Annotated in this window: 52 protein-coding genes and 3 pseudogenes (2 of these 55 only partly in view); 23 read left to right on the top strand and 32 right to left on the bottom strand. The window is 71.5% G+C overall.

The genetic code is table 11. The features are described 5' to 3' along the window. Positions 1–62 carry the start of a phosphatase PAP2 family protein gene (locus ACZ619_RS05375; protein WP_469594358.1) on the bottom strand. Its footprint begins 772 nt before the window's first position, so 62 of the gene's 834 nt are visible here — the first part of the coding sequence; it begins with the start codon at positions 60–62; the stop codon falls past the left edge of the window. Between the two features lie 107 nt (positions 63–169). Continuing rightward, positions 170–1,207 carry a LacI family DNA-binding transcriptional regulator gene (locus tag ACZ619_RS05370; RefSeq protein ID WP_469594355.1) on the bottom strand — a complete coding sequence of 346 codons (1,038 nt, stop codon included), beginning with the start codon at positions 1,205–1,207 and terminating at the stop codon, positions 170–172. Between the two features lie 382 nt (positions 1,208–1,589). Here ACZ619_RS05370 and ACZ619_RS05365 point away from each other — a divergent pair, with 382 nt between their 5' ends. The 5 genes and pseudogenes from ACZ619_RS05365 to ACZ619_RS05345 form a co-directional block, all read left to right on the top strand. Further along, a complete protein-coding gene (locus ACZ619_RS05365) occupies positions 1,590–2,858 on the top strand; it encodes an extracellular solute-binding protein (protein ID WP_469594353.1) in 1,269 nt (422 codons plus the stop codon). Between the two features lie 99 nt (positions 2,859–2,957). Next, positions 2,958–3,962, top strand: a complete 1,005-nt coding sequence (locus tag ACZ619_RS05360; protein WP_469594351.1) for a carbohydrate ABC transporter permease — start codon at positions 2,958–2,960, stop codon at positions 3,960–3,962. Positions 3,963–3,975: 13 nt separating this feature from the next. After that, complete coding sequence (locus ACZ619_RS05355) at positions 3,976–4,887, top strand: sugar ABC transporter permease (protein ID WP_469594348.1); 912 nt, start codon at positions 3,976–3,978, stop codon at positions 4,885–4,887. Between the two features lie 200 nt (positions 4,888–5,087). Continuing rightward, positions 5,088–6,758: a glycoside hydrolase family 13 protein gene (locus tag ACZ619_RS05350; RefSeq protein WP_469594346.1), complete on the top strand. Its 1,671-nt coding sequence runs from the start codon at positions 5,088–5,090 to the stop codon at positions 6,756–6,758. Further along, positions 6,734–7,051: pseudogene (locus tag ACZ619_RS05345) on the top strand (hypothetical protein); the annotation flags it as partial. The gene ACZ619_RS05350 and the pseudogene ACZ619_RS05345, both read left to right, overlap by 25 nt. 209 nt (positions 7,052–7,260) lie before the next feature. Here ACZ619_RS05345 and ACZ619_RS05340 read toward each other — a convergent pair. Continuing rightward, on the bottom strand, positions 7,261–9,339 hold the full coding sequence (locus tag ACZ619_RS05340; protein WP_469594343.1) for a carbohydrate-binding module family 20 domain-containing protein: 2,079 nt from the start codon (positions 9,337–9,339) through the stop codon (positions 7,261–7,263). A gap of 189 nt (positions 9,340–9,528) precedes the next feature. On the opposite strand from ACZ619_RS05340, the gene pulA reads away from it, so the two are divergent. Together pulA and ACZ619_RS05330 are read left to right on the top strand one after the other, a co-directional pair. Beyond that, positions 9,529–14,901, top strand: a complete 5,373-nt coding sequence (gene pulA, locus ACZ619_RS05335) for a pullulanase-type alpha-1,6-glucosidase (RefSeq protein ID WP_469594340.1) — start codon at positions 9,529–9,531, stop codon at positions 14,899–14,901. Positions 14,902–15,004: 103 nt separating this feature from the next. Further along, positions 15,005–15,364 carry a 5-carboxymethyl-2-hydroxymuconate Delta-isomerase gene (locus ACZ619_RS05330; RefSeq protein ID WP_469594338.1) on the top strand — a complete coding sequence of 120 codons (360 nt, stop codon included), beginning with the start codon at positions 15,005–15,007 and terminating at the stop codon, positions 15,362–15,364. Positions 15,365–15,380: 16 nt separating this feature from the next. Here ACZ619_RS05330 and ACZ619_RS05325 read toward each other — a convergent pair whose 3' ends face one another. The 4 genes from ACZ619_RS05325 to ACZ619_RS05310 all read right to left on the bottom strand — a co-directional run bounded on the left by ACZ619_RS05325 (position 15,381) and on the right by ACZ619_RS05310 (position 20,154). Further along, entirely contained in the window at positions 15,381–16,070 is a 690-nt protein-coding gene (locus tag ACZ619_RS05325) for a TetR/AcrR family transcriptional regulator (protein WP_469594337.1), read from the bottom strand. 56 nt (positions 16,071–16,126) lie between these two features. Then, complete coding sequence (locus tag ACZ619_RS05320; protein WP_469594334.1) at positions 16,127–17,158, bottom strand: PDR/VanB family oxidoreductase; 1,032 nt, start codon at positions 17,156–17,158, stop codon at positions 16,127–16,129. Next, entirely contained in the window at positions 17,158–18,054 is an 897-nt protein-coding gene (locus ACZ619_RS05315; RefSeq protein ID WP_469594331.1) for a metal-dependent hydrolase, read from the bottom strand. The genes ACZ619_RS05320 and ACZ619_RS05315 overlap by 1 nt, the downstream gene beginning before the upstream one ends. A gap of 171 nt (positions 18,055–18,225) precedes the next feature. Then, complete coding sequence (locus tag ACZ619_RS05310; protein WP_469594329.1) at positions 18,226–20,154, bottom strand: hypothetical protein; 1,929 nt, start codon at positions 20,152–20,154, stop codon at positions 18,226–18,228. A 286-nt stretch (positions 20,155–20,440) separates the two neighbouring features. On the opposite strand from ACZ619_RS05310, the gene ACZ619_RS05305 reads away from it, so the two are divergent. Continuing rightward, positions 20,441–20,848, top strand: coding sequence for a hypothetical protein (locus ACZ619_RS05305; protein WP_469594327.1), 408 nt, complete (start codon positions 20,441–20,443; stop codon positions 20,846–20,848). 91 nt (positions 20,849–20,939) lie between these two features. On the opposite strand, the gene ACZ619_RS05300 is transcribed toward ACZ619_RS05305, so the two are convergent. From ACZ619_RS05300 to ACZ619_RS05265, 8 genes and pseudogenes are all read right to left on the bottom strand, one after another. Further along, positions 20,940–22,499 (bottom strand): DUF1996 domain-containing protein, encoded by a 1,560-nt coding sequence (locus tag ACZ619_RS05300; protein ID WP_469594324.1) that lies wholly within the window; start codon positions 22,497–22,499, stop codon positions 20,940–20,942. A 173-nt stretch (positions 22,500–22,672) separates the two neighbouring features. Next, a pseudogene (locus tag ACZ619_RS05295) lies at positions 22,673–22,825 on the bottom strand (DNA-binding response regulator); the annotation flags it as partial. 275 nt (positions 22,826–23,100) lie between these two features. After that, on the bottom strand, positions 23,101–23,715 hold the full coding sequence (locus tag ACZ619_RS05290) for a winged helix-turn-helix domain-containing protein (RefSeq protein ID WP_469594322.1): 615 nt from the start codon (positions 23,713–23,715) through the stop codon (positions 23,101–23,103). A gap of 121 nt (positions 23,716–23,836) precedes the next feature. Further along, positions 23,837–23,959 (bottom strand): hypothetical protein, encoded by a 123-nt coding sequence (locus ACZ619_RS05285; protein ID WP_365343278.1) that lies wholly within the window; start codon positions 23,957–23,959, stop codon positions 23,837–23,839. An 88-nt stretch (positions 23,960–24,047) separates the two neighbouring features. After that, positions 24,048–25,022 (bottom strand): DUF6891 domain-containing protein, encoded by a 975-nt coding sequence (locus ACZ619_RS05280; protein ID WP_469594520.1) that lies wholly within the window; start codon positions 25,020–25,022, stop codon positions 24,048–24,050. Between the two features lie 134 nt (positions 25,023–25,156). Continuing rightward, positions 25,157–26,188, bottom strand: coding sequence for a glutamine synthetase (glnII, locus tag ACZ619_RS05275; protein WP_469594320.1), 1,032 nt, complete (start codon positions 26,186–26,188; stop codon positions 25,157–25,159). A 407-nt stretch (positions 26,189–26,595) separates the two neighbouring features. After that, on the bottom strand, positions 26,596–27,312 hold the full coding sequence (locus ACZ619_RS05270; RefSeq protein WP_469594317.1) for a hypothetical protein: 717 nt from the start codon (positions 27,310–27,312) through the stop codon (positions 26,596–26,598). Positions 27,313–27,432: 120 nt separating this feature from the next. Then, a complete protein-coding gene (locus ACZ619_RS05265; RefSeq protein ID WP_469594315.1) occupies positions 27,433–27,801 on the bottom strand; it encodes an arsenate reductase family protein in 369 nt (122 codons plus the stop codon). A 230-nt stretch (positions 27,802–28,031) separates the two neighbouring features. Here ACZ619_RS05265 and ACZ619_RS05260 point away from each other — a divergent pair, with 230 nt between their 5' ends. Beyond that, positions 28,032–28,346, top strand: a complete 315-nt coding sequence (locus tag ACZ619_RS05260) for a hypothetical protein (RefSeq protein ID WP_469594313.1) — start codon at positions 28,032–28,034, stop codon at positions 28,344–28,346. 429 nt (positions 28,347–28,775) lie between these two features. Continuing rightward, positions 28,776–29,096: a hypothetical protein gene (locus ACZ619_RS05255; RefSeq protein ID WP_469594311.1), complete on the top strand. Its 321-nt coding sequence runs from the start codon at positions 28,776–28,778 to the stop codon at positions 29,094–29,096. 19 nt (positions 29,097–29,115) lie between these two features. Here ACZ619_RS05255 and pspAB read toward each other — a convergent pair whose 3' ends face one another. The 6 genes and pseudogenes from pspAB to glnA all read right to left on the bottom strand — a co-directional run bounded on the left by pspAB (position 29,116) and on the right by glnA (position 33,878). Beyond that, positions 29,116–29,700 carry a PspA-associated protein PspAB gene (gene pspAB, locus ACZ619_RS05250; protein ID WP_469594519.1) on the bottom strand — a complete coding sequence of 195 codons (585 nt, stop codon included), beginning with the start codon at positions 29,698–29,700 and terminating at the stop codon, positions 29,116–29,118. 2 nt (positions 29,701–29,702) lie between these two features. Continuing rightward, entirely contained in the window at positions 29,703–30,623 is a 921-nt protein-coding gene (gene htpX / locus ACZ619_RS05245; protein ID WP_469594309.1) for a zinc metalloprotease HtpX, read from the bottom strand. Positions 30,624–30,754: 131 nt separating this feature from the next. Beyond that, complete coding sequence (locus ACZ619_RS05240; protein WP_469594307.1) at positions 30,755–31,006, bottom strand: SCO2583/SCO2584 N-terminal domain-containing protein; 252 nt, start codon at positions 31,004–31,006, stop codon at positions 30,755–30,757. 322 nt (positions 31,007–31,328) lie between these two features. Further along, positions 31,329–31,544: pseudogene (locus tag ACZ619_RS05235) on the bottom strand (transposase); the annotation flags it as partial. A gap of 335 nt (positions 31,545–31,879) precedes the next feature. Then, positions 31,880–32,083 carry a cold-shock protein gene (locus ACZ619_RS05230; RefSeq protein WP_469594304.1) on the bottom strand — a complete coding sequence of 68 codons (204 nt, stop codon included), beginning with the start codon at positions 32,081–32,083 and terminating at the stop codon, positions 31,880–31,882. Between the two features lie 385 nt (positions 32,084–32,468). After that, positions 32,469–33,878, bottom strand: a complete 1,410-nt coding sequence (gene glnA / locus ACZ619_RS05225) for a type I glutamate--ammonia ligase (RefSeq protein ID WP_469594303.1) — start codon at positions 33,876–33,878, stop codon at positions 32,469–32,471. Positions 33,879–34,089: 211 nt separating this feature from the next. Here glnA and ACZ619_RS05220 point away from each other — a divergent pair, with 211 nt between their 5' ends. Next, the gene (locus tag ACZ619_RS05220; RefSeq protein WP_469594301.1) at positions 34,090–34,557 is read left to right on the top strand and encodes an RDD family protein; all 468 of its coding nucleotides are present in this window, start codon (positions 34,090–34,092) and stop codon (positions 34,555–34,557) included. 71 nt (positions 34,558–34,628) lie between these two features. On the opposite strand, the gene ACZ619_RS05215 is transcribed toward ACZ619_RS05220, so the two are convergent. Beyond that, positions 34,629–36,260, bottom strand: coding sequence for an FAD-dependent oxidoreductase (locus tag ACZ619_RS05215; RefSeq protein WP_469594298.1), 1,632 nt, complete (start codon positions 36,258–36,260; stop codon positions 34,629–34,631). A gap of 199 nt (positions 36,261–36,459) precedes the next feature. Here ACZ619_RS05215 and ACZ619_RS05210 point away from each other — a divergent pair, with 199 nt between their 5' ends. Genes ACZ619_RS05210 through ACZ619_RS05180 form a run of 7 tightly spaced genes read left to right on the top strand, consistent with a single transcriptional unit; the run spans position 36,460 to position 41,620 of the window. Continuing rightward, positions 36,460–37,521: a SchA/CurD-like domain-containing protein gene (locus tag ACZ619_RS05210; protein WP_469594296.1), complete on the top strand. Its 1,062-nt coding sequence runs from the start codon at positions 36,460–36,462 to the stop codon at positions 37,519–37,521. A gap of 38 nt (positions 37,522–37,559) precedes the next feature. Next, positions 37,560–37,973: a cupin domain-containing protein gene (locus tag ACZ619_RS05205; protein WP_469594294.1), complete on the top strand. Its 414-nt coding sequence runs from the start codon at positions 37,560–37,562 to the stop codon at positions 37,971–37,973. Then, a complete protein-coding gene (locus ACZ619_RS05200; RefSeq protein WP_469594292.1) occupies positions 37,970–39,238 on the top strand; it encodes a beta-ketoacyl-[acyl-carrier-protein] synthase family protein in 1,269 nt (422 codons plus the stop codon). The genes ACZ619_RS05205 and ACZ619_RS05200 overlap by 4 nt, the downstream gene beginning before the upstream one ends. Then, the gene (locus tag ACZ619_RS05195) at positions 39,235–40,479 is read left to right on the top strand and encodes a ketosynthase chain-length factor (protein ID WP_469594290.1); all 1,245 of its coding nucleotides are present in this window, start codon (positions 39,235–39,237) and stop codon (positions 40,477–40,479) included. The genes ACZ619_RS05200 and ACZ619_RS05195 overlap by 4 nt, the downstream gene beginning before the upstream one ends. A 44-nt stretch (positions 40,480–40,523) precedes the next feature. Beyond that, positions 40,524–40,775, top strand: coding sequence for an acyl carrier protein (locus tag ACZ619_RS05190; RefSeq protein ID WP_469594288.1), 252 nt, complete (start codon positions 40,524–40,526; stop codon positions 40,773–40,775). A gap of 1 nt (position 40,776) precedes the next feature. Further along, positions 40,777–41,256: an SRPBCC family protein gene (locus ACZ619_RS05185; protein WP_469594287.1), complete on the top strand. Its 480-nt coding sequence runs from the start codon at positions 40,777–40,779 to the stop codon at positions 41,254–41,256. Between the two features lie 31 nt (positions 41,257–41,287). Further along, positions 41,288–41,620 (top strand): TcmI family type II polyketide cyclase, encoded by a 333-nt coding sequence (locus tag ACZ619_RS05180; RefSeq protein WP_469594285.1) that lies wholly within the window; start codon positions 41,288–41,290, stop codon positions 41,618–41,620. 75 nt (positions 41,621–41,695) lie between these two features. Here ACZ619_RS05180 and ACZ619_RS05175 read toward each other — a convergent pair whose 3' ends face one another. After that, the gene (locus ACZ619_RS05175) at positions 41,696–42,691 is read right to left on the bottom strand and encodes a methyltransferase (RefSeq protein ID WP_469594517.1); all 996 of its coding nucleotides are present in this window, start codon (positions 42,689–42,691) and stop codon (positions 41,696–41,698) included. Between the two features lie 115 nt (positions 42,692–42,806). Next, positions 42,807–43,898, bottom strand: a complete 1,092-nt coding sequence (locus tag ACZ619_RS05170; RefSeq protein WP_469594282.1) for a right-handed parallel beta-helix repeat-containing protein — start codon at positions 43,896–43,898, stop codon at positions 42,807–42,809. 294 nt (positions 43,899–44,192) lie between these two features. Here ACZ619_RS05170 and ACZ619_RS05165 point away from each other — a divergent pair, with 294 nt between their 5' ends. After that, on the top strand, positions 44,193–45,305 hold the full coding sequence (locus ACZ619_RS05165) for a ferritin-like domain-containing protein (RefSeq protein WP_469594280.1): 1,113 nt from the start codon (positions 44,193–44,195) through the stop codon (positions 45,303–45,305). A gap of 91 nt (positions 45,306–45,396) precedes the next feature. On the opposite strand, the gene ACZ619_RS05160 is transcribed toward ACZ619_RS05165, so the two are convergent. The 4 genes from ACZ619_RS05160 to lipB all read right to left on the bottom strand — a co-directional run bounded on the left by ACZ619_RS05160 (position 45,397) and on the right by lipB (position 48,471). Next, the gene (locus tag ACZ619_RS05160; RefSeq protein ID WP_469594277.1) at positions 45,397–46,098 is read right to left on the bottom strand and encodes a DUF4191 domain-containing protein; all 702 of its coding nucleotides are present in this window, start codon (positions 46,096–46,098) and stop codon (positions 45,397–45,399) included. Positions 46,099–46,178: 80 nt separating this feature from the next. Beyond that, positions 46,179–46,391, bottom strand: a complete 213-nt coding sequence (locus ACZ619_RS05155; protein ID WP_469594275.1) for an SCO2195 family GlnR-regulated protein — start codon at positions 46,389–46,391, stop codon at positions 46,179–46,181. A gap of 238 nt (positions 46,392–46,629) precedes the next feature. Continuing rightward, positions 46,630–47,595, bottom strand: coding sequence for a lipoyl synthase (gene lipA / locus ACZ619_RS05150; RefSeq protein WP_469594272.1), 966 nt, complete (start codon positions 47,593–47,595; stop codon positions 46,630–46,632). A gap of 75 nt (positions 47,596–47,670) precedes the next feature. Then, complete coding sequence (gene lipB / locus ACZ619_RS05145) at positions 47,671–48,471, bottom strand: lipoyl(octanoyl) transferase LipB (RefSeq protein ID WP_469594270.1); 801 nt, start codon at positions 48,469–48,471, stop codon at positions 47,671–47,673. Between the two features lie 247 nt (positions 48,472–48,718). On the opposite strand from lipB, the gene ACZ619_RS05140 reads away from it, so the two are divergent. Further along, on the top strand, positions 48,719–50,212 hold the full coding sequence (locus tag ACZ619_RS05140; RefSeq protein ID WP_469594268.1) for a regulator: 1,494 nt from the start codon (positions 48,719–48,721) through the stop codon (positions 50,210–50,212). A gap of 162 nt (positions 50,213–50,374) precedes the next feature. On the opposite strand, the gene ACZ619_RS05135 is transcribed toward ACZ619_RS05140, so the two are convergent. Both ACZ619_RS05135 and ACZ619_RS05130 read right to left on the bottom strand, forming a co-directional pair. Further along, positions 50,375–51,730: an NAD(P)/FAD-dependent oxidoreductase gene (locus ACZ619_RS05135; protein ID WP_469594265.1), complete on the bottom strand. Its 1,356-nt coding sequence runs from the start codon at positions 51,728–51,730 to the stop codon at positions 50,375–50,377. Between the two features lie 160 nt (positions 51,731–51,890). Continuing rightward, positions 51,891–52,784 (bottom strand): TIGR01777 family oxidoreductase, encoded by an 894-nt coding sequence (locus ACZ619_RS05130; RefSeq protein WP_469594262.1) that lies wholly within the window; start codon positions 52,782–52,784, stop codon positions 51,891–51,893. A 74-nt stretch (positions 52,785–52,858) separates the two neighbouring features. On the opposite strand from ACZ619_RS05130, the gene ACZ619_RS05125 reads away from it, so the two are divergent. Further along, positions 52,859–53,347, top strand: a complete 489-nt coding sequence (locus ACZ619_RS05125; RefSeq protein ID WP_469594260.1) for a GNAT family N-acetyltransferase — start codon at positions 52,859–52,861, stop codon at positions 53,345–53,347. Between the two features lie 3 nt (positions 53,348–53,350). Here the strand turns inward: ACZ619_RS05125 and ACZ619_RS05120 are convergent, their stop codons facing one another. Continuing rightward, positions 53,351–54,535: a MarP family serine protease gene (locus tag ACZ619_RS05120; RefSeq protein WP_469594258.1), complete on the bottom strand. Its 1,185-nt coding sequence runs from the start codon at positions 54,533–54,535 to the stop codon at positions 53,351–53,353. Between the two features lie 189 nt (positions 54,536–54,724). Between ACZ619_RS05120 and ACZ619_RS05115 the strand changes: the two genes are divergently transcribed. Both ACZ619_RS05115 and ACZ619_RS05110 read left to right on the top strand, forming a co-directional pair. Next, positions 54,725–55,648, top strand: coding sequence for a peptidoglycan recognition protein family protein (locus ACZ619_RS05115; RefSeq protein ID WP_469594256.1), 924 nt, complete (start codon positions 54,725–54,727; stop codon positions 55,646–55,648). A 72-nt stretch (positions 55,649–55,720) separates the two neighbouring features. Further along, positions 55,721–55,960: a hypothetical protein gene (locus ACZ619_RS05110; RefSeq protein ID WP_469594253.1), complete on the top strand. Its 240-nt coding sequence runs from the start codon at positions 55,721–55,723 to the stop codon at positions 55,958–55,960. Between the two features lie 21 nt (positions 55,961–55,981). On the opposite strand, the gene ACZ619_RS05105 is transcribed toward ACZ619_RS05110, so the two are convergent. Continuing rightward, on the bottom strand, positions 55,982–56,033 hold the 3' portion of the coding sequence (locus ACZ619_RS05105) for a DUF4240 domain-containing protein (RefSeq protein ID WP_469594515.1). 467 nt of this gene lie beyond the right edge of the window; the window shows 52 of its 519 coding nt (coding positions 468–519); the start codon falls outside the window, past its right edge; its stop codon occupies positions 55,982–55,984.

Below are 56,033 nucleotides of genomic sequence, written 5' to 3'. Positions count from 1 at the left end.
ACGGTCCGCGGAAGGGTCTGTTGTGCGCGACCTTCCGGCTCTGTCACGGTCGAGTCACTCATAGCCACAGAGTCTGCCAGAAAAGACGTCTCCGGCAGATCATCCCAAGGCCGGGTTCACCGTGCATGTTCTACGGCGGTGCGACCGCGACGCGGGTCCTGTCCGGCCGTCAGGGACGGTTGGCACGGTCTCCCGGCGCCGACGCCGTAGAACCGCGTACCACCAGTTCCGGCATGAAGACGAACTCGCTGTGCGGAGCCGGCGTGCCGCCGATCTCCTCCAGCAGGGTGCGCACCGCGGCCTGGCCCATCGCCGGCACCGGCTTGCGGATGGTGGTGAGCGGCGGGTCGGTGAAGGCGATCAGGGGGGAGTCGTCGAAGCCGACCACGGAGACGTCCCGCGGGACGTCCAGCCCGCGCTGGCGTGCGGCCCTTATCGCGCCCAGCGCCATCATGTCGCTGGCGCACACGATCGCCGTGCAGTCGCGGTCGATCAGCGCCGTGGTCGCCGCCTGACCGCCCTCCAGGGTGTACAGCGAGTGCTGCACCAGCTCCGACTCGACGACCTGCGCGCCCAGACCCAACTGGTCCTGCACGGCCCGCACGAAGCCCTCGATCTTGCGCTGCACGGGGACGAACCGCTTGGGCCCGAGCGCGAGCCCTATCCGCGTGTGCCCGAGGGACACCAGGTGGGTGACCGCCAGCGTCATCGCCGCCCGGTCGTCCGGCGAGATGAACGGTGCCTGCACCTTCGGCGAGAAGCCGTCCACGAGGACGAACGGCACGCCCTGCGCCCGCAGCCGCTCGTAGCGCTGCATGTCGGCCGTCGTGTCCGCGTGCAGGCCGGAGACGTAGATGATGCCCGCGACCCCGCGGTCCACCAGCATCTCGGTCAGCTCGTCCTCGGTGGACCCGCCGGGGGTCTGGGTGGCGAGCACGGGCGTGTAGCCCTGCCGGGTCAGCGCCTGCCCGATCACCTGGGCCAGCGCCGGGAATATCGGGTTCTCCAGCTCCGGGGTGATCAGGCCGACCAGGCCCTCGCTGCGCTGCCGCAGCCGTACCGGACGCTCGTAGCCCAGCACGTCCAGTGCGGCGAGCACGGACTGGCGGGTGGTGGCGGCGACGCCCGGCTTCCCGTTCAGGACCCGGCTCACCGTCGCCTCGCTCACCCCCGCCTGCGCTGCGATGTCGGCAAGCCGTGTGGTCACGGCACCGGACTGTACCGGTCGTATGTCTCCTTGCACACCAATCGGGCGCCTGATGCGGCCTGGGGGGCGGCCCGGTCCGGGCTGCTGCGTCATCGCACTCCCTCGTGAAACGTGACGGCAAGAGCTTGCAGAGTCTTGCACAAGTCGTCCCTGTAGCGCTCTACCGCTGTAAACAAGCGTCTCACGGCGGTCGCCGAGAGGTCACGTACGGATAACTTCGGAGATCTCTTGCACTTTTTTTCTGCAAGGTCTTTCGCCCGCATTGCATCGCTGTTACGTTCCCTGACGCCCGGCGGACGCAAAGGCGCAGTCGGCACGACAGCGGGGACGGCGGACGGGGCCGCCCTCGCCTCACCCGGGCTTTCACCCTCAAGGAGAACTCATGCGGCGTGGCATAGCGGCCTCCGCACTGGTGGCGTCCCTCGCCCTCACGGCGACGGCGTGCGGCGGGAGCGACAGCAAGTCGGACGGCCCGGTCACCATCACCTGGTGGGACACCTCCAACGCCACCAATGAGGCACCGACGTACAAGGCCTTGGTCAAGGAGTTCGAGGCCGCCAACAAGAACATCAAGGTCAAGTACGTCAACGTCCAGTTCGACCAGGCGCAGAACAAGTTCGACACGGCCGCCCAGTCCGGCAAGGGCGCGCCCGACGTGCTGCGCTCCGAGGTCGGCTGGACCCCGGCCTTCGCCAAGGCCGGCTACTTCCTGCCGCTGGACGGCACCAGTGCCGTCGCGGACCAGGACAAGTTCCAGTCCAGCCTGGTCACCCAGGCCCAGTACGAGGGCAAGACCTACGGCGTGCCGCTGGTCACCGACACCCTCGCGCTCGTCTACAACAAGGCGCTCCTGAAGAAGGCCGGCATCACCACGCCCCCCACCACCTGGGACGAGCTGAAGGCCGACGCCGCCAAGATCGACGCCAAGGAGAACGTCTACGGCTACTGGGGATCCGAGGCCGCGTACTACACGCAGCCCTTCCTCTACGGCGAGGGCACCGACATGGTCGACGCCTCCGCCAAGAAGATCACCATCACCTCGGCGGCGGCCAAGAAGGGCTACCAGACCTGGCTGAGCCTCTACAGCGGCCAGGGCCTGCACAAGGCGGACACCACCGCCGACGCCTACGCCAACCGCCAGGACGCCTTCGTCAACGGCAAGGTCGCCATGACCATCGAGGGTCCCTGGGAGGTCACCAACTTCTACAAGGGCTCCGCGTTCAGCGACAAGTCCAACCTCGGCATCGCCACCGTCCCGGCCGGCTCCACCGGCAAGTCGGGCGCCCCGACCGGCGGTCACAACCTCTCCATCTACGCCGGCATCGACAAGGCGCACCAGGAGGCGGCCGAGAAGTTCGTCGCCTTCATGACCTCCGCCAAGGCCCAGACCGAGGCCGCGCTGAAGAACTCCACGCTGCCCACCCGCTCCGACGCCTACACGGCCGAGGTCAAGTCCGACCCGGGCATCGCCGGTTACCAGGCCGTCCTCTCCTCCGCCCAGCCCCGCCCGGCGCTCCCCGAGTACTCCTCCCTGTGGGGCCCGGTCGGCACCGAGCTGACCAAGATCGCCGGCGGCAAGGAGTCCCTCGACAAGGGCCTGAGCACCGCCGAGCTCGGGATCGAGAAGCTCGTCCCCGACTTCACCAAGTAGGCCCGCGACGGCCGCCGGAGCGCCCTGCCACGGGGGAGCGCTCCGGCGGCCGACGGCCTGTCGCCCGGCCCAACCCGAAGATCCAGAAGGTGTCGAACCATGACAGTCGCCATCGACCGCGCGACCGGCAAACGCCACGGTGACCGCGCGCCCCGCCCCGGGCCGGGCCAGCGGCTCCGCAACAGCTACCAGAAGTACTGGTACGCCTACGCGATGATCGCCCCCGTGGCCGTCGTCCTCGGCGCGCTCGTCATCTACCCGCTGGTGTACGGCTTCTACCTGACGCTCACCGACGCCAACAGCCTCAACACCGCGCGCACCATCGGCGTCAACCACATCGACGCCACCTACAAGTTCATCGGGCTGGACAACTACAAGGACATCCTGTTCGGCCCCACGTCCTACGACCGCTTCTGGTCCCACTTCCTGTGGACGATCGCCTGGACCGCGCTCTGCGTCGCCCTGCACTACACGATCGGCCTCGGCCTCGCCCTGCTGCTCAACGAACGGTTCCGCGGCCGCACCCTCTACCGGATGGTCCTCGTCCTGCCCTGGGCGGTCCCCACCTTCGTCACCGTCTTCGGCTGGCGGTTCATGCTCGCCGACGGCGGCATCATCAACTCCGCCCTGGACTTCCTCCATCTGCCCCAGCCGGCCTGGCTGGAGGACACGTTCTGGCAGCGGGCCGCCGCGATCCTCGTCAACACCTGGTGCGGTGTGCCGTTCATGATGCTCTCGCTGCTCGGCGGCCTCCAGGCCATCGACGGCACCCTCTACGAGGCCGCCGAGATGGACGGCGCCGGCGCCTGGCAGCGCTTCCGGTACGTCACCCTGCCGGGCCTGCGGTCCGTCAGCTCCACCGTCGTACTCCTCGGCATCATCTGGACGTTCAACCAGTTCGCCGTCATCTTCCTGCTGTTCGGCAACACCGCCCCCGACGCCCAGATCCTGGTCACCTGGGCCTACTTCCTCGGCTTCGGACAGCAGCCGCGCGACTTCGCCCAGTCCGCCGCGTACGGCATGCTGCTGCTCGCCATCCTGATCGTCTTCACCTCCTTCTACCGCCGCTGGCTCAACCGCAACGACCAGCAGCTCGCGATCTGAGACAGGAGTTCCCATGAGCGCGACCACTGTCCGGACCCCCGCCGCGGCGACCGAGGAGACCCCCATGACCGACACCCCGCGCCGCGTCCGGCGCCGGGGCGAGCACGGCCCGCTCGGCACCGCCGTCACCCACGGCGTGCTGGGCGTCGCGAGCCTGATCGCGTTCTTCCCGGTCGGCTGGCTGATCTTCCTGTCGCTCGGCCCGGACAAGGACGACTACCTCCACCCCGGCGGCATCTGGCACAAGATGACGCTGGACAACTACTCCTTCGTCCTCCAGCACACCGGCTTCTGGGACTGGTTCAGGACGACGATGATCGTCGTCGGCGGCACCACCGTCATCGGGCTCGTCCTCGCCTCGACCACCGGCTACGCGGTCTCCCGGATGCGCTTCCCGGGCTACCGCAAGTTCATGTGGCTGCTGCTGGTCACCCAGATGTTCCCGATCGCCGTACTGATCGTGCCGATGTACCAGATCCTGTCCGACCTCGGCCTGATCGACAGCTACCTCGGTCTGATCCTGGTCTACTGCACCACCGTCGTCCCCTACACGGCGTGGCTGCTCAAGGGCTACTTCGACACGATCCCCTTCGAGATCGACGAGGCCGGCCGCGTCGACGGACTCAGCCCCTTCGGCACGTTCGCCCGGCTGATCCTGCCGCTCGCCAAGCCCGGCCTCGCGGTCGCCGCGTTCTACAACTTCCTCACCGCCTTCGGCGAGGTCGCCTTCGCGTCGACGTTCATGCTCAGCGACGACAAGTACACCTTCGCGGTGGGGCTCCAGAGCTTCATCAGCGAGCACGACGCCCAGCGCAACCTGATGACCGCCACCGCGGTACTGATCGCGATACCGGTGGCCGTGTTCTTCTACCTCGTGCAGAAGAACCTGGTGACCGGGCTCACCGCCGGCGGAACCAAGGGCTGACCGCCGGCCGGGCCACGAGAGCCGTCGTCCGTCCGCGGCTCCGTCGTGGCCGGTCGCGCAGTTCCCCGCGTCCCTTCCGGGGGGCGCGGGCCGGCGGCCGTGGTCTCCATCCGACCCCGCTGTGACCGCGGCCGCCTCGTCCGCCCGCCGCCGTATCCACCTCCGACCCGATGACTCCGTCACGACGCCTCAAGGACGCCATGAGCCAGCAGCACTCCACCGCCGACCAGGCCCCGACCACCGCCACCCTCGCCCGACGCCGTGACTGGTGGCGGGACGCGGTGATCTACCAGGTCTACCCGCGCAGCTTCGCCGACAGCAACGGCGACGGCATGGGCGACCTGGAGGGCGTACGTTCCAGACTGCCGTACCTGCGCGACCTCGGTGTCGACGCCGTCTGGCTCAGCCCGTTCTACGCCTCCCCGCAGGCCGACGCCGGCTACGACGTCGCCGACTACCGGGCCGTCGACCCCATGTTCGGCAACCTGCTCGACGCCGACGCGCTGATCCGCGACGCCCACGAACTGGGCCTCAGGATCATCGTCGACCTCGTGCCCAACCACTCCTCGGACCAGTACGAGTGGTTCAGGCGGGCGCTGGCGGAGGGCCCCGGCTCGCCGTCGCGCGACCGCTACCACTTCCGTCCCGGCAAGGGCGAGAACGGCGAACTCCCGCCCAACGACTGGGAGTCCATCTTCGGCGGCCCGGCCTGGACCCGGGTGGCCGACGGCGAGTGGTACCTCCACCTGTTCGCCCCCGAGCAGCCCGACTTCAACTGGGAACACCCCGCCGTCGGCGACGAGTTCCGCTCCATCCTGCGGTTCTGGCTGGACATGGGCGTGGACGGTTTCCGGATCGACGTGGCCCACGGCCTGGTCAAGGCGGCCGGCCTCCCGGACATCGGCGACGCCGACCAGCTGAAGCTGCTGGGCAACGATGTCATGCCGTTCTTCGACCAGGACGGCGTGCACGAGATCTACCGCCAGTGGCGGCACGTCCTCGACGAGTACGCCGGTGAGCGGATCTTCGTCGCCGAGGCCTGGACGCCGACGGTGGAGCGCACCGCCCACTACGTCCGCCCGGACGAGCTGCACCAGGCCTTCAACTTCCAGTACCTGAGCACCGCCTGGGACGCGGAGGAGCTGCGCACGGTCATCGACCGCACCCTGGAGGCGATGCGTCCGGTCGGCGCCCCCGCCACCTGGGTCCTCTCCAACCACGACGTCACCCGGCACGCCACCCGCTTCGCCAACCCGCCGGGGCTGGGCACGCAGATCCGCTCGGCGGGCGACCGCGACCTCGGCCTGCGCCGGGCCCGCGCGGCGACGCTGCTGATGCTGGCGCTGCCCGGCTCGGCGTACGTCTACCAGGGCGAGGAGCTGGGCCTCCCGGACGTCGTCGACCTGCCCGACGAGGTCCGCCAGGACCCGGCGTACTTCCGCGGCGCCGGCCAGGACGGCTTCCGCGACGGCTGCCGGGTGCCGATCCCGTGGACCCGGGAGGGCTCCTCGTACGGCTTCGGCGGCGGGGTCAGCTGGCTCCCGCAGCCCGCCGGCTGGGGCGAGCTGAGCGTGGAGGCCCAGACGGGGGCGGCCGGTTCCACGCTGGAGCTGTACCGCGCCGCGCTGGGCGCCCGGCGGGCGCAGGCCGACCTCGGCGCCGGCGACACGGTGGAGTGGCTGCGCGCCCCGCAGGGCGTACTCGCCTTCCGCCGCGGGGAGTTCGTGTGCGTCGCGAACACGAGCGGGGAGTCGGTGACGATCCCGGCGTACGGCCGGGTGCTGCTCGCCAGCGGTGAGCTGACCGAGGCCGACGGCGAGGCGAAGGTGCCGGCCGACACGACCGTGTGGTGGACCACCGCCACGGCCTGACGGCCTGTCACCCGACAGCTTCTTGCGGCGACGTCGCGGGGCCCGCCACCCAACCGGGTGGCGGGCCCTTGGCATCTGCGCACGCCAAGGAGCGCACCAGCACCCTCGGCCCGGCCGGCTACGGATGCGTCCAGGTCTCCCCGCCCGCCGAGCACATACAGGGCTCCCGGTGGTGGACGTCGTACCAGCCGGTGTCGTACAGGATCGCCGGACGGCTCGGCGACCGCACGGCCTTCCAGACCATGGTGAACACCTGCCACGCCGCCGGCGTGAAGGCCGTCGTACACGAAGTACGACGTGCGGAACAAGCACGAGCGTGACCGTGAACGGCTCCGGACAGTTCACCGCCACCCTGGCCTCCGACACCGCACCGGCGATCCACGCCGGCAAGTCCGTCTGCTGATCCTGCTGTTGAGCCGGGCGGACGGGGGCGCGGGCGCGCGAGAGGCCGCCACCGGGGAGAAGTGCCCGGTGGCGGCCAGGTCATCGGTCGGACGGTGTGCTACTTCCAGGTGTCACTGGCCGTGTAGCCGGACGAGGTGCCGGTCGTGTACGACCGGTTCGTGCCCGACTCCCACGTCACGTTCCCGGACGAGTCCTTCTTGATGTACTTGTACGTGAACGTCGTGCTCTTCGGGACGATCACCAGCTTGCTCCAGGTCGGGTAGGACTCCGAGGAGAGCGGGATCGCGTCGCTGGTGCTCCAGGAGCCGAGGGAGGCGATGGAGCCCACGACGTAGACGTTGGTGCCCCAGTCGGTCGTGGCGTACTCGTTGAAGGTCACGTCGGTGGCGTCGGCGTTCGCCACGTTCCAGGAGTTGTTGAGGGAGACCGCCGAAGTGGTGCTGGCCGCCGATCTGTTGGCGTTGGACTCCCAGGTCACGTTCCCGGACGAGTCCTTCTTGATGTACTTGTAGGTGAAGGACGTGTTGATCGGCACGTTCACCGCGCCCGACCAGATCGGGTAGCCGGTGGACGAGAGCTGGACCGCCTTCGAGGTGTCCCAGGCGCCCAGGGCGTCGATGGAGCCGACGACGTAGACGTTGGTGCCGCTCGTGGTGGACGCGTACTCGTTGAAGGTCGCGGTCACCGTGGAGGTGGAGCCGCCGCCGCTGCCGCCGCCGCTGTCGTCGCAGCCGACCGTGCAGGTGTAGGAGGAGTTGTAGAAGGCGACGGCGTCCTTCGCGGGGATCGTGATGCTCGCGCTGCCGCCGGAGACGGTGACCGTGCTGTCGCCGCCGTCGACGACGTTTGTGTACGTGCCGTCGGCCATGCCGGTCGCGAAGGTGTAGGTGGCCGACGAAGAGCCGTTGTTGACGGCGAAGAAGCCGGCGCCGCTGCGGCCGAAGCCGATGACGTTCGACGACATGGTCTGCCAGTTGGAGACGGCCGCGCTGCCGGCCGCGTTGTGCCAGGCCACCATGCCGACGACGGCGGTGTCGCGGTCGAGGCAGTTCCACCCGCTGGAGCAGTCCGTGTCGGTGACGAAGCCCGCCGAGTTCGGCGGCGCCTGGTCGCTCTGGGTCCACTGCCAGCTGGAGTAGATGGTCGGCGTCGACCACTTGTAGGAGAGCTCGAAGAGGTTGGCGAGCTTGTAGCTGTCGCCGTCCTTGTAGCTCATGTGCAGGCCGTTGCGCTCGGTGTCGTGGTTGGTCACGAAGGACACCGAGTTGGCGGCGGGCAGGATGCCGCTGCTCTCCAGGGAGGACAGGTCGGAGACGTTGCCCTGGAAGGCCGACTTCATCTTGCTCGCGTAGGTGAAGTCCAGGACGTCACCGGAGCCGTAGTAGTCGCTGGGCTGCGGGGTCGAGCCCGGGTACACCTCGTCGAAGACGTACGGCGCCGCGCCCGACGTCGTGGTGTTCAGCTTGGCGACGATGGCCGCCATGTCGGTGGCCGGGATGTGCTTGGCCGAGTCGACGCGGAAGCCGTCGACGCCCAGCGCGATCTGCTTGTTGAGGAAGGCCGCGAGGCCCGAACGGACGTTCTCGGCGCTGGTCTTGAGGTCGGGCAGACCCAGCAGTTCGCAGTTCTGGACCTGGGTGAGGTTCGAGTAGTCCTGGATGGTCAGGTCGGAGGTGGGGCAGTCGGCGGAGGTGTGGTAGTCGCTCGCGTCCCAGTCCGGGGTGTCGTACTTGTTGGTGATGGTGGTGCCGTCGTAACCGGTGCCGGTCTGGGCGGCCGTGTGGTTGATCACCGCGTCGGTGTAGACCTTCACGCCCGCGGTGTGGCAGGCGGTGACCATCGCGGCGAACTGCGTGGCCGTCCCGAAGCGGCTGTTCAGGGTGTACGAGTAGGGCTGGTAGACGTCCCACCAGTAGTAGTTGGACTGCTTGAGGGACTCGGAGGGCGGGGCGACCTGCACCGCGCCGTACCCGGCCGGGCCGAGCACGTTCGTGCACTCGGACGCGATCGAGTTCCAGTTCCATTCCCAGAGGTTGGCGATCACATCGCCCTTGGCGGTGGTGTCCGCCTGCGCGGCGGTGGCCGGCAGGGCGACGACGCCCGCGAGTGCCAGGGCGCCCGCGGCGATCGCGACGGCCGTGCGTCTGAAGACACCCGGGGGGCGGTGTCCGGTCATGTGCGGCTCCGAAACGAGAGGGACAGGCTTCAACAACCCTGGAGCGTGGGCCAGTTGAGACACCGCGTCAATACGACCGGTGAAAGTTCTTGCTGTGAGTTTCAAGCCTCTTGCTGTAAACCTTTCGTTGGCGATACGGTCGCGCGGGGTCGGACCCAAGAGAGCCGCTATCGCTAGGAGTTCACACCGGTGATACATGTCAGACGGGTCGCGGCCGTCGCCGCGGTCGCCCTCACCGTCGCGCTGGCGCAGCCACTGGCCGCCCGCGCCGACACCCCGCCCGCGCCGCCCTCCGACGCCAGGCTCGCCGCAGAGCCCGCCCGGCACGACGACACCCGTGAGCAGTTCTACTTCGTCATGCCGGACCGCTTCGCCAACGGGGACACCGGCAACGACAAGGGCGGGTTGACCGGCTCCCGCCTGTCCACCGGCTACGACCCCACCGACAAGGGCTTCTACCAGGGCGGCGACCTCAAGGGCCTGACCCAGCGGCTCGACTACATCAAGGGGCTCGGCACCACCGCCATCTGGATGGCCCCGATCTTCAAGAACAAGCCCGTGCAGGGGACCGGGAGCAACGCCTCGGCCGGCTACCACGGTTACTGGATCACCGACTTCACCCAGGTCGACCCGCACTTCGGGACCAACAGGGACCTGGCGACCCTCATCTCCAAGGCGCACGCCAAGGGGATGAAGGTCTTCTTCGACGTCATCACCAATCACACCGCCGACGTCGTCGACTACGAGGAGAAGTCCTACGACTACCTCTCCAAGGGCGCCTTCCCCTCCCTGACCAAGGACGGGCAGCCCTTCGACGACGCCGACTACGCGGCCGGAGGCAAGGGGTTCCCGGCCGTCTCCGCCGCCTCCTTCCCGCGCACCCCCACCGTCACCAGCGACAGCAAGGTGCCGTCGTGGCTCAACGACCCGACGATGTACCACAACCGGGGCGACTCCACCTACGCGGGCGAGTCGACCACCTACGGCGACTTCTCCGGACTCGACGACCTGTGGACCGAACGGCCCGAGGTCGTCAGCGGGATGGAGAAGATCTACGAGCGCTGGGTGCGGGACTTCGACATCGACGGCTTCCGGATCGACACCGTCAAGCACGTGAACATGGAGTTCTGGACGCAGTGGGCGACCGCGCTCGACGCCTACGCCGCCCGGCACGGCCGTAAGAACTTCTTCATGTTCGGCGAGGTCTACTCCGCCGACACCTCCGTCACCGCCCCGTACGTCACCCAGGGGCGGCTGGACGCGACCCTCGACTTCCCCTTCCAGGACGCGGCGCGCAGCTACGCCTCCCAGGGCGGCAGCGCGCGGAGCCTGGCGAGTCTGTTCGCCGACGACTACAAGTACACGACCGACAAGGCCAACGCCTACGAACAGGTCACCTTCCTCGGCAACCACGACATGGGCCGGTTCGGGTACTTCCTGAAGCAGGACAACCCGAAGGCCACGGACGCCGAACTGCTCGCCAAGGACGAACTCGCCAACGAGGTGATGTTCCTCAGCCGGGGCAACCCGGTCGTCTACTACGGCGACGAGCAGGGCTTCACCGGCTCCGGCGGCGACAAGGACGCCCGGCAGACGATGTTCGCCTCGAAGGTCGCCGACTACCTGGACGACGACGAGATCGGCACCGACCGCACCGCCGCCGAGGACGCGTACGACACGAGCGCGCCGCTCTACCGGCAGATCAGCGCGCTCTCCAGGCTGCGCGCCGACAACCCCGCCCTCGCCGACGGCGTCCAGACCGAGCGCTACGCGGCCGACGGCGCCGGCGTCTACGCGTTCACCCGGACGGACGCGAAGACCGGCCAGGAGTACGTCGTCGCCTTCAACAACGCCGGCACGGCGAAGACCGCGACCTTCGCCACCGGCTCCGCCGGCATGCGCTACCGCGCCCTGCACGGCACGGACGGCACCGTCACCTCCGACGCCTCGGCCGAGGTCACCGTCACCGTCCCGGCCGAGTCCGCCGTCGTGTACAAGGCGGCCGGCACCCTCGCCAAGCCCGCCACCGCCCCGGCCCTGACCCTCACCGCCCCGGCCGCCGGCGCCACCGGCACCGTCGACCTCACCGCGGACGTCAGCGGCGGACAGCTCGACCGCGTGGTCTTCGCCGCCCAGGTCGGAGGCGGCAAGTGGACCGTCCTCGGCTCCGCCGACCACGCCCCCTACAAGGTCACCCAGACCATCGCCGAGGACGTCCCGGCCGGCACCGCCCTGCGCTACAAGGCGGTCGTCGTCGACCCGGCCGGGCACACCCGCAGCGCCCTCGCCACCAGCACCTCCGGCACCCCGCCCGCCGCCGAGACGCCCACCGCCTCCTCCCGCGACTACGCGGTCGTCCACTACAAGCGCACCGACGGCGACTACGACGACTGGGGCCTGTACGCCTGGGGCGACATCGCCGACGGCGAGGCGACCACCTGGCCCGCCGGCCACCCCTTCGCCGGCCGGGACGCCTACGGCGCCTTCGCCTACCTCAAGCTGAAGTCGGGCGCCTCGAACGTCGGCTTCCTCGTCGTCGACAAGAACGGCGACAAGGACGTCTCCGCCGACCGCTCCATCGACGTCACCCGGACGGGCGAGGTCTGGATCGAGCAGGGCAAGCCGGACGTACTGACCGAGAAGCCGGCCGCCGACTACCCCGCCCAGGACACCACCAAGGCGGTCATCCACTACCACCGTGCCGACGGGGACTACGACGGCTGGGGCCTGCACGTCTGGACGGGCGCCGCGAACCCCACCGACTGGTCGGACCCCCTGGAGCCGGTGAAGACTGACGCCTATGGCGCGGTCTTCGAGGTGCCCCTCACCGAGGGTGCCACCAGCCTCAGCTACATCATCCACAACGGCGACGAGAAGGACCTCTCCGCCGACCAGTCCCTCGACCTCACGTCCGACGGCTACGAGGTGTGGCTGTTGAACGGCCAGGAGAACCATCTGCTCCCACAGCCCGCCGGCAGCGCCGCCGCGCTCGACCTGACCACCTCCAAGGCGGTCTGGATCGACCGGGACACGGTCGCCTGGAACGGCGTCGACGGCGCCGCCTCCACCCAGCTGCTCTCCTCCCGGGACGGCTCGATCGCCGTCCAGGACGGGACGCTGACCAGCGACGACGAGCGGTGGCTGCGGCTGACGAAGACCACCCTCAGCGACGCCCAGAAGGCGAAGTTCCCGCATCTGAAGGACTACACGGCCTGGTCGGTCGACCCGCGCGACCGCGGCCGGGTGCGCGCGGCCCTCACCGGCCAGCTCGTCGCCTCCCAGCGGGCCGCGAACGGTGCCGTGCTCGCCGCGACCGGCGTGCAGACCGCCGGTGTGCTGGACGACGTGTACGCCGGCGCCACCACCGCCGACCTCGGCCCGGTCTTCCGCCACGGAAGGCCGACCCTCTCCGTCTGGGCCCCGACCGCACAGTCCGTCGCCCTCGAACTCGACGGCGCGGTCGAGCCGATGCACCGCGACGCGGCGACCGGCGTCTGGTCCGTCACCGGTCCCGCCTCCTGGAAGAACAAGCCCTACCGGTACGTCGTCAGGGTCTGGGCCCCCAGCGTCCGGAAGATGGTCACCAACAAGGTCACCGACCCCTACTCGGTCGCCCTCACCGCGAACTCGGAGCGCAGCCTCGTCGTCGACCTGGACGACAGGTCCCTCGCCCCGGGCGGCTGGTCGACGTACACCAAGCCCAAGGCCGTACCGCTGAAGGACGCGCAGATCCAGGAGCTGCACGTCAGGGACTTCTCCGTGGCGGACACCACGGTGCCGGCCGCCGACCGGGGCACCTACCTGGCCTTCACCGACAAGGACAGCGACGGCTCGAAGCACCTGAGGTCCCTGGCGAAGTCCGGTACCTCGTACGTGCATCTGCTCCCGGCCTTCGACTTCGCCACCGTGCCCGAGAAGAAGTCCGACCGGTCGAGCCCCGACTGCGACCTCGCCTCCTACCCGGCCGACTCCGACAAGCAGCAGGAGTGCGTGGCGAGGACGGCCGCCACCGACGCCTACAACTGGGGCTACGACCCGTACCACTTCACGGTCCCCGAGGGCTCGTACGCCACCGACCCGGACGGCACCGCGCGCACGGTCCAGTTCCGGCAGATGGTGAAGTCCCTCAACCAGGACGGTCTGCGGGTCGTCATGGACGTCGTCTACAACCACACGGCGGCCAGCGGCCAGGCGGACACCTCCGTCCTCGACAGGATCGTGCCCGGCTACTACCAGCGGCTGCTCGCCGACGGCAGCGTCGCCGACAGCACCTGCTGCTCCAACACCGCGCCCGAGAACGCCATGATGGGCAAGCTGGTGGTGGACTCGATCGTCACCTGGGCCAAGGAGTACAAGGTCGACGGCTTCCGCTTCGACCTGATGGGCCACCACCCGAAGGCCAACATCCTCGCGGTCCGCAAGGCGCTCGACGCGCTGACCCTGAAGAAGGACGGCGTCGACGGCAAGAAGATCGTCCTGTACGGCGAGGGCTGGAACTTCGGCGAGGTCGCGGACGACGCCCGGTTCGTGCAGGCCACCCAGGCCAACATGGCCGGCACCGGCATCGCCACCTTCTCCGACCGGGCCCGGGACGCGGTGCGCGGCGGCAGCCCCTTCGACTCCGACCCCGGCGTCCAGGGCTTCGCGTCCGGCCTCTACACCGACCCCAACTCCTCCACCGCCAACGGCACCACGGCCGAGCAGAAGGCCCGCCTGCTGCACTACCAGGACCTGATCAAGGTCGGCCTGACCGGCAACCTCGCCAAGTACACGTTCACCGACACCGACGGCAAGGAGGTCACCGGCGCCGGGGTCGACTACAACGGCTCGCCCGCCGGGTACGCGGACGCACCCGGCGACGCCCTCGCCTACGTCGACGCCCACGACAACGAGTCGCTGTTCGACGCGCTGACGTACAAGCTGCCCGCCACGACCAGCGCGGCGGACCGGGCCCGGATGCAGGTCCTCGCCATGGCCACGGCCGCCCTCTCGCAGGGGCCGTCGCTCTCCCAGGCCGGCACCGACCTGCTGCGCTCCAAGTCGCTGGACCGCAACTCCTACGACAGCGGCGACTGGTTCAACGCCATCCACTGGAACTGCGCCGACGGCAACGGCTTCGGACGCGGGCTGCCGACGGCCGCCGACAACGAGTCCAAGTGGTCCTACGCCAAGCCGCTGCTGAGCTCGGTGAGCGTCGGCTGCGCGCAGATCGACGGGGCCTCGGCCGCCTACCGGGACCTGCTGAAGATCCGTACCACCGAGAAGGCGTTCTCGCTGGACACGGCCGCCGAGGTGCAGTCGCGGCTGTCGTTCCCGCTGTCCGGCAAGGACGAGACGCCCGGGGTGATCACCATGGAACTGGGTGACCTGGTCGTCGTCTTCAACGCGAGCCCCGAGCGGCAGGAGCAGCGGGTCGCCGCGCTCGCCGGGACCGGGTACCGGCTGCATCCGGTGCAGGCGGCCGGTGCGGACAGCGTGGTGCGGAAGTCCTCGTACGCGGCGGACTCGGGCACGTTCACCGTGCCGGGGCGGACCGTGGCGGTCTTCACCCGCTCGTCCTGACGGTGACCTGCCCCGACGGCGTCCGCGCCCGCCGCGCGGACGCCGTCGGGGCGCGTCCGGGACCGCTTAGGCTGATCCCCTCAGCCGTAGAACAGGAGTGCTCATGCCGCAGATCACCGTCGACTACTCGGCCGCCGCGGACGCCGTCCTCGACCGGGCGGCCTTCGCCCGGGCCCTGCACACCGCCGTCGTCGAGATCGCGGCCGCCAAGCCCGAGGCCTGCAAGACGCTGTTCCGCGCCGCGGGCCTCACCGCGTACGGCTACGACGACCAGGACAGCGCCCACGTGGTCGTCCACGTCACCTTCGGCCTCCTCGCCGGCCGCACCGACGAGACCAAGGCCAGGCTGACCGAGGCCACCCTGGACCTGCTGCGCGAGCACCTCAAGCCCGAGGGGTTCGTGCTGCACGCCTCCGCCGAGGTCCGCGACCTCGACCCGTCGTACCGCAAGTACGAGATCTGAGGCGCGTCTTCGCGCCCTAGCCGGCCAGTGCGATGAGCCGGGTGGCCAGGTCCGCGAAGGGGCCGTCGCCCGGCTCGTCCCGGACCATGCGCTTGAGCAGGGTGCTCATCTCGTCGTCGTGGGCCGCGCTGACCGCGGCCAGCGCGGCGAAGTCGTGGACGAGCTGGATCTCCAGTTCGGCGCGCGGGATGCGGCGGCCGTCCAGCCAGATCAGGGCCGTCGACTCGGCGAGCGAGATCCAGGAGCGGATGACCAGTTCGAGGCGGGCGGGCGCCTCGGTGACCTCCAGGTGCGTGAGGATCTGCTCGTACGCGGCCTGCCGCACCGAGTCGATGAGCGCGTTGGTCGCCGAGGAGCCGACGGCCGGGCCGCCGCGCATCAACGCGGCGAAGCCGGGCCCGTGTTCGTCGACGAAGTCGAAGAAACGGCGCATCACGCGCAGCAGCCGGGCGCCGAGCGGCCCCTCGGGCGGCTCGGCGAAGCGGCCCGCGAGATCCTCCGAGGCGCGCTTCAAGGCGGCCTCGTACAGGCTGAGCTTGCCGGGGAAGTAGTGGTAGACCAGCGGCCGTGAGATGCCCGCGGCCGCGGCTATCTCGTCGATGGAGACCTCGTCGGGCGAACGCCTGCTGAACAGTTCGAGGGCCACGCCGATCAACTGCTGCCGACGCTCGTCGACTCCCATCCTGCGGCGTACCCCGGTCGTCATGCGAACACCTTACCGATCGGATCCGGCCTCCCATGGACCCGGCCCGTCACGGGCGTTCACAGATCCAGCACGAGTCTCCCACTTCGCGCCCGCGAGACACAGATGAGCATCGAGTCCGCGCGCTCCGCGTCCGTGAGCAGCTCGTCCCGGTGCTCCACCTCGCCCTCCAGTACCCGGTGCTGGCAGGTCCCGCAGAATCCCTGGGCGCAGGAGTAGGCCGTGTCCGGCAGCTCCGCACGCACCGCGGCCAGCACCGACGTGTCGGCCGGCACCGTCAACGTCCTCCCGCTGCGACGGAGTTCGAGCTCGAAGGCATGGTTGCCGCCGCTGTCGGCACGCGGCGCGAACCGTTCGAGGCGGACGGCCGGGAACCGCTCCTCCACCGCCGCCATCAGCCCCTCCGGACCGCAGCAGTACACCGCCGCGCCCGCCGGGACCGCGAGCGCGTCGAGGTCCGGGCGCCCGTCCTCGTCCTCCGCGACGACCGTGACCCGCGCGTCCCCGGCCAACTCGTCCAGGAAGGGCATGGAGCCGCGGCTGCGGCCGCAGTACAGCAGCCGCCACTCGCTGTCCTCGCCGAGCGCCCGCAGCATGGACAGGACCGGGGTGATGCCGATGCCCCCGGCGACGAAGACATAGGAGCCGGCGGCGACCAGCGGGAAGCGGTTGCGCGGCCCGCGCACCTCCAGCTCCATGCCCTCGACCACCTGCTCGTGCAGCTCCCGGGAGCCGCCCCGCCCGTCCTCGACGAGCCGCGCGGCGATCGTGTACGACGAGGTGTCCGCCGGGTCGCCGCACAGCGAGTACTGCCGCACCAGCCCCGAGGGCAGCACCAGGTCGAGATGCGACCCGGGCTCCCAGCCCGGCAGCCGCTCGCCCTCCAGGCGCAGTTGGACGACGCCGTCGGCGACCGTCCGGTGCGCGGCGACCAGCAGCCGCAGCGCCCGGGAGCGCGGCTGCCCGGAGACCGGCGGGTCCAGGGCCGGCAGCGGCCACAGCGGGGAGCCCTCGATCCGGCGGCGCAGGGCCCGCCTGGCGAGCAGCGCGGCGCCCGCGACGGCGACCACGGTCCGCAGCCTCGGCGTCATCACTTGCCCTCCTTCTCGGCGGCCAGCGCGGCGGGGGAGGAGGCCAGGTAGGCGACCGCCTGGGCGGTGGAGCCCTCCTGGGAGGGGTGGTAGCCGCGGCTCAGGTAGCGGGGGACGGACCGGAGCATGTCGCCGGTGGCGGGCAGGGTGCCGCGCCGGCCGGCGCGGTGGAGGTCGCGCAGCCGGGCCCGGCCCTCGACGAGGGTCGGGTCGTTCGCCATGAAGAAGCGGGCGCCGCGCTGCCAGAGGAAGACGATCGCGGTGAACGCCGTCGCCCAGGTCCGGGCCCGCCGCCGGTAGCTGCCGTCGAGGTGCAGGAACAGGTCGAAGGCGACCGACCGGTGCTCGACCTCCTCGGCGCCGTGCCAGCGCAGCAGGTCCAGCATCATCGGGTCGGCGCCGCGCCGGTCCAGCTCGTCCGCGTTGAGGACCCAGTCGCCGAGGAAGGCGGTGTAGTGCTCGATGGCCGCGATCAGCGCGACGCGTTCGAGCAGCCACCAGCGCCGGGCCCGGCCGGGCGGCAGGGTGCGGTCGCCGAGCAGCTTCTCGAAGAACCAGTCGACCTGCGCGGTGTACGGCGTCGGGTCGAGCCCCAGCTCCTTCAGGTGCGGCAGCACCTCGTCGTGGGCCTGGGAGTGCATCGCCTCCTGCCCGATGAACCCGATGACGTCCGCGCGCAGCCGCTCGTCCGTGATGAGCGGCAGCACCTGCTTGTAGACGTGCACGAACCACCGCTCGCCGGCGGGCAGCAGCAGATGCAGCACGTTGATGGTGTGCGTGGCGAAGGGGTCGCCGGGCACCCAGTGCAGCGGGGTGCCCTCCCAGGCGAAGGACACGTTGCGGGCTGCGAGCGGGGTGCGCTCGGACTCCACCGGCCGGGGCTGCTTGTTGGACATGGCGTCAATGTACTGACGGGTAAGTCCGCTGAGAACCCCTGCGGCGACCCTTGTCTACGTTCCTGTCAGCAAGCCGCGCCCGTTCCTGTCAGCAAGCCGCGGTCGTCCCTGTCGGCACGTCGTGGCCGGTCCTGCCGGTGCGCCGCGCCCGTTCCTGTCGGTGCGCCGCGGTCAGTGCAGTCCGCTGATCGCGGTCCCGTCCGTCAGCGTGCCCTTCAGCTCCGCCTGAATGCCCTGCTGCGCCTTGGCCACCAGCAGCGCCCCCTGCGCCGAGGCCGTCACCCCGCCGGTCGCCCGGACCGACGCGGTGTCGCGACCGCCCGCCGCCAGCAGGTACCAGGTCCCGCCGCCGGACTTCCACAACACCCCGGCCAGCACATGGGGATCACGCGGACCGCACGCCGTCACGTCGGCGCCCTTGGCCGCGATCGCCCCGTACCGGCTGCCCGGCGTCCGGAACTGGGCCAGCGCCACCGTCCCGTCGCCCCGCCAGGTCTCCGCCCGCGTGCACACCCACGCCCCGGAGCCGCTCGCGTCCGGCAACGGCTGCTCCGCGAACGCCCACGCGTTCACACTGCGCACCCCGGCCGACCGCTCGGCGGCGAGCGAACAGGCGAACGGCGCCCAGTCGCGCAGCGCCGCCGCGCCGGTCGCCTCACCGGAGGCTCCGGGCCGGCCCGCGGTGAGATGCGCCGGCACCAGCTCGCCCAGGTCGGTGGAGAGCCGGCTGCCGTCCGCGTCGGTCAGCTGGAGCACGTTCCACGACGTGCACGAGCCCTGCTGCGGCGCGGCGCCGGCCATCGGCCCGGTCACCCCGTCGGTCAGCCCGAGGTCCATCGCCGCCGAAGCCGGCTTCAGCAGGTCCCGCTCCGCCGCCCCGGTCACCCAGGGAGCCGTCAGATAGCGGACGTTGCCGTCGGCACGCCCGAGGACCAGCGCGCTCGCCTCGGCGCCGGTCGCGCCGTCGACCCGGGCCAGGTCCAGGGCCGCGCCCTCGGTGCCGTCCTTCGGTTCCGCGTAGCGGGCGATGCGCAGACCGTCGTAGAAGACCACCACACGGGCGCTGTCGACCACGCCCGCGTACAGCAGCCGGGGCGGTCCGGCCGGGCCGCCGGTCTGCGTGCCCGGGGTCGCCGAGACCCGGACGGTGGCGCCGGGGCGGGCCCAGACGGCGAGGGCGCGGCGCAGCAGCGCGGTGTCGCCGGTGAGCGCGCCGCGCGCGGGCCACACCGAGAAGTCGGTGCGGGCGGCGGTCTTCCAGGCGGCGGCCGGGACCCTCGTCACCTGGGCCGGGTCCAGAGCCGCCTCGGCGGCCGCGTTCTGCGCGTACGGCGGGGCGGCGGCGCCGTCGGCACCCCAGCCGCCGCCCGGCAGCGCGACCAGCGTGCCGCACACCGCGAGCGCGGCCGCGGCGGCCAGCGCGGCCCTGGTGTGCTGGCGGCGCCGCATCAGATCGGTGGGCCGGGCCTGCAGCGAACAGGGGTCGAACTCGGGGGAGCCGAGCAGCGGGTACTCGGCCGGGACGCCGTTCGCCTCGGCGAGCGCGCCGTCCGGGTGCTCGACGCCGGCCGCCCGCAGGATCCTGCGGACCTCGCCGTCGGGGAGCTGTTCGAGACCGCGCAGGGCGTAGGCGGCGCGTGCCGGACCGGAGAGCCCGGCCAGCCGCTGGTCCAGGGCGAGTTCGTCGGCGCCGCCGGAACGCGGGAACAGCCGCAGGCCCCACACCTGCGGGAAGAGCGGCGGCAGCTGGGCGCGCCGGGGCCGGGCGGTGAGCCTGAGCGGGCGGCCCGCCTCCAGCGCCGTACGCACCACTTCGAGGCGGACCAGCGCGTACCCGGGGTCGGTCTCCCGCCCGCTCGACTGGGCCGGGATCACGGGGGCCTGCCTGCGGCCCCGGGGCAGCGCCCGCTGAACCAGGGCGTGCGCGGTCAGGACGCGGCGGCCGCGCACGGGCCCGGGCGGCAGCACCAGATGCGCGAGCCGGACCAGCCGTGGGTAGTGCTCGACGAGCGCGGCCCGGGCCTGCTCGACATCGACCGCCGGACCCGGGGCTCCGGCGGAGGCGGCTGCGTGACGCTGGGCTACATCCTGTGACTGCACGTCCTGGAGAACGAGCGACCCGTACGTTGGTCACCGCCACACGTGTCCCCTCGGTCCGCGTGCTCCGCGTGCTCCGCGAGCGAGCGCGCCGGGCACGAGGGACGGGCACGGCGTCCTCCGTGGCGTGTCGATCACGGCACGGGGCCGGCCGTTCCCGGTCCACGGGGCGTACGTGCGCGTACCGGTGTGCCGGACGACACGCGATTTGAGCACCCCGCGTCCCGGGGCCGTATGGAAGGGGACGGGCCCCGGCAGGGCCCGGGCAGCGATGCGACCGGAGGAACAGATGAGGTTGACCCGACCGATGCCGGCCGTGGCCGTCGCCGTGGCCGTCCTGGCGCTGGCGGGCTGTGGATCCGGCGACAGCGACGCGGAGGCCAAGGTGCCGGTCACCGCGACCGGCAGCCTGGAGAGCCTGGCCGCCAAGGTCAAGTGCACCCCCGACATGCAGATCGACTCCGACGAGGTCCGCCAGGCCATCTGCAAGGTCTCCGCGGGCAAGTTCGTCTTCGCCACCTTCGCCACCGACCGCGGCCAGCGCGAGTGGATCAACGACGCCAAGGACTACGGCGGTTTCTACCTCGTCGGCCGCAAGTGGGTCGCCGTCGGCACCGACAAGGTGGTCAAGGCGTTGCAGACCACGCTGGGCGGCGCCGAGGAGATCGGGACCGACCACAGCAAGCACACCAGCTGACGTTCCGCGGGGCACACGGAAGCGGGCGGTGGGAGATTCCCACCGCCCGCTTCTGTTCTCGTGCCGCCGGCCGGCTAGCCGGCCGCTGCTGTCACTGGCACTTCTTGCCGGAGTTGATGCAGTTGGCGATGGTGGTCGCCAGGTTGTTCTTGAAGACCGCGATGAAGTCGTCGTGGTCCGTGGCCGACTTGTGGAGCTGCTCCGGGAAGCCGTCCACCGCGTAGGCGCTCTTCACCTGGCCGTTCTGCACGACGGGCTGGGTGACGTTGTAGACCAGACGCATGGTCAGCTGCGGGATCGCCTTGAAGCCGTTGCCGCAGACACCGCTCGCGGGGTCCGCGAAGGCGACGTGCGAACGGTGGTTGGCGCTGTCGATGTTCGTGCCGTCCCAGCAGCTCTGGAAGGCGAACGTACGCACCACCTGGCTGCCCTTCGGGCAGATCGGGTACTGCTCGGTCAGCTGGACCTTGTTCTCGAAGCCGGTGCAGCTCCAGTGCGCGTTGGCGTTGGCCAGACCGTTGGTCGTGGTCTTGGCGTCACCGGTGATGATGCGCAGGAACTGGGGCATCGCCGTGACCTTGCTGGCCGGGCTGCCGACGTACTTGATCTCCGCCTGGACCGGCGTCAGGATCTTGCCGACGTTGCCCTCGGTGCCACCGCCGGCCGCGTTCTGGTCGAAGTCCTGCGTGCCGTCCTGCTCACGCACCACCGGCCAGTAGTAGGACGACAGGTCGCTCTGGTTCTGGCAGCTGGTCTGGTCGGCGAGCAGCGAGTCGTTCGTGGAGAACGCGTTGACCTTCTGGTTGCCGACGTAGTCGTGCAGGTGGTGCGCGCCGTTGGACACGCCGGGCGCCACGATGACGTTGTCGGTGTTGTGGTTCTTGTTGGCGTTCACACCGCACTTGGTGGTGAAGGTGCCCGTCGAGGCGTTGCCGCTGTTCTGCGGCTTGGCCTGGACGTTGGCGGCCACCTTCGTGATGTCCACGAAGTCCGCGGCGGTGGGACCGTTGCCGGCCTGGCCGCCGATACCGACGTCGACGGGCGTGCTGGCGCTCGCGCTGGGGGCCGCGCTCGCCGTGGCCTGTCCGCCGTTGTTGCCGTTGTTGTTCTGGCCGTTGTTGTTGCCCCGGCCGCCCTTGCCCCGGCCGCGGTTGTTGCCCCGGCCCGCGGTGGTCTGGTTGACGGTCTGCGTGGTGCAGGCCGCCAGCTGCGCGAGCGAGCTGTTGAACGTTCCGCCGACCCGCGTGATGTCGAGCCGGATCCGGTCGATCGTGGCCGCCCGCTTCTCCTTCAGGGGGCCGACGATCGCGTTCTGCACGAAGTTCGCGTCGTTCGCCTGCGCCTGACGGGTGGAGGCGAGCCGGGAGTAGGCCTCGGTGATCTGCTTGTCGAGGTTCGCCAGCTCCGTCGCCACCCCCTGCTTGGCCTTGTCCGGCACGCTCGTCAGCTTCTGGCCGACATCCGGGCAGGAGATCGTCGCCACCGTGGCGGCAGCGGCCTTCGTGTAGTTCTGGGCCGAGTTGTTGGACTCGTGCGCCGAAGCGTTCATCTGTGCCCAGAGCAGCCCGCCCCCACCGAGCGCTAGGGCCGCCGATGCGGCTATGGCCTTGACGGCCAGCGGCGAGCGGCGTTTGCGTGTGTTGCGTCCCATGGAACTCCTCTGACTTCCTTGGCGGGGCAGCATCGAGGCGCCCGACAGGAGTGAAGCGGCGCCTTCTCATACGCAGCCCGCCTCAGTGGTGTTCAGCCGTCTCATAAATTCATCAGAGTTCTGTTACCGACTTGGGGCACAACCGCCGTTTGAGCAGGGCGAGTTCGGGAAAATCAGCGGTCGCGGCCGAGATGCGCCGGCACCGCCGGGACGCGTCGGTTGTCGTCGTACGGCACCTCTGGACCCGGTTTGGTGGAGACGGGGGAGGTGTGTTCGGCGATGGCCCGTTCCGTGACGACGAGCCGTCCGGCGATCGCCGCGTTCGAGGAGACCGAGGTCGGCGCGGAGCGCGGCGCCGGGACCGGCAGGATCGCCAGGGCCGGCACCGGCCCGCGCACGGCGGCGAGCACGGTCTCCCGGACCCTGGCCCGGGAGACCGTGCTCGCCGTTGTTCGTGTTCGTCGTCATGGCGCCCGGTCCGTCCGGCCGCGCGCTCACCGGTCACCGGCCCGACCCCCGTGTCAGGGGGCGGTGCCGGGTACACCAGGGGGTGACGGGCCGGGCCGGTGCCGCGGTGACCGGCGGCGGCCCGGGGGAGTGTTCAGCGGCCGGTCGGCGGGGTGTACTTGTAGCCGACGCGGCGGACGGTCTGGATCGCCCTGCGGTGCTCCACGCCGAGCTTGCGGCGCAGCCGGGCGACGTGGACGTCGACCGTGCGGCCGTCGCCGACGTGGCCGTAGCCCCAGACGGTGGTGACCAGCTGGTCGCGGGTGTGCACCCGGTTGGGGTGCGTCACCAGATGGGCGAGGAGCTCGAACTCCAGGTAGGTGAGGTCGAGTTCACGCCCGTCGACCTGGGCGGTGCGCTGCACGGTGTCGACGGTGACGAGCGGCTCCCCGGCCTTCGGGGCGACCGGGGACGCGGCGGCCGTGGTGGCGGGGGGCCGCTCGTCGGCCGCGTCCTGCCGGTCCGGGACCGCGACCGGCAGGAACGGCGGCTGCTGGTCCGCCGGGACCAGCACCAGGTAGCCGATCATCGGCGGCTGGCCCGGCAGGGTGGGCAGGGTGTGCTGCGGGGCGGGCAGCCAGGTGGCGCCCGGCGGCAGGAAGTCCGCCATGTCCACGACCTCGTCCCGGTCCACGGCACGCAGCCGGTGCCGGGCGGGGGAGGAGGAGGCGAGGCCGGAGGCGGGGGAGAGAGAACGAGTGGTCGCCATGAGACGTCAGCTCTTTCGCGCGAGGAGTTCGTCGGTCGAGGACGACGGCCGCGATTCGTGGTCGGGCGCGCCGGGGAGACGTACTGTGTTTCGCGCTGGCCGAAGGCCGGGGTGTACGGCTTTAGAGGGCCCGCGCGTTCATCGCGCGGCAACACACCCGGTCGAAGTCGTGGTGCTGACGGGAAGGCCAGAACGGCTCCAGGTCATGGCGACCCGTCGCGGTGTACTTCTGGAAGCTGGCCATACGCCCATTGAAGCAGACACAGCCCGGAAACAGGACCCTTCTCTCACTGCTCGGACGCTTCCCTGACGTGACGTCGGCCTCGTGCCCCTCACCCCACCAGGCGTTTGCGCCAGGTCAGCGAGGTGACCTCGATCGCTCTGCCCGGGTCGCCGTCCCACTGCGCGGACAGGCCCGCCGAGGTCAGCGCGGCGACGACCTCGCGGCCGACGGCGGTGGTGGTGCCGGCGGAGCCGTCGAATCCGCCGTAGTGGAGTGTGAGCCCGTGGCCCTCGGCGGCGGCGCGGGTGCTCTGGTGGTGGAAGAAGACGAAGCCCCGGGTCGTGCCCGCGTCCTCGGCCTCGGCGCCTATCTCGGTCATCCCGCAGGACCGGCAGCAGGCGAAGTCCTCGCGGGCGGTGACGCCTTGGCCGCGCAGGGCCGCGAACGCCCGCGTCAGCCGGTCCGGGTCGGTGAGCCCGGTCCAGGCCCGCTGCTCCGCCACCCGCTCCGTCCAGAGCCGCTCCACGATCTCGCGCGCCTGCGCCGGGGAGACCGCCCCCGCGGGAGCGGCCGGCCGCGCGGGGGAGTGGTGCGGCGCACCGTCCCCGTCGGCGTCCGCCATCAGGTACACGGTCTCCTTCACGAGCCGTTCGATCCCGAGGTACCCGTCCCGGAGCAGCGTGCGCACCTGCTCCTCGGCGCGGGCCGCGACCTCGGGCGCGAGCGCGGGGGCCTGCTCGCGCGGCGGTGTCGCGACCGGCTCCCAGGCGGTGCCGCCGTCCCAGCCGTCCTCCTCGCGGGCCCAGCCGACGACCAGGTCCGCCACCCGCTCCGGGTCCGTGAGGTCCGTACCGGAGAACTCGTCCGCGCCGCGCCGGTGTTCCAGGCGGTAGTCGCCGCCCTCCTCGTGCCACACCTGCGCGAACACCTTCGGCAGGTCCGGGACGCGCTGCACGACCAGGAAGCGGTTCCCGGGCCCGCCCAGCCCCCGCACCGCCTCCCGCAGTTCGTCCGGCGAACTCCACACATACGTCTGCCCGTTCTCCGTCCAGGCGTTGACGGCGAGCACCTCGTCGATCTCCACGCCGCCCACCATGACACGCGCCGCCGACAACGCGGCCGCGGGCATACGGAAAGGGGGCGTCCGCCGCGAACGGCGCACGCCCCCTTTCCGGGGATCTCCGGCTTTCCGGGGAACCCCGGGGAGCCTGCTGCGGATCAGACCTGGTCGGCCTTCTCCAGCGCGGAGCAGCAGGTGTCGACGATCAGCCGCGTCACCAGGTACGGGTCGACGTTGGCGTTCGGGCGGCGGTCCTCGATGTAGCCCTTGCCGTCCTTCTCCACCTGCCACGGGATGCGGACCGAGGCACCGCGGTTGGAGACGCCGTAGGAGTACTCGTTCCACGGGGCGGTCTCGTGCAGACCGGTCAGGCGGTCGTCGATGCCGGCGCCGTAGTTCTTGACGTGGTCGAGCGGCTTGGAGCCCTCACCGAGCGACTCGCAGGCGGTGATGATCGCGTCGTAGCCCTCGCGCATCGCCTTGGTGGAGAAGTTGGTGTGCGCGCCGGCGCCGTTCCAGTCGCCCTTGACCGGCTTGGGGTCCAGGGTGGCGGAGACGCCGAAGTCCTCGGCGGTGCGGTAGAGCAGCCAGCGGGCGATCCACAGGTGGTCGGAGACGTCCAGCGGGGAGACCGGGCCGACCTGGAACTCCCACTGGCCGGGCATGACCTCGGCGTTGATGCCGGAGATCGCGAGACCCGCCTTGAGGCAGTTGTCCAGGTGCGCCTCGACGATCTCGCGGCCGAAGATCTCGTCGGCGCCGACACCGCAGTAGTAGCCGCCCTGGGGGGCCGGGAAGCCGCCCTCGGGGAAGCCCAGCGGGCGGGCGCCGTCGAAGAAGGTGTACTCCTGCTCGATGCCGAAGATCGGCTCCTGCGCGGCGAACTTCTCCGCGACCTCGACCAGCGCGGCGCGCGTGTTGGAGGCGTGCGGGGTCATGTCGATGTCCAGGACCTCGCACAGGACGAGGATGTCGTCGCCGCCGCGGATCGGGTCCGGGCAGGTGAAGACCGGCTTCAGCACACGGTCCGAGGAGTGCCCCTCGGCCTGGTTCGTGGAGGACCCGTCGAAGCCCCAGATCGGCAGCGCGTCGAGACCGGCGGGGGCGCCCGCGACGATCTTCGTCTTCGAACGCAGCTTGGCCGTCGGCTCGGTGCCGTCGATCCAGATGTACTCAGCCTTGAAGGTCACGGGCCACATCCTTCGGGGTGGGTCGGGCGCACATGCGGGTGCTGCGGCGCTACGGCACTGGGGCGCCGCTGTTGTTGTGCGCGAGCCTGTCAACAGGCGATTTCCCGATCATTGCTCGAATGTGAACCCCGTGTTACCTGGTGGTTTTGTGGTGCGACTCACGTTGTGAGGGCCCGGTGGGCGGGGTACTGAGGCCATTTCGGACGGCCGCCGGCTTCCCCTCCGTGCAAGCCGGCGGCCGTGCCGAGTCCGCTTCCTGTCCTGCCGCGTGGCCGGAACGTGCCGGTCCTGCCGCCCGTGGCCGCGGGCGGCAGGACCTGTGACACGTGTGCGGTGCGGGGCCGCCCCGGAGGGCCGGCCCACCGCCTCGCCGGCTGTCTCACCGGCCGGAGGTCAGGGCGATGGCCTCACCCCACCTTCTCGATCAACGCGCGGCGGATCAGGAACTTGCCGGGCTCCCGGACCTCCTCGAAGGCCGCGTTGTTGAGCAGCACGCAGCTTCCGGAGACCGAGGTGACCTTCACCGTGACGGACTTGTCGTTGTCCAGGTTGGTGACCTTGAGCGTGGTCCCCGCCGGGAACTGGTTGCTGGACGCCGCCGGGGCGCCGGCCTCGCCGGAGAGCGTGACGGTCGAGCCCGTGCAGACCTGCTGCCCGGAGGCGGCGGTGCCGGTGCCCGCGCCGGTGCCCGAGGCGCCGGTGGCCGCGCTCTGCGAGGGCGTCGCGGTCTGCTGGCCCGTCTGGCCCGTCTGCCCGGTCTGGCCCGTCTGCGCCCCGCTCGTCGCCTGGGAGTCCTGAGCCGACTCCCCGACGACGCAACCGGACGCCTTCTGCTGGACCTTGATCTGCTCGATGACCGCCTGCCGGTTGGCGATCCGGGCCGCCGACTGGGCGTCCGGGTTCGCCTGCTGCCCGGCGATGAACTCCTCGTTGTTGCCGAGGGCCGTGGCCAGCCCCTGGCAGACGGTCGAGTCCGCGGCCGACGACAGCGTCGTCGCGTTCTGCGGGCTCTGCGCGGCGTTCGAGCTGGTCGCCAGGGCGAAGGCCCCGCCGCCGGCCACGGCCGCGGCGCCGACGAGCAGCGCGATCTTCTTCCTCGTGCTGAGGGTTCTCCTACGCGACATGCGCGCCTCCTGGAAGAGGTGGGGGAGCGTACGCCGCTATGTACGAGATACCGAACGCTGTTACTCAGCGGTTACGGGAGTCGCTCAAGTAACCTGCGTCACATCCGAGGTGAGCGCTGTTCAGCTCTTGCTTCGGGACAGCGCCTGCTGTACGGCCTCGTCGGTGCGGGCGACCAGTGCCGTGCCGTCGTCCGCGGTGATGATCGGCCGCTGGATGAGCCCGGGATGCTCGGCCAGGGCGGTGATCCAGCGGTCCCGCGCGCCCCCGTCCCGCGCCCATGTCTTCAGCCCCAGCTCCTTGGCGGCCGCCTCCTGGGTGCGGGTGATGTCCCACGGTTCGAGACCCAGCCGTTCGAGTACGGCCCTGATCTCGCCCTCGGTCGGTACGTCCTCCAGGTACCGGCGGACGGTGTAGTCGGCCCCCTCGGCGTCGAGCAGGCTGATCGCGCTGCGGCACTTCGAGCAGGCCGGGTTGATCCAGATCTCCATGCGGGCCACCGTACGCGAGCCGCTCCCACGAGGTCTCTGTTCGATTTTTCGGAGGTGTCGCCCGGACCCCTCGGGCACCTCCCGTCACGCCCGGAAAACCCTTCTCCAGCTGCGGTGTTGGGCGATTTACGGACTGCCCTACTGTCGGTGCGGGCCGGTACACTGGAAGCAGTGTTCGAGAGGGTCGCCGGAGTGTCCGGGGGCGCTCCGACCGCGACAGGAGGATGCCCGTGCCCGCTGCCGCACTGAAGCCGAAGCCGTTGCCGACCCAGTCCACCGCGAAGCGTGCCGTCGTGCTCGACTCGCCCTACGAGCCGGCGGAGAAGCACCCGCTGCCGGCCGGGCGGCCCCGCGACTGGTACGTCACGCACAACCGCCGCCTCAAGGCCATGCGCCTCGCCATCGCCCTGCTCGACTCCGGCGTCTACCTGCCCAACCAGGCGCGCAACGAGACGATACGGAGCACGGCGCGCAGCATCGGAGTCCATCCGCCGTCGGACACGACGTGCCACATGGTGCGGGCGTTCATGCGCTACTCGCGGTGAGCCGCGGGCGCCGGGTGCCGTCCCGCGGCGCCCGGCGCCCCGGGGGCGAGGATCCGCCGGACGAACTCCCCGTCCCCGTCCCCGTCCCCGCGCTGAGCCCAGCCCCCGTGCCCCCGCCACACCGCCGGCCTCACGTCGCCGCTGCGGTTCGAAGAGCGGCGGGCGGATTTCCCGGGCCGGGTGCCGGTCCCGTCGCTCCGCCGCCCCGGTGTGCCGTTGCCGGCCCGCGCCGAAAACGGGGTGCACGCCGAGTGACCGCCTCCCTACGCTGGATGCACGTTGCGGAGTCGTCCGCCCCCGCTTTCCACAGGTTCGGCCGAACCCGGGGGCCCCGGGGCTACTCTGCTACGCACCGACGGACGGCCGCCCGTCCCCCGCGTGCCGTCGGATCCGTCGACCGCTCACACACCCACGCCACGGAGGCCCGTCATGGGCACCATCGTCCTTTCCGGAACCGTCGTCCTGGTCATCCTCGGTTTCGGCAACCACAACTACTGGCTCGCGGCCGTCGCCCTGCTCTTCCTGTACGTGCAGTACGGGCGGGACTCGTCGTCGACAACCTCCTCGGGAGGTTCGCAGGGCGGCTCGTCGGGCGGTTCGTCCGGGGGTTCGTCCGGCGGGGGAGGGGGCGCCGCCGGCGACTACAAGGCCTACCGCGACCGCCGTGACCAGCAGGCCAAGTGGGAGCGCCGCTACCGCCGCGAGCGCCCCATGGAGTTCCGGCGCCAGGAGCGCGAGAAGGGCAGGTAGGCGGGCGTTCCCCGGCCGGTCAGAGGCCGGGGGCGCCCCAGACCGGGAACCAGCGGCTGAGGTCCTGCTCGATCCGCAGGTCGTTCGCGAGCACCGCCTTCACCTGCAGCTCCAGCGCGCTGTCCCGCCGCTGTGCGGACGTGGACCGCGGGGCGAAGGGGTAGAAGGTGCCCCGCTTGTAGAGATAGACGAGCGCGAGCCTGCGCCCGCGCTCGTCCTCGAAGGCGGCCAGGGAGCAGAGCAACTGCGGGCCGAAGCCGTTCACCTCCATCGAGCTGTTCACCGCGTGCAGGTCGTTGACCAGTTGCGGGAGCTGGTCGGGGGTGCGGCGCGAGACCAGCCAGGAGTACCCGTAGTCGTCCTGCCGCAGCTCCACCGGCGGGCCCGCGCGGTCCGCGTCCGCGTCGAGCAGCGCCTGGACCTCCCGGTGGGTCTGCTCGAAGGCCGCGCCCTCCACGGTGGCGAAGCACACCGCGCCCTCGCCGGTCGGCGTGAACCCGGACGCGGCCTGGAGGGTCACCGCCGCCGACGGCAGCCCGAACAGCTGGTCGAGGTCGGGTGCGACGGGCTTCGTACGGCCGAGCAGGATGTCCAGGAACCCCATGCTCACCCGGCCTTCCCGGGCGTCGCCGCCTCGCCGAGCTCCGCCGAGATCCGCCCCAGCTGCTCCAGGCGCTGCTCCAGGGGCGGATGGGTGGAGAAGAAGCGCTCGATGCCGGGTTCCCTGCCGGTCGCCGGGGTGAAGTAGAAGGCGTTGAAGGCCTGGGCGGTGCGCAGGTCCTTGGTGGGGATCCGGGCGATGTCACCGGACACCTTGGTCAGCGCGGAGGCGAGCGCGGAGGGCCGGCCGGTCAGGTGGGCGGCCGCGCGGTCGGCGGCCAGTTCCCGGTACCGGGACAGCGCCCTGATCAGCAGGAAGCTGATCGCGTAGACGGCCGCGGAGACCCCGATGACGGCGGCGAACACGGCGGCCGTGTTCTGGTCGCGCCGGCCCCCGCCCAGGACCTGCGAGTAGAAGGCGAACCGCACGATCAGCCCGGCGATCACGCCCAGGAAGGACGCGATCGTGATCACGGCGACGTCCTTGTGCGCCACGTGCGACAGCTCGTGCGCGAGCACGCCCTCCAGCTCGGCGGGCTCCAGCCGCCGCAGCAGGCCGGTGGTCACGCACACCACCGCGTGATCGGGGTTCCGGCCGGTCGCGAACGCGTTCGGCATATCCATGTCGGACACGGCGACCACCGGCTTCGGCATGTCGGCGATGGCGCACAGCCGGTCCACCACCGCGTGCAGCTCGGGATACTCCTCCCGCTCCACGACCCGCCCGCGCATGGCGTACATCGCGATCCGGTCCGAGAACCAGAACTGGGCCACGAACATGGCGCCCACCAGGACCACGACCAGCAGCCACGACTTCAGCAGCACGATCAGCGCGGCCACGAAGACCACGTACAACAACCCGAGCAGGAAAAGCGTGACCGTCATACGAACGGTCAGTCGCCGATCGCTCCGGAAGCGGTTCTGCATCTTGCCTCACCCCGCAGTCAGGCACTCGTCCCGCTGTCCAGTGTGCACCTGCCCGGCCCCATGAGGAGGCCCCGAACGTCCCTAGCGGCGGCAAAAGGTCCCTGTGGGCCGGGCCGGCGCCGCAGCCACGGCTACCGCGTCCCCAGGTACCCCAGCAGCAGGATCGCCGCCGCCACGCCGCCGAACACGATCGCCGCCGAGGTCCACGAGGACCGGCGTGGCTCCACCGGCCCCGGGTCGGCCCGGAACGGTGCCGGGTCCGGCGGATTCTCCCGCCAGCGCGCGCCCAGCATCCGCGCCCGCGCGGACGGCTCCTTGTGCTCCGCCCGGTCGGCCCACCGCAGGTCGAACTCGTGGTCCTCGTCGTCGTCCCGCCCCGACATCCCGCCCCCGTCTCGAACGCCAGTACCCACGCACGATACGGCGCGGGTGGCCGGTACGTCCGGCGACGGGCAGGATGCCGTCGACGAGGGCGGGGGTCTGGGTGACGTCGGCAGCGGTGGTGAGGGTGTGGAGCGGGGTGCCGCGTCCGTCGCAGATCAGGTGGTGTTCGCTGCCCGTTTTCCGGCGGTCGACCGGCGGAGGACCGGTGTCGGCTCCCCCTTTTCCGCGCGGATGCGGGAGCCGTCCACACAGGCGCGGGACCAGCCGAGTTCGCCGGCCGCGTTCAGTTCGCCGAGCAGGATGCGGTGGCAGCCGGCCGAACACCCCGGCCTGCTGCCAGCGGTCCAGGCGCCGCCGGCAGGTCTGCCCGGAGCCGAACCCCAGCTCCAGGGGCAGGAGTCGCCAGGCGATGTCTTGGTGCAGGACGTACAGGATGCCCTGCGGGCACAGTCGGTCCGGCACCGGTTCCGGGCCCGGCGACCGCTCCGGCCAGGGTGGCAGCAGAGGCTCGATGAGTGCCCACAAGTCGTCATCCACGATCCGTGGCCGAGTCGTCACACCCACCTGGAACGGTCAGATCGTCACATCGGTCACGCCCTGCCAGGGCACCTCAACAAGATCCTGTTACGAGCTCTTGGGGCCATCGACGCCGCGCTCGGCGTACTGGATGCGGACACCGGCCCCGGCACAGCCGATGCGCTGAGCCGAGCGACGGCGGGGCCCGAAACGGCCCGTCGGCCGTGCCCTTCCGGCGAGGAAGAGCACGGCCGACGGCCCACAGACGGCCCAGGGGAGCAGAAACCCACTCTGACCTGGGGCGATATCACGCATCGAACGGGCGAGCGGCCTGGTTCTGATCAGACGCGCAAGTCCTAGACAACGGTCACATTCGTCGCCTGCGGGCCCTTGGCGTCCTCGCCCATCTCGAACTGGACACGCTGGTTCTCTTCCAGAATCCGGAAGGATTTGCTCTGGAATTCCGAGTAGTGCACGAACACATCAGGTCCGCCACCCTCCGGCGTGATGAATCCGAACCCCTTCTCCGAGTTGAACCACTTGACGGTGCCCAGAGTCATGCTTCCTCCACCTCACGGCCACGGCCCGGCTGCCGCGGACCGCGGTGATCATCCCCTGGCGCCGAGACCAGTCACCCCAGGCGTCCCGAACGCAACCCGAAAGGGTCAACGCACCGCAGAGGGGTGGCACTCGACGACGACGCCACTGTGCGGCACCACTTCCGCCACGCTGACGAGGAATACGGTCTCCGGTAGGTCGAGGCGGTATCCGCGGAGAGTTGATCGTCATCGGTTGACCCGTTCCCTGGCGAAGCCGATGCGCTGAGCTCAGTGACGGCGGGGCCCGAAACGGCCCGTCGGCCGTGCCCTTCCGGCGAGGAAGAGCACGGCCGACGGCCCACAGACGGCCCAGGGGAGCGGTTACCCGCTCTGACCTGGGGCGATATCACACGTCGAAGTACAGCTCGAACTCGTGCGGGTGCGGGCGCAGGGCCAGCGGGGCGATCTCCTGGGTGCGCTTGAGGTCGATCCACGTCTCGATCAGGTCGGGCGTGAAGACGTCACCGGCGAGCAGGAACTCGTGGTCGCGCTCCAGGGAGTCGAGGACGGCCGGGAGCGAGGTCGGGACCTGGGCGACGTTCGCGTGCTCCTCGGGAGCCAGCTCGTAGAGGTCCTTGTCGATCGGCTCGGCCGGCTCGATCTTGTTCTTGATGCCGTCCAGACCCGCGAGGAGCAGGGCCGAGAAGGCGAGGTACGGGTTGCCGGAGGAGTCGGGCGCGCGGAACTCGACCCGCTTGGCCTTCGGGTTCGAACCCGTGATCGGGATACGCATCGCGGCCGAGCGGTTGCGCTGCGAGTACACCAGGTTGATCGGCGCCTCGAAGCCCGGGACCAGACGGTGGTAGGAGTTCACCGTCGGGTTGGTGAAGGCCAGCAGCGACGGGGCGTGCTTGAGGATGCCGCCGATGTAGTAGCGGGCCATGTCCGACAGGCCCGCGTAGCCGGCCTCGTCGTAGAACAGCGGGGAGCCGTTGCTCCACAGCGACTGGTGGACGTGCATGCCCGAGCCGTTGTCACCGAAGATCGGCTTCGGCATGAAGGTCGCGGTCTTGCCGTTCTTCCAGGCGACGTTCTTCACGATGTACTTGAAGAGCTGGAGGTCGTCGGCCGCGGCGAGCAGCGTGTTGAACTTGTAGTTGATCTCGGCCTGGCCGGCGGTGCCGACCTCGTGGTGCTGGCGCTCGACCTGGAGGCCGGACTTCTCCAGCTCCAGGGAGATCTCGGCGCGCAGGTCGGCGAAGTGGTCGACCGGCGGGACCGGGAAGTAGCCGCCCTTGTAGCGGACCTTGTAGCCGCGGTTGTTCTCCAGGGCGCCGGTGTTCCAGGCACCCGCCTCGGAGTCGATGTGGTAGAAGCTCTCGTTCGCCGAGGTCGCGAAGCGCACGCTGTCGAACACGTAGAACTCGGCCTCGGGGCCGAAGAACGCGGTGTCGGCGATGCCGGTGGACGCGAGGTAGGCCTCGGCCTTCTTCGCCACGTTCCGCGGGTCACGGGAGTACTGCTCACCGGTGATCGGGTCGTGGATGAAGAAGTTGATGTTGAGGGTCTTGTCACGGCGGAAGGGGTCGACCCGGGCCGTCGACAGGTCGGCGCGCAGCGCCATGTCGGACTCGTGGATGGCCTGGAAGCCGCGGATCGACGAGCCGTCGAAGGCCAGCTCCTCGTCCGGGTCGAACGCTCCGACCGGCAGCGAGAAGTGCTGCATGACGCCCGGCAGGTCGCAGAAACGGACGTCGATGAACTTGACGTCCTCGTCCGCGATGAACTTCTTGGCCTCGTCGGCGTTCTGGAACATCCAGCTCCTCCTACTCCCGACCGTTCCCGTGCCGGGGTGGTAGTTCGTTCGTGCGGCCAGTGCGGTGGCACACGTTGTTCTCGACCCTAGGGACGGGTGATTTCTCGGGCGTGACCCATTTGTTTCGCTGAAGTTAACCGGGTTCGTCCCACCGTAGCCCCCGGACACCCCGCCCGAACCCGGGCGGACACCCGCGCAGTACCTTTGACGGGTGGACAACAGGCAAGCAATCGGATCGTGGCTCTCCGGGCCCCGCGCGGCCATGGAAGAGGCGGGCGCGGAGTTCGGGTACCGGGGCGAGCAGCTCGGTCTGCCGGAGCAGGGGCCGGGCTCCGTCGCCCGCCCCGGCAGGCGGCTCGGGGCGCTGGCCGTGGACTGGGGGCTGTGCGTCCTGATCGCATACGGCCTGATCACCGACGGCTACACCCCCGCCACCGGCAACTGGGCGCTGCTCGTCTTCTTCGTCCTGGGCGTCCTCACCGTGGGCACGATCGGCTGCACTCCCGGCAAGCGGCTGTTCGGACTGCGGGTGGTCGGCGTCGGGACCGGCCGGGTCCAGCCGCTGCGCGCGCTGGCCCGCACGGTTCTGCTGTGCCTCGCCCTCCCGGCCCTGGTCTGGGACCGGGACGGCAGGGGACTGCACGACCGGCTGGCGAAGACCGTGGAGGTCCGTGCCTGAGCGCGGCTCCGGTGGGGGCCGGTCGCGCAGTTCCCCGCGCCCCTTAGGGGCTCCGCGGTCCCCGCTCCCGCTCACCTCGTCCGCAGCACCTGCCCCAGTACCTCCCGCAGCTCGGCCTCCGCGTCCTCCTGCGCCGCGCCCTGCGCGCGCCACGCCACGAAACCGTCCGGCCGTACCAGCACCGCGCCCTGAGCCGTCGTGCCGTGCGCCGTCGCCCAGTCGTCGCCCTCCGTGTCGTACGCGAGATCGCCGCCCGCGCCGATACCGTACGCGTCCAGTCGCACCCGCTCCGTGTCCGCGATCCGGCGGGCCGCCATGTGCCAGGGCGAGCGCACGCCGCTGAGCAGCACCAGGGAGCGCTCGTACAGGTCGAGCGTGGAGACACGGTCGCCCGCGCGGCGCAGCCACAGGTGGGGGGCGCGGCTGCCCGGCTCGCCCGTCAGGTCCATCCCGTCGGGTACGACCGGCCGGCCGACGTCCGCGCCCAGCACCGCCCCCTTCGGGTACCGGTAGCCGAGGACGATGTTGAGGATGCCGCCGCGCTTGCCGGACCCGATGCCGGGCGCGGGAGCGAAGCCGGGGTGGCTGTGCTCCACGGAGCGGGCGGAGGCGCGGGCGCTGGTGGCGAGGGCGACCGGCCGGCGCTCGGCGTCGTAGGAGTCGAGCAGGCCCGGGCCGGCCCAGCCGTCCAGCACCGCCGCCAGCTTCCAGGCCAGGTTGTGGGCGTCCTGGATGCCCGTGTTGGAGCCGAAGGCGCCGGTCGGGGACATCTCGTGCGCGGAGTCGCCGGCCAGGAAGACCCGCCCGGACGAGTACCGTTCCGCGACCCGCTCGGCCGCCCGCCAGGACGCGCGGCCGGTGATCTCGACGTCCAGGTCGGGGACGCCGACCGCGCGCCGGATGTGCCGGGTGAGCCGCTCCTCGGTGAACTCGTCGAGGGTCTCGCCGCGTTCGGGGTGCCAGGGCGCGTGGAAGACCCAGCGCTCCTTGTTGTCGACGGGGAGCAGGGCGCCGTCGGCCTCCGGGTCCGTCAGGTAGCAGCAGATGAAGCGGCGGTCCCCGACGGTGTCGGCCAGCAGCTTGGAGCGGAAGGTGATGCTGACGTTGGCGAACAGGTCGCCCGGGCCGGTCTGGCCGATGCCGAGCCGGCCGCGGACCGGGCTGCGCGGGCCGTCGGCGGCGACGAGGTAGTCGGCGCGGACGGTGTACATCCGGTCGGAGTCACGGTCGCGGACGTACGCCGTCACTCCTTCGGGGTCCTGCTCGAAGGACTCCATCTCGTGGAAGTAGCGCAGCTCCCCGCTGCCGGATCCGGCCGCCTGGCGGAGCACCGGTTCGAGGTCGTTCTGGCTGCACAGGCACCAGCCCGTCGGACTGAACCGCGCGAGTCCGCCTCCGGGGTCGATCTCCTTGAACAGCCATTCGCCGGCGTCCCCGGCCAGCGTCGGGGTCTGGAGGATGCCGTGGTTGTCCGCGAGGAGCGAGGCCGCCGCCTTGATGCCGGGCTCGATCCCGGCCTTCCGGAACAGCTCCATCGTGCGCACGTTGTTGCCCCGGCCGCGTGGGTGGATCGAGGTCCCGGAGTGTCTCTCGACGAGCAGGTGCCGGACGCCGAGACGGCCCAGGAACAGGGACATGGACAGGCCCACGAGCGAGCCGCCCACGACGAGGACGGGGACCTGGTGATCGGTTTTCTGCTGCATCGGGCACTCCAGGGCGGATGTTGGTGCGTCAGGTGCGTTGCAACTTCCATGCCCCTTGCGGAGGGGTTCCGCGTGCTCAATCACCCACCTGGTTCACGCGAGTCGCGCGCTCCACGGGACCGGCACAGGATCAAGAAGCGCTGACGCCGCGTCATCGGCGAAGGCCCGCCGCTGCCCCCGCGAAGGAGATGTGCCAACCATGACGACGATCTCGGAAAAGGTTTCGGAAACGCTGACCCGGCCGGTGTCGAAACGGGTCTCCCAGTCCGTCTTCGACGGCTCCCGGCTCCGGGTCGTGCTGCTGGTGGACGTCTACGACGGCGCGCAGCAGCAGTTCCTGGAGGCCTACGAGCAGCTGTGCAACCAGGTCGCCCAGGTGCCCGGCCATGTGAGTGACCAGCTCTGCCAGTCGATCGAGAACCCCTCCCAGTGGCTGATCACCAGCGAGTGGGAGAGCGCCCCGCCGTTCCTCGCCTGGGTGAACAGCGAGGAGCACGTGGAGATGGTCAAGCCGCTCCACAACTGCGTCCGCGACACCCGTTCGCTCCGCTTCCACGTCGTACGGGAGACCGGCGGCCCGGCGGCGGACGCCGAGCGCACCCTGCAGGCCGCGCCCCGGATGGGCGACGGAGTGATCCGGCACGCGCTCACCTTCACGGTCCGGCCCGGCAGCGAGGCCAAGGTCGCGCGGATCCTCGCGGACTACTCCTCGCCCGAGGCCAAGGTCGACGACACCACCCGGCTCTGCCGCACCTCCCTGTTCATGCACGGCAACCGGGTGGTGCGCGCCATCGAGGTGCGCGGCGACCTGCTGGCCGCCCTGCGCCACGTCGCCCGGCAGCCCGAGGTGCGGGCCGTCGAGGAGGCCATCAACCCCTACCTGGAGCAGGAGCGGGACCTCAACGATCCCGAGTCCGCACGGGTGTTCTTCACCCGGGCGGCGCTGCCGGCCGTCCACCACGTCACCGCCGACGAGCTGGCCGAGGGCGAGCGGCACGCGCTCTGCTACCCGGCCCGCCCCGACCGCGGGATGCGGCTCGCGGAGCTGCTCGCCCAGCACGACGAGGCCGCGGCCGAGGACCCGGCCAACCCGGTCCTGCGCAGCACGATCTTCCAGCGCGACGACGTCGTCGTACGGCTGCTCGACCACCGGCCCGGCGCGGCCGTGGACGCCACCCCGGCGCCCGCGCTCGCCGAGCTGCTGGAGGGCGAAGCGGTGCGGATGCAGCTCGTCACCGACCGCCGCTCGCCGGACGCCTGACCCCCACCGCCGCATCACACCCAGGGAGGAACGCAACTATGCAGCCCATTCCGAAGATCGTGGACCTCAGCGAGGTCGAGCAGAACACCCGGCGCGGCGGAGACCTGCGCGCCATGCTCACCCCCGCCACGGTGGGCTCCACCAGCGGTTTCATGGGGGTGGCCCTCGTGCAGCCGGGCGACCGCATCGGCGAGCACTACCACCCGTACTCCGAGGAGTTCGTGTACGTCGTCTGCGGTGAGCTGGAGGTCGACCTGGACGGCGAACCGCACCCGCTGCGGCCCGAGCAGGGGCTGATGATCCCGATCAACATGAAGCACCGTTTCCGCAACGTCGGCGACGTCGAGGCGCGCCTGGTGTTCCACCTCGGCCCGCTGGCCCCGCGCCCGGCGCTCGGGCACGTCGACACCGAGGAGACGGAAGCCGTCGCCGTGGGGCAGGTCCGGTCGTGACCCGGCGCGTGGCGGTTACGGGCATAGGCATCGTGGCTCCGGGGGGTGTGGGCGTACCGGCGTTCTGGGATCTGCTCGCCTCGGGCCGGACCGCGACGCGCGGCATCACCTTCTTCGACCCGTCGAGCCTCAGGTCGCGGATCGCCGCCGAGTGCGACTTCGACCCGGCGGCCCACGGCCTGGACGCCGAGGAGATCGAGCGGGCGGACCGCTACATACAGTTCGCCCTCGTCGCCGGCGACGAGGCGGTCCGGGACTCCGGTCTCGACCTCGGCCGGGAGGACCCCTGGCGGATCGGGGTCTCCCTGGGCACGGCCGTGGGCGGCACCACCCGCCTGGAGCACGACTACGTCCTGGTGAGCGGCGCGGGTGAGCGCTGGGACGTGGACCACCGGCAGGCGCAGCCGCAGCTGCACCGGGCGTTCTCCCCGAGCACCCTCGCCTCCGCGGTGGCGGAACGATTCGGCGCCCAGGGTCCGGTACAGACCGTCTCCACCGGCTGCACCTCGGGCCTGGACGCCGTCGGCTACGCCTTCCACACCGTCCAGGAGGGCCGCGCCGACATCTGCATCGCCGGCGCCTCGGACTCCCCGATCTCCCCGATCACCATGGCCTGCTTCGACGCGATCAAGGCCACCTCCCCGAACAACGACGACCCCGAGCACGCCTCCCGCCCCTTCGACAACCGCCGCGACGGGTTCGTCATGGGCGAGGGCGGCGCGGTGCTCGTCCTGGAGGAGCTGGAGCACGCCAAGGCCCGCGGCGCGCACATCTACTGCCAGCTCGACGGCTACGCCACCTTCGGCAACGCCTACCACATGACCGGCCTCACCAGCGAGGGCCTGGAGATGGCCCGCGCCATCGAGACCGCCCTCGACCACGCCCGCCTCGACCCCACCGCCATCGACTACGTCAACGCGCACGGCTCCGGCACCCGGCAGAACGACCGCCACGAGACCGCCGCCGTCAAGAAGGCGCTCGGACAGCACGCGTACAGCACGCCGATGAGCTCCATCAAGTCCATGGTGGGCCACTCGCTCGGTGCCATCGGCGCCATCGAGGTCGTGGCCTGCGTGCTCGCCCTGGCCCACCAGGTCGTCCCTCCCACCGCGAACTACGAGACCCCCGACCCCGAGTGCGACCTCGACTACGTGCCGCGCGTCGCCCGCGAGCGGACCCTGAACGGCGTCCTCTCCGTCGGCAGCGGGTTCGGAGGCTTCCAGTCCGCGGTGATCCTGACCCGGCCGAGAGGAAGGACACGATGAGCGGACCCCGACCTCGGCGGGCGGCCGTCACCGGCATCGGTGTCGTCGCGCCCAACGGAAGCAGCACCGAGACCTTCTGGAAATCCGTCCAGGAAGGCCGCAACGTCCTCGACAAGGTGACCCGCGAGGGCTGCGAGCACCTGCCCATGAAGGTGGCCGGCGAGGTCCGCGACTTCGACCCCGCGGCCGCCGTCGAGGAACGCCTCATCGTCCAGACCGACCGCTTCACGCACTTCGCGATGGCCGCGGCCGACCTGGCACTGGAGGACGCCCGGCTCGGCCGCGCCGACACCGACGGCGCCCCGTTCGACGTCGGCGTGGTCACCGCGGCCGGCTCCGGCGGCGGCGAGTTCGGCCAGCGCGAACTCCAGCAGCTGTGGGGCAAGGGCAGCCGGTTCGTCGGCCCCTACCAGTCCATCGCCTGGTTCTACGCGGCCAGCACCGGCCAGATCTCCATCCGGCGCGGCTTCAAGGGACCCTGCTCGGTGGTCGCCGCCGACGAGGCCGGCGGCCTGGACGCCCTCGCCCACGCCGCCCGCGCGGTGCGGCGCGGCACGGACGTCATCGTGGCCGGGTCCACCGAGGCGCCGATAGCTCCCTACTCGGTGGTCTGCCAGCTCGGCTACGAGGAGCTCAGCCGGGAGACCGACCCGGCCCGCGCCTACCGCCCGTTCACCGAACAGGCCTGCGGGTTCGTACCGGCCGAGGGCGGCGCCATGCTCGTCGTGGAGGACACCGGCTCCGCCCGGGAGCGCGGACTGCCGGTGCGGGCCACCCTCGACGGCCACGCGTCGACCTTCACCGGGGCCTCCCGCTGGGCCGAGTCCAGGGCCGGGCTCGCCCAGGCGATCCGCGGCGCCCTCGCCGAGGCCGGCTGCGCCCCGGAGGAGGTCGACGTGGTCTTCGCCGACGCCCTCGGCGTCCCGGAGGCCGACCGGGCGGAGGCACTGGCCATCACCGACGTCCTCGGCGCGCACGGCAGACGCGTGCCGGTCACCGCACCCAAGACCGGGATCGGCCGCGGCTACTGCGCGGCCCCCGTCCTCGACACCGCCGCCGCGGTGCTCGCCATGGAACACGGGCTGATCCCGCCGACCCCGGGCGTCTTCGACATCTGCCACGACCTCGACCTCGTGACCGGCAGCGCCCGCGCCGCGCGGCCGCGCACCGCGCTGGTGCTCAGCCGGGGCCTCATGGGGTCGAACTCGGCACTCGTGCTGCGCCACGGCGCGGCCGGGTGAGTCGAACACACCAGCTGCCCAGCAGCGAAGCAGAAGGAGTCCCTATGAGCATCACCGTGGACGAACTGTCCGAACTCATGAAGAAGGCCGCCGGCGTCACCGTGGCCCCGGCCGACCTCCAGGAGCGCGCCGACAGCGGCTTCGACGCCCTCGGTGTCGACTCGCTCGGCCTGCTCGGCATCGTCGGCGAGCTGGAGAACCGGCACGGCGTGCCGATGCCGGTCGACGCCGAGCGGTGCAAGACGCCCCGCCAGTTCCTCGACCTCGTCAACAGCGCCATGCCCGCGGGAGCCTGACATGACCGGACACACCCAGAACGAGATCACCATCGCCGCCCCCGTCGACCTGGTCTGGGACATGACCAACGACGTGGCCAACTGGCCCCAGCTGTTCAGCGAGTACGCCAGCGCCGAGATCCTGGAGGAGCAGGGCGACCGGGTCACCTTCCGGCTGACCATGCACCCCGACGAGAACGGCAAGGTGTGGAGCTGGGTCTCCGAGCGCGAGACGGACCGCGCGGACCTCAGCGTCCGGGCCCGCCGCGTCGAGACCGGCCCCTTCGCGCACATGAACATCCACTGGCGCTACGAGGAGGTCCCGGCCGGCACCCGCATGGTCTGGACCCAGGACTTCGCGATGAAGCCGGAAGCCCCCGTCGACGACGAGTGGATGACCGACAACATCAACAGGAACTCCAAGGTCCAGATGGCCCTGATCCGGGACAAGATCGAGAAGGCGGCCACCGGCCGCCGTCCCGACCCGGCCCTGGCCGACTGAGCCGCACGAGCCGTACGACAGGAGAGACACCGTGCACCAGGCCCTGATCGTCGCCCGCATGGCCCCGGGCTCCGCACCCGACATCGCCAAGGTGTTCGCGGAGTCCGACCGGGGAGAGCTGCCGAACCTCGTCGGCGTGGTCCGGCGCAGCCTCTTCCAGTTCGGTGATGTGTACATGCACCTCATCGAGTCCGAGCGCGAGCCGGGACCGGCCATCGCCAAGGTCACCTCGCACCCCGACTTCAGGGACGTCAGCGACCGTCTCACGGCGTACGTCAGCGCGTACGACCCGCAGACCTGGCGCTCCCCGAAGGACGCGATGGCACAGCGCTTCTACCTCTGGGAGCGCGACGGCGGCGCCTGACCCGCCGTCCAGCCAACGGTGCCGGACCCGCGTACGACGCGGGCCCGGCACCGGCGTGTGCGGGGGAGCGGCGGATCAGCCGCTCACCGTGCACTCGAAGGCGTGCAGGTACGGGTTGACCGGACGGACGTCGCCGACCGTCAGCCCCGCCTCGGTCAGCCGGCGCACCATGCTGTCGGTGGTGTGCTTGGCACCGCCGACGTTCAGGAGCAGCAGCAGGTCCATCGCGGTGCTGAACCGCATCGACGGGCTGTCGTCGACCAGGTTCTCGATGACCACGACCCGGGCCCCGGGACCGCCCGCCGCCACCACGTTGGCGAGCAGCCGCGCGGTGGACTCGTCGTCCCACTCCAGGATGTTCTTGATGATGTAGGCGTCCGCGTCGACCGGCACCGACTCACGGATGTCACCCGGCACGATCCGCGCCCTGTCCGCGAGATCACCGCCCTCGCGCAGCCGGGGCAGCGCCTTCTCCACCACCTTCGGCAGATCCAGCAGGTAGCCCCGCATCGCCGGGTACTTGTCCAGCAGGCTGGCCACCACGTGCCCCTGCCCGCCGCCGAGGTCGGCGACCGACCGGCTGCCGGACAGGTCGAGCAGCGCGGCGACCTCGCGGGCCGACTGCTCGCTGGAGGTGGTCATCGCCCGGTTGAAGACGTCCGCCGACTCCGGCGCGTCCTCGTTCAGGTAGGCGAAGAACTCCTTGCCGTAGAGGTCCTCGACGACGTTGCGGCCGGTGCGCACGGCCTCGTCGAGCTTCGGCCAGGCGTCCCAGGTCCACGGCTCGGTGCACCACAGGGCGATGTAGCGCAGGCTGTGCGGGTCGTCCTCGCGCAGCAGCCGGGAGGTCTCGGTGTGGGCGAACGTCCCGTCCGGGCGCTCGGCGAAGACGCCGTAGCAGGACAGGGCGCGCAGCAGCCGCCGCAGCGGCTTCGGGTCCGTCCTCACCGCGGCCGCCAGGCTCTCCACGGTCAGCGGGGCGTCGCCGAGGGCGTCGGCGACGCGCAGCCGGGCGGCCGCGCGGACGGCGGCGGCACAGGCCGCCCCGAACACGAGCTCGCGCAGCCGCATCGACGGCGGCGGAGCGTCCTCCTTCGACAGCTCCTTCGCCGGCGCGGAGAGGTCGCGTGCTGGTGCGGTCATGTGCCGCCTTCCTTCCTTGTGGGGGTGTCGTACGGCCGACCGGTCAGCACAGACCCGCGGGCTTGGACTTCTTGCAGGTGTTGCCCTTGAAGGCGTTGCCGTGCTTGGTGGCTTCCTGGTTGACCAGGTCGGCGGGGCTGTTCTCCGACAGGCTGTTGCCGGTGATCTGGTTCTTGTCGCTGGTGGCGCCCACGAAGCTCTTGAAGATCACGACACCGCCCGACAGCGGGGACCTGCCGGAGTTGCCGGTGACCAGGTTCCGGGTGACCAGGGTGTTCTCGGTGCCCGTCAGCACGATGCCGGAGCCCTGGAGGAAGGCCAGCCGGGCGGTCTTCGGGCAGTACTTGTTGTTCTTCACGACCTGGTTGCCGGAGACCGTGATGTTGCCCGCCTTGGGCTTGTTCTCGTCGCCCACGACGAACACGCCCGCGCAGTTGCCGGTGACCGAGTTGTCCGCGACGGTCAGGTTGCGCAGCCGGCGGACGGTGACGCCGATCCGGTTGCCCTCCAGCAGGTTGTGCTCGACCACCGTGCCGTGGGTGTCGACGGCGCCCTTCTCCGTGGTGACGGAGTTGGCGAGGAACAGTCCCGCGTCACCGTTGTTCCGGGCGACGTTGTTCCGGTAGGTGCTGCGCACCGACCGCTCCTCGGCGAGGCCCCACTGCCCGTTCTTCACGGCGGCCACGCCGTGCACGTTCAGGTCGGCCGCGCCCACCGCCATGACGCCGATCCGGGAGAACCCGGTGACGGTCATACGGGCGATGGTGACGTCCTCGACGGGCTGCTTCTTGGTGCCGACGACGCAGATGCCGTTGCCCATCTCGGCGCAGGACTTCTCGGCGGCCTTCATGCCGCCCTTCATGCCGCCCTTGGTCTTCGCGGCCGGCTGGAGCACGGTCTGCGGGCCCACCCCGCGCAGGGTGAGACCCGGCGTCGTCACCTTGACGCTCTCGCGGTAGGTGCCGGCCAGTACGAGCACGGTGTCGCCGGGCCGGGCGGCGTCCACGGCCTTCTGGATCGACTGGCCAGGGTGCACCCAGTGGATGCGGTGGGCGGCGGACGCCGGGGCGGCGCCGAGGAGGGAGCCGCACAGGGCGGCGCTGCACGCGAGGTATGTGATATGGCGTTTTGTCACATGGGGAAGGCTAGGAGCGGATGACCCGATAACCGCCTGGATGCTCCGTTCGGCGGCGTGTCATCCGGGCCGTCGCCGGCCGAGGGCCCGGCCACCCCCGGAACGGGGCTCCCGGCTGTTAGCTTCGCGAGCTGTTGACCGGCCGGGAACGGAGACGAAGTGACGGCTACGACGGGTGCGACGGGCGCGGCAGAGGCAGCGGGTGCGGCGGGCTCCGAGGGTGCGGTGGGTGCTGCTGGTGTGGTGGGCGGGGCGGGTTCCGGGGGTGCGGCGGGTGCGGCTGGCGTGGTGGGTGTGCGGACCGAACCGGACGGCTCGGTCGGCCGCAGAAGCGTGCTGGCCTCGGCCGCGGCCCTGGCGGCGGGCGCCGCTCCCGTGCCGCCGGGCGGCGGTGCGCCCGACCGCGTCGTCCGGGCCGAGCGTGCCGGCCGCGGCGCCGTGGCGCGTCTGCTCGACGTGCCCGAGCCCGCCCGCGGGGTCGACTGGCTCCGGGCGGCCCTCCAGGTGGCCGTGGCGCTGGAGCTCTCCACCATCCCGCCCTACCTGTGCGCCTGGTGGTCCGTCAGGGACCGCGGCGGCGCGGCCGCGCGGCTGATCCAGCGCGTCGTCGGCGACGAGATGTACCACCTGGGCGTGGTCTGCAACCTGCTGGTCGCGGTGGGCGGCCGCCCGCGCGTCAGGGCGGCCGCGCCGCGCTACCCCGGCCCGCTGCCCGGCGGCGTCCGCCCCGGCCTGGAGGTCTACCTCTCCGGCCTGACCCGGGACTTCGTACGCGACGTGATGATGGCCATCGAGGCCCCCGACGACCCCCTGGCCCGCGACGACCACCCCGCACCCGGCATCGGCGACTTCTACGGCGACCTGCTGGGGGCGTTCCGCCGCACGGCCCCGGACCTGTCGGCGGACGGCCAGCTCTCCGACACCATCGGCACCGACGAACTGCGGCCGGCGACCGGCCTGGACGACGTGGAACGCTCGATCGAGATCATCAGGGAGCAGGGCGAGGGCACGGCCGGCTCCCCGGCCGACACCTTCGAGAACGACCACCCGGCCCACTACTACGCCTTCGCCGAGATCTACCACGGCCGCCAGTTGCGCCAGGCGGCCGACGGCTGGCACTTCACCGGCACCCCGGTCCCGTTCCCCGACACCCGCCCGATGGCCCGCGTCCCGGCGGGCGGCCGGCCGCACCCGGCGGAGGACGTCCAGCGCCTCCTGAGCCGGTTCGACACCGCCTACACCGACGTGCTGAACGCCCTGGACGCGGCCTGGGGCGGCGGCGGCCCCCGCAGCCTCGGCACGGCGGTGCGCGCGATGAGGTCCCTGGAGGACCCGGCGCTCCAGCTCATGGAGACCCCGCTCCCGAACGCCCCGGGCACCTACGGCCCCCAGTTCCGGGCCCTGTGAAGCGCCCCGCAGGGGCGCGGGAAACGACGAGGGCGCGGCGGTCGCCGAGCGACCGCCGCGCCTGATGTCGTAGGCGTCCTGCCGGTGGGTCCTACCGCCCCCGAGGCCCGCCCTTGGGCATCCGCATGCCCTTCGGCATCGGTCCCTTCGGCAGCGGCATGTTGGACATCAGGTCCCCCATGGCCCGCAGCCGGTCGTTGGTCGTCGTCACCTGGGGACCGGTGAGCACGCGCGGGAACTTCAGCATCGTCGTCCGCAGCTTCTTCAGCTCGACCTGGCCCTCGCCCGTGCCCACGATCACGTCGTGCACCGGCACATCGGCCACGATCCGGGCCATCTTCTTCTTCTCGGCGGCCAGCAGGGTCTTCACCCGGTTCGGGTTGCCCTCGGCGACCAGCACGATGCCGGCCTTGCCGACCGCCCGGTGCACCACGTCCTGGCTGCGGTTCATCGCCACCGCCGGAGTGGTCGTCCAGCCCCGGCCGATGTTGTCCAGAACGGCGGCAGCGGCGCCCGGCTGGCCCTCCATCTGGCCGAAGGCCGCCTTCTCGGCACGCCGGCCGAAGACGATCGCCGTCGCCAGGACGCCGAGCAGCAGGCCCAGGATGCCCAGGTAAACGGGGTGGCCGATCAAGAAGCCGATCACGAGGAAGACCGCGAGGGTGCCGAGACCGACAGCCGCGAGTACAAGACCGATCACCTTGTCGGCCTTGCGGGTCATCTTGTACGTGAGGGCGATCTGCTTCAGTCGCCCGGCATTCGCAGCGTCCGCTGCGGGTTCCTTCCTCGCCATGCCCCGAAGTCTACGTGTCCCCGGGAGTGCGGACGACGGCAGTGCCCCGGGAAGGCCCGGGGAGGGCGCGGAAGGGGGCGTCAGGAGCGGCCGGCGGCCGAGCGGCCGGCGGCCTGCTCCAGGAAGTGCTGCGCCTCGACCCGGTCCTTGGCGCGACGGCGGTCCTCCAGCACGGAGGTCCAGGCGTTCTGGCGTGCGGTGCGCTGGCCGCCGCTCATCAGGAGCGACTCGACGGCGCGCAGCGCGTCGGTGAAGGACGGGATGGCGGTGGCGCGAACGGGCGCGGCCTGCATGGTGATGGTCCCCCCTCGAAGTGGGTGGAAGTGCGGTGATACCAGGGTCACTGTCTGGTGTTACCAGGGCGTGACCGACCGGTCAAACGCCCATGAAACCTTGACGCACAGGTCCGGAACCCGAACGCGGCCCTGACATACGTCCTCATCAGCGAGGACGGTCAGGACCGCGCCCATTCGGTCATTACTGGCCAGTAGCGTCTTGTGCGTGAATTCACACGTGCGTCGGCCGAAGCCGTCAGACCGCCTGCACCGCGACGAACGCGCCGCGCTTCTCGACGGCCATCTGGTAGAGCCGCCCGGCCCGGTAGGAGGAGCGGACCAGCGGCCCGGACATCACACCGGAGAAGCCGATCTGCTCGGCCTCCTCCTTCAGCTCCACGAACTCCTGCGGCTTGACCCAGCGCTCCACGGGGTGGTGCCGGACGCTCGGGCGCAGGTACTGCGTGATGGTGACCAGCTCGCAGCCCGCCTCGTGCAGCTGCCGCAGCGCGTCGCTGACCTCCTCGCGGGTCTCGCCCATGCCGAGGATGAGGTTGGACTTGGTGACCAGGCCGAAGTCGCGGGCCTCGGTGATGACCTTCAGGGAGCGCTCGTAGCGGAAGCCGGGGCGGATCCGCTTGAAGATCCGGGGGACCGTCTCGACGTTGTGCGCGAAGACCTCGGGGCGGGACTCGAACACCTCGCGCAGCAGCTCCGGCACGGCGTTGAAGTCGGGGGCCAGCAGCTCGACCTTGGTGCGGCCGGCCTCGCGCTCCGCGGTCTGCTGGTGGATCTGGCGGACCGTCTCGGCGTACAGCCAGGCGCCGCCGTCCTCCAGGTCGTCGCGGGCGACGCCGGTGATGGTGGCGTAGTTCAGGTCCATGGTGACCACGGACTCGCCGACGCGGCGCGGCTCGTCGCGGTCCAGCGCCTCGGGCTTGCCGGTGTCGATCTGGCAGAAGTCGCAGCGCCGGGTGCACTGGTCGCCGCCGATGAGGAAGGTCGCCTCGCGGTCCTCCCAGCACTCGTAGATGTTCGGGCAGCCGGCTTCCTGGCAGACCGTGTGCAGGCCCTCGCTCTTCACGAGGTTCTGCATCTTGGTGTACTCGGGGCCCATTTTCGCCCGGGTCTTGATCCACTCGGGCTTGCGCTCGATGGGGGTCTGGCTGTTGCGGACCTCCAGGCGCAGCATCTTGCGTCCGTCGGGTGAGACTGCGGACACGACCGGCTCCCTAGCGATTGATTCTTCGGCGTGCTCCAGCGTACGCCCGTGGATTCGAATGCCCGGCGGGCGTGGTCAGGCCGCCGGTGTCTTCTCGATCACCCTCGGGTGCGGTTCCGCGTTCTCCAGTACGTCCGTCAGGTGCCGTTCCACCACCGGCAGCACCTCCGCGACGGTCACGTCGCGGCCGAGCTCGGCCGCGAGCGAGGCGACGCCGGCGTCCCGGATGCCGCACGGGATGATGCGGTCGAACCACTTGTTGTCCGGGTTCACGTTGAGGGCGAAGCCGTGCATGGTGACGCCCTTGGCCACGCGGATGCCGATCGCGGCGATCTTGCGGTCCTCGCGGCGCTGGCCGGCGTTGGAGGGCGCGTACTCCGGGCCGTTCAGCCGCGGGTCGAACTCCTCGTCGTGCAGGCGCGGATCGAGGTCCAGGGACAGTCCGCCGAGCGCCGGCCGCTGTTCGACCGGGTCGCCGAGCACCCAGACCCCGCTGCGCCCCTCGACCCGGGTGGTCGCCACGCCGAACTCGGCGCAGACCCGGATCAGCGCCTCCTCCAGGCGGCGCACGTGCGCGACCACGTCCACCGGGCGGGGGAGCTTCTGGATCGGGTAGCCCACCAACTGGCCCGGGCCGTGCCAGGTGATCTTGCCGCCGCGGTCGACGTCGACGACCGGGGTGCCGTCGAGGGGGCGTTCGCTGTCCGCGGTGCGGCGTCCTGCCGTGTACACCGGGGGGTGTTCGAGCAGCAGCACGGTGTCGGGCACCTCGTCGGCGAAGCGCGCCGCGTGCACCCGGCGCTGCTCGTCCCACGCCTCCCGGTACTCGACGGCGTCCGTGCCGAACCCCATCCGGACGAACCGCAACTCGCTCACGGCAAGCGCCTCCCTCGGCGAAAAGAGCGTCAGGCACGTAACGCGCCCAAGCCACTGTACGTCCGCCCGTCCCGCGTCAGCCCCGAGGCCAATCCTCACACGATCGGATGAATGAACGTCGAAGCATGCGACGGTCTGCTCACTCTCCGCTACATTCGCGCCGTCCATGAGCGCCAAAAGGGCTGCTCACCGGCAATCCGGGCACAAGCCACCGAGCTGAGCCAGAAGGCAGGAGACCGCACTCCAGATGACCGACCGACCCGCGCAGCGCACCCCCAACCGCCAGCTCGCCGCGCTCATCGCCGAAGCGGGGTTCTCCAACGCGGGTCTGGCCCGTCGCGTCGACCAGCTGGGCCTCGAACACGGGCTGGATCTCAGATACGACAAGACATCGGTCACCCGGTGGCTCCGCGGCCAGCAGCCCCGGGGCACCACCCCGGCCCTGATCGCCGAGGTCTTCACCCGGCGCCTCGGCCGCCGGCTCACCGCCCAGGACCTCGGCCTGGACGCGTGCGCCCCGGTGTACGCCGGGCTGGAGTTCGCGGCCACCCCCGAGGAGGCCGTCGACATCGTCGGCGGGCTGTGGCGCAAGGACTCCGGCAGCCACGCCGAACTCCGCAAGATCGCCTTCACCCCGGCCGGGCTCGTGGTGCCCAGCCGGGACTGGCTGATCGGCCGTGCCGACGACAGGGTGGCCCGCGGCGAGCCGGCCGCACCGGCCGTACCCGCCCCGGCGGCTCCGGTGGTCCGGGTGCCGGCGCAGGCCCGGCCCGCCGTGCCCCGGCAGGTGCCGCCCGTGCCGGGGCGCCCGCGCGGACAGGCCGAACGCGGTCCGGGCCAGAAGGTCTCCGGCGGCGACATCGCCGCGCTCCGCTCCGTCGGCGAACTCTTCCGCACGCTCGACGACGCGTACGGCGGCGGGCACGCGCGCCAGGCGCTGGTGCGCTACCTGGAGCACGAGTGCGAGCCGATGCTGCGCGGCACGTACGGGGAGCAGACCGGGCGCAGGCTGTTCGGCGCGGCCGCCGACCTGACCCGGCTCGCGGGCTGGACGTCGTACGACATCGCGGCGCACGGTCTGGCCCAGCGCTACTTCGTGCAGTCCCTGCGGCTCGCCCAGGCGGCGGGGGACCGGGCCTACGGCTCCTACGTCCTGGTGACCATGAGCCGCCAGGCCGTCTACCTCGGGCACGGCCGGGAGGCGGTGCAGCTCGCGCGCGTGGCCCAGCAGGGGGTGGGCACCAGCGCCCCGCCGGTCGTGCAGGCGCTCCTGCACGCGGCCGAGGCCCGCGCGCACGGGGTCCTCGGCGAGGTGCGGGCCTGCACGGGGGCGCTGGTCCGCGCGGAACGCGCCCTGGAGGCGGCCCGGCCCGGCGACGACGTCCCCTACTGGGCGCGCTTCTTCGACGAGGCGCAGCTGGCCGACGAGTTCGGCCACTGCCACCGGGACCTCCAGCAGTTCCGGGCGTCCGCGCAGCACGCGGAGCGCTCGCTGCAACTGCGTGCGCCCTCTTACGCCCGCAGCCGCCTCTTCTGCCGCGTCGTCCTCGCCACCGCCCGCCTGGGCCTCGGTGAACTCGACCAGGCGTGCGCGCTCGGGGCGGAGGCGGCGGGCGCCGCCGTGGAGATGCGCTCGGTCCGCGCGACCGAGTACGTCAGGGACTTCGAACGCCGGCTGGAGCCCTACAAGGACGCGGCCCCGGTCAAGGGCTACCGCGAGAAGATCGCGGCGCTGAGCTGAGCGGGGCGCCCATCACTCTGCTCCGCCGCGACGGCGCCCGGCCACGACGGTGTGCATCGCGGTGCCGGGCCGGGGTCGCCACCCGCTGTTGCGGGTGGCGGTGCTCGGTTCGGCGCCGCGCCGTCGTGGCCGGTCGCGCGATTCCTCGCGCCCCCGGGTCTCTTACGCGGCCCTGCGCTGGACGGGTTCGGCGCAGTGCATGGAGCCCGACGCGCCCAGGTCCGCCAGGATCGCGGCCGAGGCGCGGTGGGCCGAGTGGAGGGCTCCCTGGACCGTGCTGGTGTCGCGGTGGTCGCCGCAGACGTAGAGGCCGGCGAGGAGGCGGACGGGGCGGCGGAGGTCGTGCGGGGGGCGCATCGCCGGGATCGCCTCGGGGGTGTGGTGGACCGCGAGGGTCTCCCAGCGGCGCGTCGACGTGCCGTAGAGGCGGGCGAGGTGCATGCGGACCGCCGTGTCGACGTCCGACGGCGGTGCGCCGAGGACCGTCGAGGAGATCAGGGCGCGGCCCTGCGGCGCCCGGCCGGGGTCGATGTTGCTGACGACGCAGGTGTGCGCGACGGGGCCGCCCCGGTCGGCGTCCAGCAGCAGCGACGTGCCGGTCGTGAGCGTCGCCGGTTCGTCGGTCGTGTGGTGGACCACCGTCACCGGGTGGAAGCCGGGCACGCGCAGGCCCGGCAGCAGCTCGGCGGCGGCCCGCGCGTCCGTCGCCAGCAGCACCGCCCGGCAGCGGATCTCGCCGTGCTCGGCCGTGGTCACGGACGTCGTCGAGACCGAGGTGACCCGGACGCCGGTGTGCACCGTGCCGGGCGGCAGGGCGCGGGCGAGCAGGTCCGGGAGGACCTCGGCGCCCCCTTCCGGCACGCACAGGCGTCCGCTCGCGAAGGAGCGCAGCGCGAGGTCCGCGCAACGGCTGGACGTCGTCAGCTCCGGGTCGCAGAGCAGCGCCGCGAGCAGGGGGCGCAGAAAGCCGTCGATCGTCCGGGCGGACACCCCGCGCTCCGCTAGGGCCTGCGCGGCGGGGAGTTCGCGGCGGGCGAGGATGCGCTCGACGGGCGTACCGGCGAGGCGGCCCAGCGCCGCGCCCAGGCGGGCCTGGTCGACCGCGCCGCCCAGCGGCGCGCTCGCCCGGGTCGGTGCCGCCGCCGGGCCCCTGGGGGCGCTTGCCAGGGCGCGCACCGCATACAGTGCGCCCCTCGCGCTCCCGCCGCCCGCCGGGGCGCCGGCGCGGTGCCTGCGCCCGTCGCGATGCAGCAGCACGCCGGGCGCGAACCGGCGCAGAACCAGGGCGTCCAGTCCCGGTGTGAGCCGTAGCTCCGGGTAGGACGTGGACAGGAGCTGGCCGATCCGGTCGAGCCGGAAGCCGTCGACCTTCTCGGTCGACATCCGTCCGCCCGTGTAAGGGGCGGCCTCCAGGACCGCGGTCGTTACTCCTGCGCTGTTCAGCCGATGAGCCGCGGAGAGTCCGGCGATACCGGCTCCCACGATGACGACGTCCGCCTGGTACGCGGGCTCATGCACGAGGCCCCTCCTCGATTGCGCGTCCGGTGGAGACGTGATGCCCCCGACCGGTCCCAGGGATACCCGAGTTCGGGTCGAGGTTAAGGCGGTGATCGGCCGAGGGCAGTCGCGCATGAACAGGGCACGGTCGCACGACGGTCGCATGCGGTCACAGCGGTTGTCAGGCGGCGCGGATCGCGTCCTCGATGTCCGGGAACGCGAACGTGAACCCCGACTCCAGCAGCCGCTTCGGCACCACCCGTTGGCTGCCCAGGACGTCACCGGCCATCTCGCCCAGCACGGTCCGGAGCACCGGGGAGGGCACCGGGAAGAGGGCCGGCCGGCGCAGCACCCGGGCCATCGCCGCCGTGATCTCACGGTTCGTCAGGGGGTGCGGCGCGGTCAGGTTGAACGGCCCGGACAGCCCCTCGGTGTCGATCAGGAACCTGATCGCGGCCACCTCGTCGTGCAGCGCGATGAACGACCAGTACTGGCCGCCGTCGCCCAGCCGGCCGCCCAGCCCGGCCCGGAAGAGCGGGAACAGCCGCCCCCAGGCCCCGCCGTCCCGCGCCACCACCAGACCCGTGCGCGGGAACACCGTCCGCACCCCCGCCTCCTGCGCCGGGGCCGCCGCCTCCTCCCACTCCACGCACAGCGACGGCAGGAAGCCGTCCCCGGGCGGCGCGTCCTCGTCCACGGCCCGGTCGCCGGTGTCGCCGTAGAAGCCCATCGCGCTGCCGCTCACGAACACCCGTGGCGGCTCCGGAAGGGCCGCCACGGCCTCCGCGAGCGCCGCGGTGCCCAGCACCCTGCTGTCCCTGATCTCCCGCTTGTAGTCGTCCGTCCAGCGCCGGTCGCCGATCCCGGCCCCGGCGAGGTTCACCACGGCGTCGCAGCCGGCCAGCCCGGCCGTGTCCACGTACTGCCCGCCGGGGTCCCAGCAGACCTCGCCGGCGTCCCGGGCCGCGCGCCGCACCAGGCGCACCACCTCGTGCCCGTCCGCCCGCAGGGACCGCACCAGGGCGCTGCCGATGAGGCCGGACGCACCGGCCACCGCGATACGAGAACGTTCCATGCGCCCCAGCATGCCCGGACGGACGGCGGAAAACCCGATGGGGTCCCGGCGCGGCCCGCCTTAGGGTGTCCGGCATGCCAGAGCCGTACATACGCACCGCCCTGCCCGACGACGACGAGGAGCTCGCCGCCCTCGACCGTGCCACCTGGTCGTACCTGCACGCGGTGCTGCCCGCGCCGCAGCCGCCGTACGACGGCTTCTTCGGCGAGCGGCACGCGCCCGAGGACACCCTGGTCGCCGAGGTCGACCGGCGCATCGTCGGATACGTCCGCCTCGGCCTCGCCTACAAGATCGCCTCCAACGCGCACGTCCGGCAGGTCCAGGGCCTCGCCGTCGCCGAGGAGGCCCGCGGCCGCGGCGTCGCCCGGGCGCTGCTGCGGGCCGTCATGGAGGAGGCCCGGCGCCGCGGCGCCCGCCGGATCCGGCTCGGCGTCCTCGGCCACAACACCCCGGCCCGCCGGCTCTACGAGTCGGAGGGCTTCGCCGTCGAGGGCGTGCTGCCCGGGGAGTTCCTGCTGGAGGGCGAGTACGTCGACGACGTGATCATGGGCCGGGAGCTGTGACCGTCAGGACGTGATCAGCTCACCGGTGTCCACCGGCGAGGTGGCCCCCGCCCCGCGCGCGGCGTCCTTGGCCACCTCGTCGGCGGTCAGCACGTACCCCGTCTCGCCGTCGGACGTGGAGCGGGCGAACACCACGCCGTACACCTTGCCGCCGGTGGTCAGCAGCGGGCCGCCGGAGTTGCCCGGGCGGACCGTGGAGCGGATCGAGTAGATCTCCCGGGTCACGGTGGCGTCGCTGTAGATGTTCTGCCCGGTGGCCCGCACCTTGTTCGCCACCGTGGCCGCCTGGAGGTTCAGGTCGCCGTCCTGCGGATAACCGGCCACCACCGCCGAGTCGCCGCGCGCCGCGCCGGTGTCGAACCGCAGCACCGGCGCCCGCAGCTGCGGCACGTACAGCACCGCCACGTCCCGGTCCGGGTCGAAGAGCACGACCTCCGCGTCGTACACCGGACCGACCCCGCCGATCCGCACGCTCGGGTTGTCGATGCCGGCCACCACGTGCGCGTTGGTCATCACGTGCTCCGGCGCGAACACGAACCCGCTGCCCTCGCGGCCCTGGGTGCCGGAGGAACCCTCGATCTTGACCGTGCTGCGCTTGGCCGCGCTGGTGGCGGCCGCCGTCACGTTGTCCCCCGTCGGCTTGGCGACCCGCGCCGTCGACTCGTTCTCGAACGGGTTGAAGACCTGGGGGAAACCCGCCTCGGTGAGCGCGGAGGTGGCCCGCGAGAACCAGGCCGGGGTGGTGGCCGGCATGGTGTTCTGCACCGCGCCGAGCAGCTTCGAGTCCCGGATCGCCGTGGTCACCACGGGCGACGAGGACGCGGCCAGCACGCTCGCCGCGACCCAGGCCACGATCAGCACCGCCACCGAGTTGGCGACCGCACCGCCGATCCCGTCGGCCACCCTCAGCGGCCCCCGGTCCAGCTCGCGGCGGAGCCGCAGGGCCAGCCGCCCCGCCAGCTCGTGCCCGACCACCGCCGGCACCAGCACGGTCAGCACCGCGACCACCGTCGCCGTCGCCGTGCCCCGCGTGACCAGTTCCATCACCCACGGCAGCACCCAGACGCCGACCACCGCGCCGCCGACGAACCCGGCCAGCGACACGCAGCCGGCCACCAGCCCGCGCCGGTAGCCGGACGCCGCGTAGACGAGGACCACCAGTACGAGCACCAGGTCGAGCAGGTCCACGGAGCCGCCTTTCTCTCGGTGCCCTTAATACGGCCGGGACAGGTCCAGTGATCAGTTCACGCGCGCGGGGCCACCGGAACCGGCCACGCGTGCGTGTACCCACTGAAACGCCCCGGACCGGGACGATGGTTCCACCAGGTGGCACAGCACACATCGCGGGCCCGTCCGGCCGACCCGAGAGTGGGTGCCATGCGTGTCTTCCCCAGAACGGGACAGCGCACCGGGATCACCCTCCTGGCGCTGCTCGGCTGCCTGCCCGGCCTCGCCGCCGCCGTCGCCCTCGTGCTGTGCGCCCAGGGCGTCGACCGCCCCGTCGCGATCCACCTGGCCGCGCCCGCGCCCGCCAGCCCCGCCACCCGCTACCGGGCACCCCGGCCGCGCATCGTGCCGCGCTCGGTCTGGCTGGACGCCACCGTCCGCCGCAGCCAGCCGCCGCCGCGCTACGACGACAAGGTCGTCGCCGTCTTCGTGCACCACACCGACTCGCCCAACGGCTACGACTGCGCCCAGGCCCCCGAGATCATCCGCCGCCTCTACACCGGCCAGACCGGCGACCGCGACTGGGACGACATCGGCTACAACTTCCTCGTCGACCGCTGCGGCACCATCTACGAGGGCCGCGCGGGCGGCGCCGACCGGCCCGTCACCGGCGCCCACACCCAGGGCTTCAACCACCGCACCGCCGGCATCGCCGCCCTCGGCACCTTCACCGCCGGGATCCCCGTGCCGCGTGCCATGACCGACGCGATCGCCGCGGTCGCCGCCTGGAAGCTCGGCCTGGCCGACGTCGACCCGCGCGCCGGCACCCGCCTGGTCTCCAGCAACGGCCTCAGCCGCTACGAGAAGGGCACCGCCGTCGCGCTGCCCGCCGTCGCCGGCCACCGGGACGGCTACATGACCAACTGCCCCGGCGCCGCCCTCACCGCCCGCCTCCCCGGCATCAGGGAGGCGGCCGCCCGGCTCCAGGGCAGGCTCCCGGCGGCCACGGGCACGGGCACGGCGGCGGCACCGTCGGGGACCGCATCGAAGACCGCGTCGAAGACACCGGTGGCTCCGAGGACACCCGCGGCCCCCTCGAGGACGCCCGTCGGGGCGTCCACAGGAACGCCATAGGCGGCACGCAGGCTGCTCAGATCCCCGCGTCCTACCGTCATGGACGTAAGCAGCCGACTGGAGGTGGGGATCATGAACAGCAGTCGTACCGAAGCCCGTGCGGAGAGCACCGAGAAGGCCGGTCGGGTCAGGTCGTCCCGGGGGCCGTGGGCCGTGGTCTGCGCGGTCGCGACGGTCGTCCTCGGCCCGGCCGCGGTCACCGCGTCCGCCCTCGACCAGGCCAACGCGGCGCCGATGCACCACGCGGTCAAGGCCGAGCGGACGCAGGCCTACATCCCGTCCGACGTCACCCGCAGGCGCGCGGCTGCCTAGTCCGCGCCCCCGTGCGGACCGTCACTCCTTGAAGCGGTCCCAGAGTCTGGGGAACCGCTCGGCGAGCGCCCGC

Source organism: Streptomyces sp. NPDC104367 (assembly GCF_055583825.1).
The sequence above is the reverse complement of the archived record's forward strand: the minus strand, read 5'-3'. Positions and strand labels throughout refer to the sequence as shown.

Excerpts from the sequence above, each read along its gene's own strand:
- ACZ619_RS05350 (WP_469594346.1), top strand. The coding sequence starts at position 5,088 with ATGAGCCAGCAGCACTCCACCGCCGACCAGGCCCCGACCACCGCCACC.
- ACZ619_RS05130 (WP_469594262.1), bottom strand. The coding sequence starts at position 52,784 with ATGGAACGTTCTCGTATCGCGGTGGCCGGTGCGTCCGGCCTCATCGGC.
- htpX (WP_469594309.1), bottom strand. The coding sequence starts at position 30,623 with ATGCAGAACCGCTTCCGGAGCGATCGGCGACTGACCGTTCGTATGACG.
- ACZ619_RS05340 (WP_469594343.1), bottom strand. The coding sequence starts at position 9,339 with ATGACCGGACACCGCCCCCCGGGTGTCTTCAGACGCACGGCCGTCGCG.
- ACZ619_RS05315 (WP_469594331.1), bottom strand. The coding sequence starts at position 18,054 with ATGTCCAACAAGCAGCCCCGGCCGGTGGAGTCCGAGCGCACCCCGCTC.
- ACZ619_RS05115 (WP_469594256.1), top strand. The coding sequence starts at position 54,725 with ATGCGTGTCTTCCCCAGAACGGGACAGCGCACCGGGATCACCCTCCTG.
- ACZ619_RS05230 (WP_469594304.1), bottom strand. The coding sequence starts at position 32,083 with ATGACTCTGGGCACCGTCAAGTGGTTCAACTCGGAGAAGGGGTTCGGA.
- ACZ619_RS05205 (WP_469594294.1), top strand. The coding sequence starts at position 37,560 with ATGCAGCCCATTCCGAAGATCGTGGACCTCAGCGAGGTCGAGCAGAAC.
- ACZ619_RS05210 (WP_469594296.1), top strand. The coding sequence starts at position 36,460 with ATGACGACGATCTCGGAAAAGGTTTCGGAAACGCTGACCCGGCCGGTG.
- ACZ619_RS05365 (WP_469594353.1), top strand. The coding sequence starts at position 1,590 with ATGCGGCGTGGCATAGCGGCCTCCGCACTGGTGGCGTCCCTCGCCCTC.
- ACZ619_RS05215 (WP_469594298.1), bottom strand. The coding sequence starts at position 36,260 with ATGCAGCAGAAAACCGATCACCAGGTCCCCGTCCTCGTCGTGGGCGGC.
- ACZ619_RS05185 (WP_469594287.1), top strand. The coding sequence starts at position 40,777 with ATGACCGGACACACCCAGAACGAGATCACCATCGCCGCCCCCGTCGAC.
- ACZ619_RS05285 (WP_365343278.1), bottom strand. The coding sequence starts at position 23,959 with ATGGCCAGCTTCCAGAAGTACACCGCGACGGGTCGCCATGACCTGGAG.
- ACZ619_RS05255 (WP_469594311.1), top strand. The coding sequence starts at position 28,776 with ATGGGCACCATCGTCCTTTCCGGAACCGTCGTCCTGGTCATCCTCGGT.
- ACZ619_RS05125 (WP_469594260.1), top strand. The coding sequence starts at position 52,859 with ATGCCAGAGCCGTACATACGCACCGCCCTGCCCGACGACGACGAGGAG.
- ACZ619_RS05155 (WP_469594275.1), bottom strand. The coding sequence starts at position 46,391 with ATGCAGGCCGCGCCCGTTCGCGCCACCGCCATCCCGTCCTTCACCGAC.
- ACZ619_RS05320 (WP_469594334.1), bottom strand. The coding sequence starts at position 17,158 with ATGACGCCGAGGCTGCGGACCGTGGTCGCCGTCGCGGGCGCCGCGCTG.
- ACZ619_RS05325 (WP_469594337.1), bottom strand. The coding sequence starts at position 16,070 with ATGACGACCGGGGTACGCCGCAGGATGGGAGTCGACGAGCGTCGGCAG.
- ACZ619_RS05300 (WP_469594324.1), bottom strand. The coding sequence starts at position 22,499 with ATGGGACGCAACACACGCAAACGCCGCTCGCCGCTGGCCGTCAAGGCC.
- ACZ619_RS05270 (WP_469594317.1), bottom strand. The coding sequence starts at position 27,312 with ATGTCGCGTAGGAGAACCCTCAGCACGAGGAAGAAGATCGCGCTGCTC.
- ACZ619_RS05175 (WP_469594517.1), bottom strand. The coding sequence starts at position 42,691 with ATGCGGCTGCGCGAGCTCGTGTTCGGGGCGGCCTGTGCCGCCGCCGTC.
- ACZ619_RS05160 (WP_469594277.1), bottom strand. The coding sequence starts at position 46,098 with ATGGCGAGGAAGGAACCCGCAGCGGACGCTGCGAATGCCGGGCGACTG.
- ACZ619_RS05110 (WP_469594253.1), top strand. The coding sequence starts at position 55,721 with ATGAACAGCAGTCGTACCGAAGCCCGTGCGGAGAGCACCGAGAAGGCC.
- ACZ619_RS05290 (WP_469594322.1), bottom strand. The coding sequence starts at position 23,715 with ATGGCGACCACTCGTTCTCTCTCCCCCGCCTCCGGCCTCGCCTCCTCC.
- pspAB (WP_469594519.1), bottom strand. The coding sequence starts at position 29,700 with ATGGGGTTCCTGGACATCCTGCTCGGCCGTACGAAGCCCGTCGCACCC.
- ACZ619_RS05355 (WP_469594348.1), top strand. The coding sequence starts at position 3,976 with ATGAGCGCGACCACTGTCCGGACCCCCGCCGCGGCGACCGAGGAGACC.
- ACZ619_RS05305 (WP_469594327.1), top strand. The coding sequence starts at position 20,441 with ATGAGGTTGACCCGACCGATGCCGGCCGTGGCCGTCGCCGTGGCCGTC.
- ACZ619_RS05195 (WP_469594290.1), top strand. The coding sequence starts at position 39,235 with ATGAGCGGACCCCGACCTCGGCGGGCGGCCGTCACCGGCATCGGTGTC.
- ACZ619_RS05240 (WP_469594307.1), bottom strand. The coding sequence starts at position 31,006 with ATGTCGGGGCGGGACGACGACGAGGACCACGAGTTCGACCTGCGGTGG.
- ACZ619_RS05360 (WP_469594351.1), top strand. The coding sequence starts at position 2,958 with ATGACAGTCGCCATCGACCGCGCGACCGGCAAACGCCACGGTGACCGC.
- ACZ619_RS05265 (WP_469594315.1), bottom strand. The coding sequence starts at position 27,801 with ATGGAGATCTGGATCAACCCGGCCTGCTCGAAGTGCCGCAGCGCGATC.
- ACZ619_RS05190 (WP_469594288.1), top strand. The coding sequence starts at position 40,524 with ATGAGCATCACCGTGGACGAACTGTCCGAACTCATGAAGAAGGCCGCC.
- ACZ619_RS05140 (WP_469594268.1), top strand. The coding sequence starts at position 48,719 with ATGACCGACCGACCCGCGCAGCGCACCCCCAACCGCCAGCTCGCCGCG.
- ACZ619_RS05330 (WP_469594338.1), top strand. The coding sequence starts at position 15,005 with ATGCCGCAGATCACCGTCGACTACTCGGCCGCCGCGGACGCCGTCCTC.
- glnA (WP_469594303.1), bottom strand. The coding sequence starts at position 33,878 with ATGTTCCAGAACGCCGACGAGGCCAAGAAGTTCATCGCGGACGAGGAC.